The 57233-nt window shown below is 69.7% G+C and carries 51 protein-coding genes and 2 tRNA genes; 18 read left to right on the forward strand and 35 right to left on the reverse strand.

The genetic code is table 11. The features are described from left to right. Positions 1 to 76: 76 nt before the first annotated feature. On the reverse strand, positions 77 to 487 hold the full coding sequence (ndk, locus tag LNK82_RS05625) for a nucleoside-diphosphate kinase (protein WP_230565862.1): 411 nt from the start codon (positions 485 to 487) through the stop codon (positions 77 to 79). 72 nt (positions 488 to 559) lie between these two features. On the opposite strand from ndk, the gene LNK82_RS05630 reads away from it, so the two are divergent. Further along, the gene (locus LNK82_RS05630; RefSeq protein ID WP_230565863.1) at positions 560 to 1192 is read left to right on the forward strand and encodes a hypothetical protein; all 633 of its coding nucleotides are present in this window, start codon (positions 560 to 562) and stop codon (positions 1190 to 1192) included. A gap of 111 nt (positions 1193 to 1303) precedes the next feature. Here LNK82_RS05630 and LNK82_RS48220 read toward each other — a convergent pair whose 3' ends face one another. Continuing rightward, positions 1304 to 1447, reverse strand: coding sequence for a DUF6218 family protein (locus LNK82_RS48220; RefSeq protein WP_372470429.1), 144 nt, complete (start codon positions 1445 to 1447; stop codon positions 1304 to 1306). Between the two features lie 32 nt (positions 1448 to 1479). Between LNK82_RS48220 and LNK82_RS05635 the strand changes: the two genes are divergently transcribed. Continuing rightward, on the forward strand, positions 1480 to 1629 hold the full coding sequence (locus tag LNK82_RS05635) for a hypothetical protein (RefSeq protein ID WP_230565864.1): 150 nt from the start codon (positions 1480 to 1482) through the stop codon (positions 1627 to 1629). Positions 1630 to 1675: 46 nt separating this feature from the next. Here the strand turns inward: LNK82_RS05635 and pulA are convergent, their stop codons facing one another. The 6 genes from pulA to LNK82_RS05665 all read right to left on the reverse strand — a co-directional run bounded on the left by pulA (position 1676) and on the right by LNK82_RS05665 (position 14304). Then, positions 1676 to 7198 carry a pullulanase-type alpha-1,6-glucosidase gene (gene pulA, locus LNK82_RS05640; protein WP_230565865.1) on the reverse strand — a complete coding sequence of 1841 codons (5523 nt, stop codon included), beginning with the start codon at positions 7196 to 7198 and terminating at the stop codon, positions 1676 to 1678. Positions 7199 to 7324: 126 nt separating this feature from the next. Beyond that, complete coding sequence (locus LNK82_RS05645) at positions 7325 to 8050, reverse strand: MerR family transcriptional regulator (RefSeq protein WP_230565866.1); 726 nt, start codon at positions 8048 to 8050, stop codon at positions 7325 to 7327. A 33-nt stretch (positions 8051 to 8083) separates the two neighbouring features. Next, positions 8084 to 9610, reverse strand: a complete 1527-nt coding sequence (locus LNK82_RS05650) for an alkaline phosphatase D family protein (RefSeq protein WP_230565867.1) — start codon at positions 9608 to 9610, stop codon at positions 8084 to 8086. Between the two features lie 298 nt (positions 9611 to 9908). Beyond that, a complete protein-coding gene (locus LNK82_RS05655; RefSeq protein ID WP_230565868.1) occupies positions 9909 to 10310 on the reverse strand; it encodes a DUF4233 domain-containing protein in 402 nt (133 codons plus the stop codon). Then, positions 10307 to 11671: a bifunctional tetrahydrofolate synthase/dihydrofolate synthase gene (folC, locus tag LNK82_RS05660; RefSeq protein ID WP_230565869.1), complete on the reverse strand. Its 1365-nt coding sequence runs from the start codon at positions 11669 to 11671 to the stop codon at positions 10307 to 10309. The genes LNK82_RS05655 and folC overlap by 4 nt, the downstream gene beginning before the upstream one ends. Further along, a complete protein-coding gene (locus LNK82_RS05665; protein WP_230565870.1) occupies positions 11668 to 14304 on the reverse strand; it encodes a valine--tRNA ligase in 2637 nt (878 codons plus the stop codon). The genes folC and LNK82_RS05665 overlap by 4 nt, the downstream gene beginning before the upstream one ends. Before the next feature lie 144 nt (positions 14305 to 14448). On the opposite strand from LNK82_RS05665, the gene LNK82_RS05670 reads away from it, so the two are divergent. Together LNK82_RS05670 and LNK82_RS05675 are read left to right on the forward strand one after the other, a co-directional pair. Further along, a complete protein-coding gene (locus tag LNK82_RS05670) occupies positions 14449 to 15354 on the forward strand; it encodes a hypothetical protein (protein WP_230565871.1) in 906 nt (301 codons plus the stop codon). Positions 15355 to 15602: 248 nt separating this feature from the next. Next, positions 15603 to 17897 (forward strand): FdhF/YdeP family oxidoreductase, encoded by a 2295-nt coding sequence (locus LNK82_RS05675; RefSeq protein ID WP_230565872.1) that lies wholly within the window; start codon positions 15603 to 15605, stop codon positions 17895 to 17897. Between the two features lie 213 nt (positions 17898 to 18110). On the opposite strand, the gene LNK82_RS05680 is transcribed toward LNK82_RS05675, so the two are convergent. Then, positions 18111 to 18683: an ArsR/SmtB family transcription factor gene (locus LNK82_RS05680; protein ID WP_230565873.1), complete on the reverse strand. Its 573-nt coding sequence runs from the start codon at positions 18681 to 18683 to the stop codon at positions 18111 to 18113. Positions 18684 to 18787: 104 nt separating this feature from the next. Here LNK82_RS05680 and LNK82_RS05685 point away from each other — a divergent pair, with 104 nt between their 5' ends. Beyond that, positions 18788 to 19264 (forward strand): hypothetical protein, encoded by a 477-nt coding sequence (locus LNK82_RS05685; protein ID WP_230565874.1) that lies wholly within the window; start codon positions 18788 to 18790, stop codon positions 19262 to 19264. Here LNK82_RS05685 and LNK82_RS47590 read toward each other — a convergent pair. From LNK82_RS47590 to LNK82_RS05700, 4 genes are read right to left on the reverse strand one after another with little or no spacing between them, the layout of a single operon-like run. Then, the gene (locus LNK82_RS47590) at positions 19239 to 21482 is read right to left on the reverse strand and encodes a tetratricopeptide repeat protein (protein WP_308257164.1); all 2244 of its coding nucleotides are present in this window, start codon (positions 21480 to 21482) and stop codon (positions 19239 to 19241) included. The two genes, LNK82_RS05685 and LNK82_RS47590, sit on opposite strands and share 26 nt — an antisense overlap. 4 nt (positions 21483 to 21486) lie before the next feature. Then, positions 21487 to 23007, reverse strand: a complete 1521-nt coding sequence (locus LNK82_RS05695; RefSeq protein WP_230565875.1) for a phytoene desaturase family protein — start codon at positions 23005 to 23007, stop codon at positions 21487 to 21489. Positions 23008 to 23017: 10 nt separating this feature from the next. Then, entirely contained in the window at positions 23018 to 23125 is a 108-nt protein-coding gene (locus LNK82_RS48575; protein WP_443706253.1) for an MFS transporter small subunit, read from the reverse strand. Beyond that, positions 23122 to 24429, reverse strand: coding sequence for an OFA family MFS transporter (locus LNK82_RS05700; protein WP_230565876.1), 1308 nt, complete (start codon positions 24427 to 24429; stop codon positions 23122 to 23124). The genes LNK82_RS48575 and LNK82_RS05700 overlap by 4 nt, the downstream gene beginning before the upstream one ends. Before the next feature lie 66 nt (positions 24430 to 24495). Here LNK82_RS05700 and fdhD point away from each other — a divergent pair, with 66 nt between their 5' ends. Genes fdhD through LNK82_RS05715 form a run of 3 tightly spaced genes read left to right on the forward strand, consistent with a single transcriptional unit; the run spans position 24496 to position 27409 of the window. Beyond that, positions 24496 to 25320, forward strand: a complete 825-nt coding sequence (fdhD, locus tag LNK82_RS05705) for a formate dehydrogenase accessory sulfurtransferase FdhD (protein ID WP_230565877.1) — start codon at positions 24496 to 24498, stop codon at positions 25318 to 25320. Beyond that, positions 25317 to 26483 carry a CaiB/BaiF CoA transferase family protein gene (locus LNK82_RS05710; RefSeq protein WP_230565878.1) on the forward strand — a complete coding sequence of 389 codons (1167 nt, stop codon included), beginning with the start codon at positions 25317 to 25319 and terminating at the stop codon, positions 26481 to 26483. The genes fdhD and LNK82_RS05710 overlap by 4 nt, the downstream gene beginning before the upstream one ends. A 59-nt stretch (positions 26484 to 26542) precedes the next feature. Then, positions 26543 to 27409, forward strand: coding sequence for an alpha/beta hydrolase (locus LNK82_RS05715; RefSeq protein ID WP_230565879.1), 867 nt, complete (start codon positions 26543 to 26545; stop codon positions 27407 to 27409). Between the two features lie 243 nt (positions 27410 to 27652). Here the strand turns inward: LNK82_RS05715 and LNK82_RS05720 are convergent, their stop codons facing one another. The 5 genes from LNK82_RS05720 to tig all read right to left on the reverse strand — a co-directional run bounded on the left by LNK82_RS05720 (position 27653) and on the right by tig (position 32527). Further along, entirely contained in the window at positions 27653 to 28300 is a 648-nt protein-coding gene (locus tag LNK82_RS05720; protein ID WP_230565880.1) for an RBBP9/YdeN family alpha/beta hydrolase, read from the reverse strand. A gap of 1 nt (position 28301) precedes the next feature. Beyond that, entirely contained in the window at positions 28302 to 29582 is a 1281-nt protein-coding gene (gene clpX, locus LNK82_RS05725; protein WP_106615123.1) for an ATP-dependent Clp protease ATP-binding subunit ClpX, read from the reverse strand. A gap of 207 nt (positions 29583 to 29789) precedes the next feature. Further along, entirely contained in the window at positions 29790 to 30416 is a 627-nt protein-coding gene (locus LNK82_RS05730; protein ID WP_230565881.1) for an ATP-dependent Clp protease proteolytic subunit, read from the reverse strand. Positions 30417 to 30444: 28 nt separating this feature from the next. Beyond that, the gene (locus LNK82_RS05735) at positions 30445 to 31053 is read right to left on the reverse strand and encodes an ATP-dependent Clp protease proteolytic subunit (protein WP_308257165.1); all 609 of its coding nucleotides are present in this window, start codon (positions 31051 to 31053) and stop codon (positions 30445 to 30447) included. 115 nt (positions 31054 to 31168) lie between these two features. Further along, entirely contained in the window at positions 31169 to 32527 is a 1359-nt protein-coding gene (gene tig / locus LNK82_RS05740; protein WP_230565882.1) for a trigger factor, read from the reverse strand. 1166 nt (positions 32528 to 33693) lie between these two features. Here tig and LNK82_RS05745 point away from each other — a divergent pair. Continuing rightward, positions 33694 to 34599, forward strand: a complete 906-nt coding sequence (locus LNK82_RS05745) for a LysR family transcriptional regulator (protein WP_230565883.1) — start codon at positions 33694 to 33696, stop codon at positions 34597 to 34599. A gap of 89 nt (positions 34600 to 34688) precedes the next feature. Continuing rightward, the gene (locus LNK82_RS05750; RefSeq protein WP_230565884.1) at positions 34689 to 34940 is read left to right on the forward strand and encodes a hypothetical protein; all 252 of its coding nucleotides are present in this window, start codon (positions 34689 to 34691) and stop codon (positions 34938 to 34940) included. Positions 34941 to 34995: 55 nt separating this feature from the next. On the opposite strand, the gene LNK82_RS05755 is transcribed toward LNK82_RS05750, so the two are convergent. Continuing rightward, a tRNA-Pro gene (locus LNK82_RS05755) sits at positions 34996 to 35069 on the reverse strand. A gap of 61 nt (positions 35070 to 35130) precedes the next feature. Between LNK82_RS05755 and LNK82_RS05760 the strand changes: the two genes are divergently transcribed. Continuing rightward, positions 35131 to 35201: transfer RNA gene (locus LNK82_RS05760), tRNA-Gly, on the forward strand. Here the strand turns inward: LNK82_RS05760 and LNK82_RS05765 are convergent. The 7 genes from LNK82_RS05765 to LNK82_RS05795 all read right to left on the reverse strand — a co-directional run bounded on the left by LNK82_RS05765 (position 35173) and on the right by LNK82_RS05795 (position 41219). Next, positions 35173 to 36429, reverse strand: a complete 1257-nt coding sequence (locus LNK82_RS05765) for a tyrosine-type recombinase/integrase (RefSeq protein WP_230565885.1) — start codon at positions 36427 to 36429, stop codon at positions 35173 to 35175. The two genes, LNK82_RS05760 and LNK82_RS05765, sit on opposite strands and share 29 nt — an antisense overlap. Then, positions 36426 to 36647 (reverse strand): helix-turn-helix domain-containing protein, encoded by a 222-nt coding sequence (locus LNK82_RS05770; protein WP_230565886.1) that lies wholly within the window; start codon positions 36645 to 36647, stop codon positions 36426 to 36428. Before LNK82_RS05770 ends, LNK82_RS05765 begins: the two co-directional genes overlap by 4 nt. A gap of 16 nt (positions 36648 to 36663) precedes the next feature. Continuing rightward, positions 36664 to 38238: a replication initiator gene (locus LNK82_RS05775; protein ID WP_230566160.1), complete on the reverse strand. Its 1575-nt coding sequence runs from the start codon at positions 38236 to 38238 to the stop codon at positions 36664 to 36666. Positions 38239 to 38264: 26 nt separating this feature from the next. Next, entirely contained in the window at positions 38265 to 39731 is a 1467-nt protein-coding gene (locus LNK82_RS05780; RefSeq protein WP_230565887.1) for an FtsK/SpoIIIE domain-containing protein, read from the reverse strand. 343 nt (positions 39732 to 40074) lie between these two features. Then, positions 40075 to 40644, reverse strand: a complete 570-nt coding sequence (locus LNK82_RS47595; RefSeq protein WP_308257167.1) for an AMED_5909 family protein — start codon at positions 40642 to 40644, stop codon at positions 40075 to 40077. After that, on the reverse strand, positions 40641 to 40820 hold the full coding sequence (locus tag LNK82_RS05790) for a hypothetical protein (RefSeq protein ID WP_230565888.1): 180 nt from the start codon (positions 40818 to 40820) through the stop codon (positions 40641 to 40643). Before LNK82_RS05790 ends, LNK82_RS47595 begins: the two co-directional genes overlap by 4 nt. Before the next feature lie 30 nt (positions 40821 to 40850). Beyond that, positions 40851 to 41219 (reverse strand): hypothetical protein, encoded by a 369-nt coding sequence (locus tag LNK82_RS05795; RefSeq protein ID WP_230565889.1) that lies wholly within the window; start codon positions 41217 to 41219, stop codon positions 40851 to 40853. Positions 41220 to 41463: 244 nt separating this feature from the next. On the opposite strand from LNK82_RS05795, the gene LNK82_RS05800 reads away from it, so the two are divergent. Both LNK82_RS05800 and LNK82_RS05805 read left to right on the forward strand, forming a co-directional pair. Then, entirely contained in the window at positions 41464 to 42207 is a 744-nt protein-coding gene (locus LNK82_RS05800) for a DUF5919 domain-containing protein (protein ID WP_230565890.1), read from the forward strand. A 12-nt stretch (positions 42208 to 42219) separates the two neighbouring features. Continuing rightward, complete coding sequence (locus LNK82_RS05805; protein ID WP_230565891.1) at positions 42220 to 42690, forward strand: NUDIX hydrolase; 471 nt, start codon at positions 42220 to 42222, stop codon at positions 42688 to 42690. Here LNK82_RS05805 and LNK82_RS05810 read toward each other — a convergent pair. The 3 genes from LNK82_RS05810 to LNK82_RS05820 form a co-directional block, all read right to left on the reverse strand. Next, on the reverse strand, positions 42683 to 43240 hold the full coding sequence (locus LNK82_RS05810) for an HD domain-containing protein (RefSeq protein ID WP_230565892.1): 558 nt from the start codon (positions 43238 to 43240) through the stop codon (positions 42683 to 42685). The genes LNK82_RS05805 and LNK82_RS05810 overlap by 8 nt on opposite strands. Positions 43241 to 43282: 42 nt before the next feature. Beyond that, positions 43283 to 44494: a Shedu immune nuclease family protein gene (locus LNK82_RS05815; protein ID WP_230565893.1), complete on the reverse strand. Its 1212-nt coding sequence runs from the start codon at positions 44492 to 44494 to the stop codon at positions 43283 to 43285. A 348-nt stretch (positions 44495 to 44842) separates the two neighbouring features. Continuing rightward, on the reverse strand, positions 44843 to 45082 hold the full coding sequence (locus tag LNK82_RS05820; protein ID WP_204841906.1) for a DUF2188 domain-containing protein: 240 nt from the start codon (positions 45080 to 45082) through the stop codon (positions 44843 to 44845). A 752-nt stretch (positions 45083 to 45834) separates the two neighbouring features. On the opposite strand from LNK82_RS05820, the gene LNK82_RS05825 reads away from it, so the two are divergent. Further along, positions 45835 to 46182 (forward strand): VOC family protein, encoded by a 348-nt coding sequence (locus LNK82_RS05825; RefSeq protein WP_230565894.1) that lies wholly within the window; start codon positions 45835 to 45837, stop codon positions 46180 to 46182. 166 nt (positions 46183 to 46348) lie between these two features. On the opposite strand, the gene LNK82_RS05830 is transcribed toward LNK82_RS05825, so the two are convergent. Continuing rightward, entirely contained in the window at positions 46349 to 47068 is a 720-nt protein-coding gene (locus tag LNK82_RS05830) for a maleylpyruvate isomerase family mycothiol-dependent enzyme (RefSeq protein WP_230565895.1), read from the reverse strand. Between the two features lie 84 nt (positions 47069 to 47152). On the opposite strand from LNK82_RS05830, the gene LNK82_RS05835 reads away from it, so the two are divergent. Continuing rightward, positions 47153 to 48361 carry a GNAT family N-acetyltransferase gene (locus LNK82_RS05835; RefSeq protein ID WP_230565896.1) on the forward strand — a complete coding sequence of 403 codons (1209 nt, stop codon included), beginning with the start codon at positions 47153 to 47155 and terminating at the stop codon, positions 48359 to 48361. Positions 48362 to 48423: 62 nt separating this feature from the next. Next, positions 48424 to 49167: a hypothetical protein gene (locus tag LNK82_RS05840; RefSeq protein WP_230565897.1), complete on the forward strand. Its 744-nt coding sequence runs from the start codon at positions 48424 to 48426 to the stop codon at positions 49165 to 49167. 4 nt (positions 49168 to 49171) lie between these two features. Here the strand turns inward: LNK82_RS05840 and LNK82_RS05845 are convergent, their stop codons facing one another. Continuing rightward, positions 49172 to 49975, reverse strand: a complete 804-nt coding sequence (locus tag LNK82_RS05845) for an Fpg/Nei family DNA glycosylase (RefSeq protein ID WP_230565898.1) — start codon at positions 49973 to 49975, stop codon at positions 49172 to 49174. Then, positions 49975 to 50442 (reverse strand): ribose-5-phosphate isomerase, encoded by a 468-nt coding sequence (locus LNK82_RS05850; RefSeq protein ID WP_230565899.1) that lies wholly within the window; start codon positions 50440 to 50442, stop codon positions 49975 to 49977. The genes LNK82_RS05845 and LNK82_RS05850 overlap by 1 nt, the downstream gene beginning before the upstream one ends. A gap of 27 nt (positions 50443 to 50469) precedes the next feature. Here LNK82_RS05850 and LNK82_RS05855 point away from each other — a divergent pair, with 27 nt between their 5' ends. Continuing rightward, on the forward strand, positions 50470 to 51177 hold the full coding sequence (locus tag LNK82_RS05855) for a 2-phosphosulfolactate phosphatase (protein WP_230565900.1): 708 nt from the start codon (positions 50470 to 50472) through the stop codon (positions 51175 to 51177). A 160-nt stretch (positions 51178 to 51337) separates the two neighbouring features. Here LNK82_RS05855 and LNK82_RS05860 read toward each other — a convergent pair whose 3' ends face one another. Both LNK82_RS05860 and LNK82_RS05865 read right to left on the reverse strand, forming a co-directional pair. After that, entirely contained in the window at positions 51338 to 52693 is a 1356-nt protein-coding gene (locus LNK82_RS05860; RefSeq protein ID WP_230565901.1) for an aldehyde dehydrogenase family protein, read from the reverse strand. Between the two features lie 68 nt (positions 52694 to 52761). Next, positions 52762 to 53385 carry a mycothiol-dependent nitroreductase Rv2466c family protein gene (locus LNK82_RS05865; RefSeq protein WP_230565902.1) on the reverse strand — a complete coding sequence of 208 codons (624 nt, stop codon included), beginning with the start codon at positions 53383 to 53385 and terminating at the stop codon, positions 52762 to 52764. Between the two features lie 218 nt (positions 53386 to 53603). On the opposite strand from LNK82_RS05865, the gene pepN reads away from it, so the two are divergent. Continuing rightward, entirely contained in the window at positions 53604 to 56165 is a 2562-nt protein-coding gene (pepN, locus tag LNK82_RS05870; RefSeq protein WP_230565903.1) for an aminopeptidase N, read from the forward strand. A 72-nt stretch (positions 56166 to 56237) separates the two neighbouring features. Here the strand turns inward: pepN and LNK82_RS05875 are convergent, their stop codons facing one another. Beyond that, complete coding sequence (locus LNK82_RS05875) at positions 56238 to 57116, reverse strand: helix-turn-helix domain-containing protein (RefSeq protein WP_230565904.1); 879 nt, start codon at positions 57114 to 57116, stop codon at positions 56238 to 56240. Positions 57117 to 57233 lie beyond the last annotated feature (117 nt).

Consider the following 57233-nt stretch of genomic DNA (forward strand, 5'->3'; position numbering starts at 1 on the left):
CCCCGCCCGCGCCCCCCGGCGCGCCCCCCCCCCCCCCCCCCCGGGGGGGGGGGCGGGCGGGCGGCCCCGGGTCAGCTCAGAGGTTCGGGAACCAGAGCTTGATCTCGCGCTCGGCCGACTCCGGCGAGTCCGAGCCGTGGACCAGGTTGAACTGGACCTCCAGGCCGAAGTCGCCGCGGATCGTGCCGGGCGTGGCCTTCTCGACCGGGTCGGTGCCGCCGGCCAGCTGGCGGAACGCCGCGATCGCCCGCGTGCCCTCCACCACCAGGGCCACCAGCGGGCCGCCGGTGATGAACTCGACCAGGTCGGCGAAGAACGGCTTGCCGTCGTGCTCGGCGTAGTGCTGCTCGGCGGTCGCGCGGTCCACGGTGCGCAGTTCCAGCGCGGCCAGGTGCAGGCCCTTGCGCTCGATGCGGGAGATGACCTCGCCGACCAGGCCGCGGCTGACGCCGTCGGGCTTGACCAGGACCAGGGTGCGCTCGCTCACGGCGGTCGGTACTCCTTCGTACGGGATTGTGCAACTCGGTCAAGGGTAGCCGGAGCTGCGATAGTGCCGGCCGTGACCACCGACAAGCCACACCCGGGCACCGTCCTCACCGGGGCCGCTGTGATGTTCGTGCTGCTGCGGCTGCTCGCGGTGTCGCACTACGACTGGCACACGGCGTTCGCGCTGCTGCACACGTTGGACCTGGAGGACGCGCCGGGTTTGTTCCTGGGGACGTTCATGGCGGACAAGTGGATCAGCAGTGTGCTGTTGGTGGTGATGGTGCCGTTGACGGTGTTCTACGCGGTCGGGAGGCGGTCGCGGGTGGCGCCGTTGGTGGTGGCCGTGTTGAGCGCGTTCCTGGTGGCGCACGTGCTCTCGTACCACTGGTGGTGGGTGCCGGTGGGTGCGGTGGCATTGACCGTGGTGTTGGTGTTCGTGGAGCGGGTGCGGCGGTTGCACGCGCAGATGGACTTCGTGCTGCGCCGGTTCGGTTACGTGGTGGGCGGGGTGGCGTTGGTGGTGGCGGCGGTGGTCGCCACGCCTTGGGTGCCGTTGGAGCGGATCGAGACTTCCGGGGACACGATCGAGGCCTACGTGATGGAGACCAGTCCCGGGTTCCTCAAAGTGCTCGGCGCGCGGGAGCGGGGTTTCCGCATCCTGCGGGCCGAGGACGTCCGATCACGTCTCGAACTGGCCGACCACTAGCGACTTGCCCCACCGGGTCGACGGCCAGGTGTCGGGGATTTCGGCTCCGGCGGCGTTGACTGCTCCCGATCGACCAGGAAGACCGCAGCGCGGCTCGAGCATTCCCGTGGATCACCACCGACCGACGTAAGCGTCGGCCAGGCGTGCTTCCCGTTCGGGCGCCGGCACGGTGGGTCGTCCGAAACCGGCGCGGAGGTAGGTGCGGCCCAGGGCGAGGGCGGTTTCCCGCCGGCGCTGCACCACCCACCCGCCCAGCCGGCTGACCGGGCGTCACCAAGAAGACCGACGTGCTCGTGGTGGGGATGGCGGACCCGGCTCGATTCGCCGTGGGGACGAGCGTCAGCGGCGAGCACCGCAAAGCCCGTGAGCTGCTGGACCGCGGCCACGAGATCGAGATGATCGGGGAGACCGACTTCCTCGAGTGGCTCAGCAGTTGAACGGTGGTCGGCGCCCGGGTCCCCGGACGCCGACCACCTCACCGAACTAGCGGGTCAGGACCACGACCGAGCGGGCCGGGGTGGTGATCGAGCCGTCGGCGAACGTGGCCTTGTCGGTGGACAGGGCGTGGTTCTGCCAGTTGCCCGGCACGGAGATGGACTTGGTGGTCGGGTAAGGGTTGATGATCACCAGGAGGCCGTTCAGGGACGGGTCGGTGTCCGGGCCCGCGGTGTCGTCCAAGAGCGCCGCGACGATGCCCGGCTCGGTGGTCGGGAACGACAGCTTCTGCTGCACGAGTGCCGCGTCGTTCAGGGTGAACAGCGGCGACGACTTGCGGATGCGCAGGAGCTCCAGGGTGTTGTCCACGGCGGCACGCATGTCGGCCGACGAGGGCTTCAGAGAACCGTTGGCCAACAAGGGAGTGGCGTAGGGCCACTTGTCCTCGTTGTCCGCCGCCGGTGGCAGGCCGCGACCGAAGCCGTTGTCCTTCAGGGACGGGTCGTAGCGGTTGAACCAGTCGCCGCTGTCGTAGCTGTTGCGGTCCAACGACTTCGAGCGCAGGAACTCCGCGCCGGCGTGCATGAACGGTTGGCCCTGGCCCAGGAGGACGGGTGCCAGCGCGACCTTCTGCATCCGCACGCGGTCCGCCATGGACGTGCTCACGGGCAGCTTGAACGTCTGCGAGTCGAACAAGGTCTCGTTGTCGTGCGCGTCCACGTACGTGATCACGTCGGCCGGTGCGCCGGTGTACCCGGCGGGTGAACCGTTGTACGTCACGTCACGCCCCGAGATCACCCCGCCACCGGTGGACTGGAACCGGTAGGACGCCATGTTGCCCGCCATGCCCAGCTTCACCAGGTCGCTGTAGTTGGCCAGCCGCGCGGTCACGTCGCCGTTGGCCGGGGAGCCGTTCGGGTCGCCCGCGAGCCCGGACGCCAGCCCCTGCACGCGCGGGTCGGCGTCGAACGGCCCGCCGCCGCGCACGGCGTCCCGTAGCCGGTCGCTGAACGTGCCGATGCCCGTACCGGCCAGGTTCGCCTGGGTGGCCTGCTCGAACCGGGCGTTGCCGGCGACCTCGCCGAAGTCCCAGCCCTCGCCGTAGATCCGGATCCTGCGCCCGTCCACGCCGTCGCGCTCGACGGTCAACGCGTCCAGCGCCGCCCGCACGGCCAGGACGTTCGCCTTCGGGTGGTGCCCCATCAGGTCGAACCGGAAGCCGTCCACCTTGTACAGCCGGGCCCAGCGCACGACCGAGTCCACGACGAGCTTGCCCATCATGGCGTTCTCGGTCGCGGTGTTGGCGCAGCACGTCGAGTTGGCGACGGTGCCGTCGAGGTTGAGCCGCTGGTAGTACCCCGGCACCACCTTGTCCAGCACGGACGTCGGCGCGTCACCGGCAGCGGCCGTGTGGTTGTAGACCACGTCCACCACCACGCGGTTCCCGTTGTCGTGCAAGGACTTCACCATCTCGCGGTACTGCTTGGAGCGCGCCCACCCGGTCTGCGCGTCGTCCGTGGCGTAGGAGCCCTCGGGCACGTCGTAGTGGTACGGGTCGTAGCCCCAGTTGAAGCCGTCCTGGCCGGCGGTGGCCGAGACGCAGTCCTGCTGCGCCGAGGAATCCGCGGGCAACGACGCCAGGTCGCACGCCGGTTGCCGCTGGTCCGAACGCTTCTCCGGGATCGTGGCGATATCGAACGTCGGCAGCAGGTGCACGGTGTCCAGGCCCGCCGCCGCCAGCTCGCGCAGGTGCGTCATGCCGACCGACGACGAGTGCGTGAACGCGCGGTAGGTGCCGCGGTCGGACTCGGGCACGGTGGCGTCCCCGATGGAGAAGTCCCGGACGTGCAGCTCGGTGATGCCGTGCTCGGTCGGGTCGCCGTCCAGGCCGCGGGCCACGTGCCCGGCCCAGTCGGCGGGCATGGTGCGCGCGTCACCGAGGTCGGCGAACTGCGAGTGCGTCGAGTTCACCGCCAACGCCACCGAGTACGGGTCGGTCACGGTCACCGTGCGCCCGGCGACGGTCACCTCGAACAGGTAGAACTTGTCCCGCCACGAGCCGGACGCCGACCACGAGCCGGACGCGTCGTCCCGCGCCAGGTCCACGGTCGTCGTCGGGCCGCCGGGCTGGTCGGACACCTTGAGCTTCACCGAGGACGCCGTGGGCGCCCACAACCGCGCGGTCACGCGGTCGCCGTCGAACGCCGGCCCGTAGGTCAGCGCGGACGCGGCGGCGGCGAACCGGTCGTCCAGCACGCCGGCGATCTGCACGCCCGTGCGGTGCCGCAGGCCGCCGTTCGAGTCGACGTGCACGGCGGACAGCCTGCCGCGCAACGCCTCGTCCAGCCGCTCGCCGTCACGCACCCGGAACACCGGCTTGCCCCGCAGGTGGGGGAAGCGATCGGGCACGGCGTCCGACGACGGCTCCAGCCGCAGCACCTTGCCGTCGTGCTCCAGCCGGTAGCCGTCGGACGGCACCACCGGCACGTCCCACACGACCAGGTCCTTCGACACCCAGATCGCCTTGGCCTTGGTCAGGTCGTCGTCCACGCCCTCGCCACCGGACGGCGGCAGCACGTAGGAGATGGACCCGTCCGCCTTGGTGGAGCCGGAGACGTACCAGACCTCGTAACCGGTGCCCGTAACGTCGAGGAACTGGTCCGGCCCCGGGTCCTTCGCGTCACCGCGGTGGATGATGTTGCTCAGCCCGGCCGCACCGGGCTCCAGCGCGACGGACCAGTACACGCCGAACCCGTCGGTCCCGTCCGGCACGCGGGACTGGTTCCAGCCCGGGCTCGGCTCCAGCGACCCCGTCCAGTGGTAGAGCGTCCAGTCGGTGTAGTCGCCGTCGGGTCGGTTGTAGTGGATCACCGCGCGGTTCTCGGCGGCGGCCAGGCTCGCGTGCACCTCGTCGCCGTCGACCCACGCACGTCCGGCCGTGCGACCGGTGGCCTCGACCGTGCCGCCGCGGACCACGGAGAAGTCGACGGGCGCGGTCGCCGGGACGGTCGCCACTCCCCCGCTGAACGGGTGATCGACACCTCCCGCGCGCACCACGAGCCCCGTGGCGTCACCGGTGTGCGTGATGACAGCTTGGCCGGTCGCGGCGACCTCGCTGGCGTGCACGGCGGTCTGGCCCTGTTCGAGCCACACCTGCGGTGTCGCGCTCGGGTCGATGAACCGGTCGCCGTCGGTGTCCTTCTCGTCGCCCCGGTGGGCGATGATGCCGACCGAGCGTGCCCCGGGCTTGAGCTTGACCCAGGCGAACCGACCGTAGGGCGTCTCGCCCGCGAACGGCAGCGGCGCGTCCCACGTCGGCGCGTTCTCGACGTCGCCCCACGCGTGCAGGCCCCACCCGTCGTAGTCGCCGGCCGGGCGGTTGTAGTGCACCACCAGCCAGTCCGACGTCACGGCCGTCGGCGGCTCGACGGGCGGCGCGGCCACCAGGCGAATCTTCGCGCCGTCCGCGCCCAACGTGCCCTTGGCGTCCTTGGCGACCACGCGCAGCTCGACGTCCTTGCCCACGGCCGCGCCCGGCAGGCTCTCCAGGTCGGCGAACACCCGGTGCGGTGCGGCGTCGTCGGTGCCGAGCACCTGCCAGTCGCGCTCGCCCTCGACCCGTGCGGCGAACGTGGCCTGCGCGTACGGCGAGGTGACGCCGTCGGCGCGCAGCTCGACCCGGTCGTCCAGCACGGTGCCCGTCGGCGGCACGGCCAACGTCGGCGTGGGCGCGGCGGAGGGGATCTTGCCGGTCGAGCGGAGCACCAGGGCGGACAACGCGGGCACGGTCACGGTGACCTTGCCGTTCGCGGCGTTGACCTGCGACCCCGCGGCGGGCCAGACCGGGCGGTAGCCCTTGCCCGACACGGGCACCTCGACGGTCGTGGGCGCGGTGCCGGCGTTGGCCACCACGACGTGCTCGACCTGCTGGGTGCGGCCCGTGCGGCTGAACGCGATCACGTCGCCCTGGACGAGCCGGAGCTCCTGGTTGCCCTCACGCCACACCGGGTCCCGGTCCACGAAGTTCGCCAGGTCGCGCAGCTGCCGGTACAGCGGGTGGTCGGTGCGGAAGTTGTCCACCGCGCCGGTGCGGTCGCTGCCGACCAGGTCCTCGGTGGCGTACTCGGGCGTCTTCGAGGCGAACATGTCCTGACGGGCCAGCTTGTCGCCGCCGGCGCCCGCGAAACCCTGCTCGTCGCCGTAGTAGACGACCGGGTTGCCGCGCCACAGGTACATCAGGGCGTTGCCGAGTTCGAGTCGGTCCAGCAGCTCGGCCTCGGAGATGCCCGGCCGGCCTTCCCGGACCATCCACGCGATGCGGCCCATGTCGTGGTTGCCGAGGAACGTCGGCAGCGAGGAGGCGTTGGAGTCCGCGTCGGTGTACCGGTCGTCCTCGACGAGCACCTCGCCGAGCCGGGCCGCGCCCTGGCCGGACAGGAACCTGGCCGCGCCGCTCTGGAACGGGAAGTCCAGCGTGGCCTGCATCCGGCCGGTGGTGGTGTAACGGGAGGTGAGCGCCGGGTTCGCGTCGAACACCTCGCCGAAGACGAAGAAGTCCTTCTTGCCGCGCATCGCCGCGTACTGCTTCACGTGCGGCGCGAGGGCCTGCCAGAACTCCATGTTGACGTGCTTGACCGTGTCGACCCGGTAGCCGTCGATGCCCAGCGTGTCGATCCAGCTGGTGAAGATCCGCTTCATGCCCTTGACGACCGTCGGGTGCTCGGTCATCAGGTCGTCGAGGCCGAAGAAGTCGCCGTACTCGTTCGACTCGCCGCTGAACGTCGAGTCGCCGCGGTTGTGGTAGAGCTGCGGGTCGTTGAGCCAGGCCGGGGTCTTCTCGCCCTTGACCACCGGCGTGTACGGCGCGGTGAGCTTCGGGAACGGCTCCCGGCCCGCGATCTCCGAGATGTCGACCGGGTTGCCCTGCTCGTCCAGGTAGGGCTGCGCGCCGGTGCTGACGTAGTCGTGCTCGCCCTCGGCGTAGTCGATCAGGTCGGCGGTGTGGTTGGCGACGATGTCGAAGAACACCTTGATGCCGCGGCGGTGCGCGTCCTGGATGAGCCGCCGCATGTCGTTGGTCGAGCCGAAGTGCGGGTCGAGCCTGGTGAAGTCGGTGGTCCAGTAGCCGTGGTAGCCGGCCGAGACGTCGTCGCCGGAGCCCTGCACCCACCGGTTGGCGAACATCGGCGTCATCCAGATCGCGGTGACGCCCATGTCGTCCAGGTAGTCGATCTTGTCGCGCAGGCCCTTGAGGTCGCCGCCGTGGTAGAAGCCCTTGTCGGCGGGGTCGTAGCCGCTCTTGAGGCGGTCGGTCTCGGCCGTGCCGCCGCGGTCGTTGCGCGGGTCGCCGTTGGCGAACCGGTCGGGCATCACGAAGTAGAACCGCTCGCCGGCCAGGTCGGCCCGGAGCGCGTCCTTGGCCAACGCCCGGTCACCGTCCCGGGCGCCGGGCGCGAGGTCGGTGACGGCGCCGACCGCGAGCCCCTGCCCCACTTCGGGCGCGGCGCCGGTGGGTGGTGGCACGAACGGCACAACGGCCAGGGCGATGAGCGCGGCGACGGCCCGACGCATCGCGACCTCCTTGTCGCAAGAATTTGCAACCACGCCCCGACGGTGCACCGGGGCGTGGTGCACAAAACCACGACAACCACGGCCGGACAAGGCCCATACGGCTGCAAGTCCTTGCAGACCCTTGCATCACTCCTGGTACAGCCAGATCCAGTTGCCCGACGGGTCCTTCACCGCCGAGTTGCGCGGCATGCCGACCGAGTCGCGCGGGGCGACGACCTCCACGCCACCCGCCGCGACGGCACGCGCGTGGTAGGCGTCCAGGTCGGGCACGAGCAGGCCGAACGTGCTCGGGCCGAGCCGGTCGGTGTCCGCGCGGTCCTCCAGCAGGTGCACCAGGAAGAACCCGTCCTGGCCGTACTCGCCGAACACGAACGACGAGTAGTCGTCGTCCTCGGCCCGCCTGGTCACCTCGTACCGCAGGTCGAAGGCGGTCCGGTAGAACTCGACGGCCTTGGCCGCGTCGTCCACGGTGATCTTGATCTGAACCGGGCGCACGCCCGTGCCGGGTGTGGACACGGTGATCCCCTCCTCCAGGTAGCGGTCGACGTCGCCGAGCCGGGCGGTGAGCACGTCGCGCTGCCGTTCCAGCCGCTTGCGGTGGCCGGTCAGCACCTCGTCCACGTCACCGCCGTCGACCACCCGCCGGATCTCCTCGATCGGCAGGTCCAGGCAGCGCAGCGCCAGGATCAGCCGGGCGCGGCGCACCTGCTCGCGCCGGTAGCGCCGGTAGCCCGACGCCGGGTCGACGACGTCGGGCGTGAGCAGCCCGACGTCGTCGTAGTGCCGCAGCGCGTGCACGGTCAGCCCGCTGAGGTGGGCGAACCGCCCGATGGTCATCAGCTCGTCCGTCACACCACCACTGTGAGGTCTCGGGTCACCCGAGGGTCAACGGCGGGGCTGAAGAGTTTTGCTCCACAGCGACGCGCCCTTGATGTCGCGCAGCCACACGGTCAGCTCGCCGTCCCGCGACACCTCGACCTCGCCGAAGTGCTGGAAACCGTCCAACGGGGTGGTGTTCGCGGCCGGTGGGGCGTTGACGAACACCGCTTCCGGGCCGAACGTCGGGTCGAGGGTGTTCGGGCCGAACGCACCGGCGTTCAGCGGGCCCGACACGAACTCCCAGAACGGGTCGAAGTCCTGGAACGACGCGCGCTCCGGTGAGTAGTGGTGCGCGGCCGTGTAGTGCACGTCCGCCGTCAGCCACACGGTGTTGCGCACCCGCCGCCGCTTCAGCTCGCCCAGCACCCACGCCAGCTCGTGCTCACGACCGCCCGGTGTGCCCGGCAGGCCGTTGGCGACGCCCTCGATGTCCGTGCCGTCGGGCACGGTCAGGCCGATCGGCAGGTCGGCCGCGATGATCTTCCAGGTGGCCCGGCTGCGGTCGAGGGAGTCCACCAGCCAGCGGGCCTGCCGCTCGCCCAGCACGACCCCGGCGCCGTCGCGCGGCGAGGTGTTCGCGTCCTTGTACGACCGCATGTCCAGCACGAACACCTCGACGTGCGCGCCGTGGCGGAACTTCCGGTACACCCGGCCGTCCACCGCCTGCCGGGGGTCGATGGGCTGCCACTCGTGGAACGCCTGGAACGCCCGTGCGGCCAGCACGTCCACCCGCTTCTCGGTGTAGGCCGGTGAGGTCAGGATCTCGCCCGGGTACCAGTTGTTGGTCACCTCGTGGTCGTCCCACTGCACGATCATCGGCACCCGCGAGGCGAACGCCCGGTACTGCGGGTCGAGCAGGTTGTAGGCGAACTGGCCGCGGTACTCGTCCAGCGTCTCGGCGACCTTCAGCTTCTCCGGGGTGACGAGGTTGCGCCACACCCGCCCGTCGGGCAGCGTCACCGACTGCTGCAGCGGACCGTCCGCGTACACCGTGTCGCCGCTGTTGATGAAGAAGTCGGGACGGCGGGCGGCCATCGCGCCGAAGATCGGCATGCCGCCCAGGTCGGGGTTGCTGCCCCAGCCCTGGCCGGCCACGTCACCCGACCACACGAACCGCACGTCGTCACGGCCGACCGGGGCGGTGCGGAAGCTGCCCGTGACGGCTTCGCTGCGCGTGCGGCCGTCGAGGTCCTCGGCGACGACGCGGTAGTGCACCTCGCGCCCACCCGGCAGGCCGCGCAGCCGCACCCGGCCCGTGCCGCCGGTCTCCGGCGTCAGCAACGGCCCGCGCACGGTCCGAGCGTGCCGGAACGAGGGGTCCGACGACACCTGCACCAGCATCCGCGACGGCCGGTCGGCCCGCGTCCACACCAGGCCGCCGTCGAACGTCACGTCACCGGACTGCACGCCGTGCGTGAGGACGGGCCGGTCGCCACCCCGCGCCAACGCCACGCCGCCGGGCACGAGCGCCGCGGCCGTACCGATCGCACCGGCGCGCAGCAGCGTCCGCCGGTTCACCACACCATCGCTCATGCGCCGGTTTGTAATCGGTGAAGCCTAATTCCGGGTGAACAGGAACCGTCGCCCACCGGTTCAGCGCACGGCGGAGCACCACGACCGGCTAAATCACACGGACAGGTGAAGCGTGCAACCCAGGACAACCCAAATCGCATTTCTCACGTTAGCCGGATAAAACGGCCGGCCCGGCGGCGACCACCGCTCCGGACCCCGCTCCCCGACCCCGACCGCCGACCGCTGACCCGCTCCCGACGCCGACCCCGACCGACAGCCCGAACCCCGACCGCCCGAACCCCGACCGCCCGACCGCCGCTCAGCCCTGCTGCTGGCTGGGCAGCCGACCCTCGGCCATGCGCTTGGCCACGTCACGCCGAAGCCACAGGAGGTACACCCAGACCAAGCTGAACACCACACCGATGCCGCCGAGCGCGGTCAGGGCGAACCACGACGCCACCATCACCACGTGGATCGCCGCGATCACGTACACGGCCCACGGGCGCTTCAGCAGCGCGCACGTCCCGATCAGCGCGACGATCAGCCCGAGCACCAGGTACCCGATCCCGGTGCCGACCCCGCCGCTCAGCTTCGCCACCACCGGCAGGGCCAGGGCGACGACGATCACCTCGAGGATCAGCGTGCCCGCCATGATGCCGCGGAAGGACTTCATCGGGTCCTTCTTGGGCGCGGGCACCGGCTGCGAGGCGGGGGAGGTCACGAGGGCTCCTTGCCGAACAGCGCACGCGCCTCGCCCGCCGTGACGACCGAGCCGGTCACCACGACGCCGCCGCCGGACACGATGTCGCCGTCGTCGCTCTCCTCGGCGAGCCGCACGGCGTCCTCGATCGCGTCGTCGAGGTGCGGCCGGACGACCAACCGGTCGTCGCCGAAGATCGGGATCGCGATGCCGGCGAGCAGGTCGGGGTCCATGGCCCGCGGCGAGGAGTTGGCGGTCACGACGAGCTCCTGGACGACCGGTTCGAGCGCGCTGAGGATGCCGACGGCGTCCTTCTCCTGCATCACGCCGACCACGGCCACCAGCTTGCGGAAGCCGAATTCCTCGTCCAGGGCCTTGGCCAGCGCCTCCGCCCCGTGCGGGTTGTGCGCCGCGTCCACCAGCACGGTGGGCGCGGTGCGGACGCGTTCCAGCCGGCCCGGCGAGGTGGCGGTGGCGAACGCCTCGCGCACGGCCTCGACGTCGAGCTGGCGGTCGGGCCCGGCGCCGAAGAACGCCTCCACGGCAGCCAGCGCGAGCGCCGCGTTGGCGGCCTGGTGAGCGCCGTGCAGCGGCAGGAACACCTCGTCGTACACGCCGGCGAGGCCTTGCAGCCGCAGCATCTGGCCACCGACGGCGACGTCGCGCTGGATCACGCCGAACTCGTGCCCGAGCCGCGCGATCGTGGCGTCCACCTCGGCGCACCGCCGCAGCAGCACCTGCTCGACGGCGGGTTCCTGCTTGGCCATCACGGCGACCGCGCCCGGCTTGATGATCCCGGCCTTCTCCTCCGCGATCCCGGCCAGGTCGCCGCCCAGGTACTCGACGTGGTCGAGCCCGATCGGCGTGATCACCGCGACCCGGCCGTCGGCGATGTTCGTCGCGTCCCACGACCCGCCCATGCCGACCTCGATCACGGCGGCGTCCACGGGCGCGTCGGCGAACGCCGCGAACGCCATGCCGGTGAGCACCTCGAACTTGCTCATCGGCACGTCGCCGCGCGCGTCCACGAGCGACAGGTACGGCTCGACGTCGCGGTAGATCTCGACGTACCGCTCGGGGCTGATGGGCGCGCCGTCGACGCTGATCCGCTCGGTCGCCAGCTGCAGGTGCGGGCTGGTGTAGCGGCCGGTCCGCAGGCCGATCCGGGTGAGCAGGGCGTCGATCATCCGCGACGTGGACGTCTTGCCGTTCGTCCCGCCGACGTGCACCACGGGGTAGGTGCCCTGCGGGTCGCCGAGGATGTCGGCCAACGCCCGGATCCGGTCGAGGCTCGGCTCGATCTTGGTCTCGGGCCAGCGGGTGTTCAGCTCCGAATCGACCTGCCGCAGCTCCTCCAGCGCGCCCGTCTCGAACCCGGTCACGAGTTGTCCTGCGGCAGGGTCTCGAGCCGGGCGTGGATGCGGTCGATCTCGGCGTTGGCCGCCGCGAGCCTGGCCTGGATCTTGGCCACGACCTCGGCGGGCGCCTTGTCGAGGAACGCGGCGTTGTTGAGCTTGCCCTCGCACTGGGCGCGTTCCTTCTCGGCCACGCCGAGGTCCTTGGCCAGGCGCTTGCGCTCGGCCACGACGTCGACCGTGCCGGAGAGGTCCAGCTCCACCTTGACCGTGCCGCCGGGCAGGCCGACGTCGAGCGAGGCGCTGACCGAGAAGTCGTCGCCGGGCTCGGTCATCCTGGTCAGCGCCTGGACGGCGGGCACCTGGTCGAGCAGGTCGACGCAGCACGCGCCGCGCACCTTGCCCGCGACCTTCTGGGCGGGCTTGAGGCCCTGGTCGGAGCGGAACCGGCGGATCTCCGTGACCAGCTTCTTCAGGCCTTCGATCCGGGTGGCCGCGACCTCGTCGCGCGCGACGCCGGTCGGCTTGGGCCAGTCCGCGACCACCAGGGACTCGCCGCCGGTCAGCGTGGTCCACAGCGTCTCGGTGATGAACGGCGTCAGCGGGTGCAGCAGCCGCAGCACGACGTCGAGCACGTGCCCGAGCACGGACTGGGTGGCCTCGGCCCGCGCGCCGCCCTCGGCGAGCTGGACCTTGGCCAGCTCCAGGTACCAGTCGCAGAACTCGTCCCAGGTGAAGTGGTAGAGCGCTTCGCTGAGCTTGGCGAACTGGAAGGCCTCGAAGTGGCCGTCGACCTCGGTCACGAGGCCTTCGAGCAGGTCGAGGATCCAGCGGTCGGCGTCGGTGAGCTCCTCGCGCGGCGGGAGCGGGCGGTCGACGGTGGCGCCGTTGTTGAGCGCGAACCGGGAGGCGTTCCACAGCTTGGTGGTGAAGTTGCGCGAGCCGGCGGCCCACTCGTCGGCCAGCGCCATGTCCGAGCCGGGGTTGGCGCTGCGCAGCAGCGTGAACCGGGTGGCGTCGGCGCCGTAGGCGTCCATCCAGTCGATGGGGTCGATGCCGTTGCCGCGCGACTTCGACATCTTCTTGCCGTGCTGGTCGCGGATGAGGCCGTGCAGGAACACGTGGTCGAACGGCTGCTTGCCGTCCATCGCGTACAGGCCGAACATCATCATCCGGACGACCCAGAAGAACAGGATGTCGTAGCCGGTCGACAGCACGCTGGTCGGGTAGAACTTCGCCAGGTCGCTGGTGGGCGTGGGCCAGCCGAGCGTGGAGAACGGCCACAGGCCGGACGAGAACCACGTGTCGAGCACGTCCTCGTCCTGCACCCAGCCCTCGCCGGGCGGCTCCTCGTCCGGGCCGACGCACATGACCTTGTCGTTCGGGCCGTACCAGACGGGGATGCGGTGGCCCCACCAGAGCTGGCGCGAGATGCACCAGTCGTTGAGGTTGTCGACCCAGTCGAAGTAGCGCTTGGCCAGCTCCGGCGGGTGGATGGTGGTGCGGCCGTCGCGCACGGCGGCGGAGGCCGCCTCGGCGAGCGGGGCGACCTTGACCCACCACTGCATGGACAGGCGCGGCTCGATCACGGTGTCGCAGCGCGAGCAGTGGCCGACGGAGTGCTTGTAGGGGCGCTTCTCGGCCACGATCCGGCCCTGTTCGCGCAGGGCGGCGACGACGGCGGGGCGCGCCTCGAAGCGGTCCATGTCCTGGAACGGGCCGTGCGCGGTGATCACGCCGCGGCCGTCCATGACGGTGAGCGCGGGCAGGTCGTGGCGCCGGCCGATCTCGAAGTCGTTCGGGTCGTGCGCGGGGGTGACCTTGACCGCGCCGGTGCCGAACGCGGGGTCGACGTGCTCGTCGGCGACGACGGGCACGTAACGGCCGGTCAGCGGCACTTCGACCTCGGTGCCGATGAGGTGCCGGTACCGCTCGTCCTCGGGGTGGACGGCCACGGCGGTGTCGCCGAGCATGGTCTCGGCGCGCGTGGTGGCGACCACGATCGAGTTGTCGCCGGAGCCGTAGCGGATGGAGACGAGCTCGCCGTCGTCCTCGGAGTGGTCGACCTCGATGTCGGAGAGCGCGGTCTGGCAGCGCGGGCACCAGTTGATGATGCGCTCGGCGCGGTAGATGAGGCCGTCGTCGAAGAGCTTCTTGAAGATGGTCTGGACGGAGCGGGACAGGCCCTCGTCCATGGTGAAGCGGACGCGGGTCCAGTCGACGCCGTCGCCGAGGCGGCGCATCTGGCCGAGGATCCTGCCGCCGACCTCCTCGCGCCACTCCCAGACGCGTTCGACGAACTTCTCGCGGCCGATGTCGTGGCGGGACTTGCCCTCGCCGGCGAGGGCCCGCTCGACGGCGGTCTGGGTGGCGATGCCCGCGTGGTCGGTGCCGGGCAGCCAGAGCACCTCGTAGCCCTGCATGCGGCGGCGGCGGGTGAGCGCGTCCATGATGCTGTGGTTCAGCGCGTGGCCCATGTGCAGGCTGCCGTTGACGTTCGGCGGCGGCAGCACGATGGTGAACGGCGGCTTGTCGCTGGTCGCGTCGGCCGTGAAGTAGCCGCGCTCGACCCACCGCTCGTACAGCCCGGCCTCTACCTCGGCCGGGTTCCAGGCCGGCGGGAGTTCGGAGCGCTGCGGTGCGGTGGGGGTCTCAGTCACGGTCGAAGTCTACGGAGGCGCGGGTATCGACTTCTAATCAGATACCTGCTAGCGGGCGCCGAGCCCGTCGTGGCGGTCCCGTATCGACTTCTCGGTCGATTGCTGGTAACGCCTTGGGCACGAGTTGGCGAGCGGGGGGGCGACGTGGACGAGTACCGGATCGAGGACCACCCCGACCTGAGGGACGCCGGATGGGCGCGGGAGGCCGTGAAGCGGGCCGAGCGCGAGGCCAGGGTGCGGCGGCTGAGGTCGTTGCCGCGCCGGCCGCGGCGGCGGTTCTGGGTCGGGTCGGCGATCGCGGTGGCGGCGGTGCTGCTGGCGTGGGCGGTGGTCGCGTCGGGGTCGGACCCGGCCGCGGTGCCGGGTGTGCGCCCGGTCGACCTGGACGAACCGTTCGCGGGCACGTCGGCGGCGGCGTGGGAGGACGGCGCGGCCGGGGTGGTGGCGCCGGCGGCGGCGCAGGTCGGCCCGTACTCGGCGGAGCAGGTCGCGGCGGCCTACGAGCGGGTGCGGGAGGCGGTGGTCGCGGCGCGGCTGGACCGGCGGGTGGTGGTGGACCACGACCTGGAGCCGTTCTTCGGGTTGTTCGCGCCCGACCTGCGGGAGTCGTTGCGGGTGTTGTTCGACGGCCGCAACGACGGTGAGGCGGCGTTGGTGGTGACGCGGGTGGACAAGGGGGCGCGGTTGGCGGAGGTGGAGCCGAAGGCGCGTGGCGGGATGTCGGCCGAGGTGGGGCCGGAGGGCGAGTTGGTGGTGCGGACGGACTACACGTTCGCCTACGCGTTCGTGCCGGACCGGCCGGAGGCGGTGCGCGGCCCGTCGGACGTGGTGGCGTTGACGCGGTTCCAGGTGCGGTACTCGGTGCGCACGGGTGGTCCCGGTGTGGAGGGGCTGTGGGCGGACGCGTCGCTGGGCTCGTTGCACTCGATCGGGTGTTCGAGCGCGAAGCGCGGCTACCTGGCGCCCGCGTTCGCGGAGCCGTCGTTGCCGCCCGGCCTGGACTTCGATCTCGGCGCACCGTCGTCACCGGCCGACGGCTGCCCGGAATGAGGTCACCCGATCGGACGATTCGCGGCACAGTGGCGCCGATCACAATTGATGGTGATCACCGGTATCAGCGCAGGTGAGGACGCCGGATTCACGGGCCGTTCACAACCCCTTGGGGCCCGTGACAGCGGTCCCGCGTCGTCCTGGCGCGACCGGCGGTCGGACGGACCGCCGGCGTGCTCGCGCGGGGTGCGCCGGCGGTACACCCCGAGCCCGCTCGCGTCGCGGCACGGCAGCCGCACAATAGGGGCATGGACCGCAACCCGCCCCGGCAGGACATCGACGAGTCGCAGCTCGACGTCAGCGAACCCAAGCGGTGGGCGGCGGGCCTCCCCGGCGTCGCGGTGTCGCTCCAGCGCGGTGTCGAGCAGATGGGCGTGGCCCGGACGGCGACCACGCTGCGGCTGCTCAACCAGCGCGAGGGCTTCGACTGCCCGGGCTGCGCGTGGCCGGAGCCGCAGGGCCACCGGAAGCTGGCGGAGTTCTGCGAGAACGGCGCGAAGGCGGTGGCCGAGGAGGCGACCAGGCGGCGGGTCGGGCCGGAGTTCTTCGCCGCGCACCCCATCGCGGAACTCGCCGACAGGACCGACTACTGGCTGGGGCAGCAGGGCCGGATCACCGAGCCGGTGGTGCTGCGCGAGGGCGCGACGCACTACGAGCCGATCGAGTGGCACGACGCGTTCTCGCTGATCGCCTCGCACCTCAACGGCTTGGCGAGCCCGGACGAGGCCGTGTTCTACACGTCGGGCCGCACCAGCAACGAGGCCGCGTTCCTGTACCAGCTGCTGGTGCGCTCGTTCGGCACGAACAACCTGCCGGACTGCTCGAACATGTGCCACGAGTCGTCCGGCGCGGCGTTGTCGGAGACGACCGGCATCGGCAAGGGCTCGGTGAGCATCGACGACTTCGCCCGCGCGGACCTGATCGTGGTGGTGGGCCAGAACCCGGGCACGAACCACCCGCGGATGCTGTCGGCGCTGGAGGAGGCCAAGCGCGGCGGCGCGAAGGTCGTGGCGGTGAACCCGCTGCCGGAGGCCGGGTTGCTGCGGTTCAAGAACCCGCAGAACGTGCGCGGCCTGATCGGCTCGGGCACGAAGCTGGCCGACGAGTTCCTGCAGATCCGGCTGGGCGGCGACCAGGCGTTGTTCCAGGCGGCGGGCAACCTGCTGCTGTCGTGGGACGCGGTGGACACCGGGTTCGTGGACGGCTTCACCGAGGGTTTCGCCGAGTACGCCGAGCACGTGCGGCGGCTGGACTGGGACTCGGTCGACGAGGCCACCGGCCTGCCGCGCGCCCAGGTCGAGCGGTTCGCCCGGATGCTCGCCGACTCCGAGCGCACGATCTTCTGCTGGGCCATGGGCCTGACGCAGCACAAGCACTCGGTGCCGACGATCCGCGAGATCGCGAACGTGGCGCTGCTGCGCGGCATGATCGGCAAGCCGGGCGCGGGCCTGTGCCCGGTACGTGGTCACTCGAACGTGCAAGGCGACCGGACCATGGGCATCTGGGAGAAGATGCCGGAGAAGTTCCTGTCCGCGCTGGAGGCCGAGTTCGGCATCGACGTGCCGCGCGAGCACGGTTTCGACACCGTGGCGTCGATCCGGGCCATGCGCGACGGCGCGGCGAAGGTGTTCTTCGCCGTCGGCGGCAACTTCGTCGCGGCCACCCCGGACACGGCGGTGACCGAGGCGGCCATGCGGAAGCTGGACCTGACCGTGCACGTGTCGACCAAGCTGAACCGGTCGCACGTGGTGCACGGCCGCACGGCGTTGATCCTGCCCACGCTGGGGCGCACGGAGAGCGACCTCCAGCACACCGGCGAGCAGTTCGTCACGGTCGAGGACTCGATGTCGGTGGTGCACCGCTCCCGCGGCCGGCTGGCGCCCGCGAGCGACCGGCTGCTGTCGGAGGTGTCGATCGTGTGCCGGCTGGCGCGGGCGGTGCTGGGGCCGGCGCACCCGGTGCCGTGGGAGGAGTTCGAGAAGGACTACGACCTGATCCGGGACCGGATCGCGCGGGTCGTTCCGGGCTGCGACGACTACAACGCGCGGGTGCGCCGTCCGGACGGTTTCGTGCTGCCGCACGCGCCGCGCGACGCCCGCGAGTTCACCGGCACCCGGTCGGGCAAGGCGCACTTCTCGGCCGAGGACCTCACCGTGCTGCGGGTGCCGCAGGGGCGGCTGCTGCTGCAGACCATGCGCAGCCACGACCAGTACAACACCACGATCTACGGCCTGGACGACCGCTACCGGGGTGTGAAGGACGGACGGCGGGTGGTGTTCGTCAGCCCGGAGGACCTCGACGCGCTCGACCTGCTCGACGGGCAGCACGTCGACCTGGTCAGCGAGTGGCCGGACGACCCGACGGGCGTGACCGAGCGGCGTGCCGAGCGGTTCCGGGTGGTGGCCTACCCGACGGCGAAGGGCTGCGCGGCGGCGTACTTCCCGGAGGCGAACTCGTTGGTGCCGCTTGACTCCACGGCCACCGTGTCGGGCACGCCGACGTCCAAGTCGATCGTGGTGCGGCTGGAGAAGGTCGACGCCTGAGGCGTCACCCCGCGGCCCGGCGCCAGGAGAACCCGACGCTGGCCACCAGCGCGCGCTGGTCGCGCACCACCCGCCAGTCGAGCCGGAACGGCCGGACAGGGAGCGCAAACGCTTGCTCCCGACGAGCCGGCGGCGTTCGGCGGCGTGCTGGTCGTCGTGCATGCGCTGCATCGCCACGGCGAGCAGCAGGTCGTCGTGCGGCATGGTCTCCCCCTAGTCGCGGCGCGGCGCCACAGTGGTGGCCAGGAAGAAGCGCACCGGGCGCGCGCCCTCCGGCCGGTTCTCCTCGTTCTCGACGCGGTCGGCGTAGGGCTTGAAGAGCTCGGCGATCTTGGCGTGCACCTCGGCGGCCTCCGCCGGGGTCAGGAACTCCAAGGTGGCGAACGTCCCCGTCACCTCGCGCCAGTGCAGCGGTTCCCGGTCCTTGCCGCGGAAGCGCTCGCGGATCGAGGAGAACTCCTTCTCCAGGAACGCGTCGCCCGCGGCCTCCGCCGCCAGCGCCGTCTCGTCGTCCATCCCGATGGACGACCAGCTCTGGTCGCGCCGCACCAGCCGCCACGGCTTCTGCCTGCCCTTGCCCGGCACCTCGGCCACGAACCCGTACTGCGCCAGCATGTTCAGGTGGTAGGAGCAACTGGCCACGCTCTCGCCCAGCAGCTCGGCGCACCGGGTGGCGGTCGTCGCGCCGTAGGTCGCCAGCACGTCGATGAGCTTCCACCGCAACGGGTGCGCGAGGGCGCGCAACGTCTTGGGATCCCGGATCAGCTCAACCTCGTCGTCGGCCATGCCACCACGGTACCTATATCAAGGTTCCTTTAGCAAGATACCTTTAGCAAGCTTCCTCGATATCCGGTAACGCCGGCGGCCGTTCGGACGAACCAACCCACGTGATGAGGACCGTGGTCGCCGTCGTGGCGCTGCTCGCGCTCGCCGCCTGCACCAGCACACCGCCGAGCACGCCGACCACCGAACCACCGCCGGCGCCGACCGCGACCGACTCTGCGGGCGTGAACTGCGAGGACGCGCCGGCGGACGTGGTGGGCGCGGCGTTGCAGCTGCGGCTCAACCACCCGCGCCAGACGATCGCCGACAACGTCGTGCGCTGCACGTACGACGGGGGCACGACCGAGGTCCGCTTCGAGACCGGCGCGACCCCGGCGTCGTTCGCCGAGGGCCGCGCGGAGCACGGTCAGGTGACCGACCTGCCCGGCTTCCACGACGAGGCCTACCGCGCCACCGCCGTCACCGGCGAGGTCGTCCGGACCGCCGTCGTCGCCCGCGCGGGCACGGTCGAGATCACCGTGACGTCCGGCGCGACCGCGGAGCAGGCCCGGCAGCTGGTCAACGACCTCTTCGCCACCCTCTGAACCACTTCCGGCCCGCGGTCCGCGTGGCCTCGATCTGGCGAACGGACTCGCGGGCCGCCTCGGCGATGACGGGGTTGTCGGTCTCGTCCGCCCGCTGGACCGCCCGCCGCAGGTGGTCGACGGCCTCCTCGGTGCTGCCGAGCGACCAAAGCGCCAGCCCCAGGTTGTAGAGCGCGAACCCCTCGCCGTGCACGTCACCGATATCCCGGCAGATCGCCAGGCTCTGCCGGTGGCAGTGCAGCGCCTCGGCGAAGCGGCCGGTACCCCTCAACGTCCCGCCGAGGTTGTCCAGCACCTGCCCCTCCGAGTGCCGGTCGCCCGTCGCCCGGTACACCGCGAGCGCGTCCAGGTAGTGGCTCTCCGCCTCCTCCGACCGGCCGAGGCCGTCGCAGGCGACCCCCAGACCGTTGAGGCAGGCACCTTCGCCGTCCCGGTCACCGACCTTCCGACGCAGGTCCAGTGCACTCCGGTAGTACCCGATCGACCGCGCGTGCTCGCCGGCGTCGTTGTGGACCTTGCCCAGGTTGGCCAGGCACCGCGCCTCGCCGTCCGGATCGCCCGCGCCCCGGTAGGCGCGGGCGCTCTGCTCCATGTTGCGGATCGCCTCGTCGACCTGACCGGTCATCGCGTAGGTCGAGGCGATGTTGTTCAGCGAGTGGGCCTGGTCGCGCAGCGAACCCAGGTCCCGGAACAGCTCCAACGCGGCTTGGAAGCAGCGCAACGCCTCGTCGAAGCGCCGCGACCGGTGGTGGGCGCTACCCAGCCCGTTGAGGATCCTGCCCTCTCCCGCAGGGTCACCGAGCGCCCGTGCCGACGCCAGCGCCAGCTCGTCCACGGGCACCCACTCCGCCGACCGGCGGAGGTCGAAGTACCGGAAGGACGCGTGGGCCACGTCCCGGACGTCCTCGTGCCACCCGTGGTGCGCGGCCAGCTCCAGCACGGGCAGCAGGTTGTGCAGCTCGCCGTCGAACCAGGCCAGCGCCGCCGGCCGGTCGGCGAACACCTCCCGTTGCACCGAACCGGGGTCCAGGTGGCTGTGCACGCCCTTGACGTGCGACACGTAGTGCTCCACGAGCGCGCGCTCGGCCGCTCGTCGGACCTCCTCGTCGTCCACGGCCGCGCACCGCTCGGCGGCGTAGATCCGCAGCAGGTCGTGGAACCGGTACTCGTCGACCACCACACCGCTCTGCATCAGGTGCGCACGGCGCAATCGGACCAGCAGCGCCCGCGCGCCCTCCAGCGTCACGCCGCCCAACGCCGCCGCGGTCGCCGCGGTGACCGTGCGGCCGGGGTGCAGCGCGGCGAGGCGGAACATCCGCGCCTGGTCCGCGGGCAGCCGCGCGTACGACTCGTTGAACGCCGTGCGCACGTCGACCGAATCGTCGTAGGCCAGCTCACCCAACCGGTCGTGCGCAGCCGTGATCGTCTCGGCGAACCGGGCCAGGTCCTCGCCACGCCGATCCGCCACCACGTGGGCGAGGATCCGCAACGCCAGCGGCAGGAACCCGCACGACTCGGCCAACGCCCCCGCCGCCACCGGATCGGCGGTGATCCGGTCGTCGGCCGGGTCGACCGACCTGACCGCGTCCTCCAGCACCGCCACGGCCTCCGCCGCGCTCAACACGTCCAGCTCGATCCGCCGCGCCCCGGGCACGGGCAGGTTGTCCCGACTGGTCAGCACCAGCCGGTGCGCCTGGCCGGCGGGCCGCAGCGGCAGCACCTGATCGGCCGACGACGCGTTGTCCACGACCACCAGCACCGGCGGGCGCGCCGCGAGCTGCGACCGGTACAACGCCTCCCGGTCTCCCTGCCCTTCCGGGATCGCCTCGCCGGGGACGTCGAGGGCGCGCAACAGCGACGCCAGCGCGTCGTCCGCCTCCAGCCGCTGCTCCTCGTTGTACCCCTGCGCGTCCACGAACAGCACACCGCCGGGGAACCACCCGGCGCCCACCGCCAGGTGCGCGGCCCGGATCACCAGCGCCGACTTGCCCACCCCGGCCAGACCGGCCACCGCCAACGCGGTCCGCTCGCCGCCGGGCGCCAGGAACTCGCGCAGCACGGCCAACTCCGCGGCACGGCCCACGAAACCCTCGTCCACCGGCAGGCCCGCCGGCGTCACCGGCGCGGCCGGCTGCACCACGGTGAGCGAGTCGACCCGCCCGACCTGGAGCACCGGGCCGAACACCGTGCCGCTGATCTCGTTGTGGACGTCGCTCACGACGTCACCGCTCCAACACCGCCATCGCCGCGTTGTGACCGCCGATCCCGCTCACCCCGCCGCCACGCCGGGCGCCCGCGCCGCAGACGAACAGGTTCGCCACGTCGGTCTCCACGCCCCACCGGCCCACCTCGTCCTCGCTCTCCGCGAACGGCCAGGCCAGCTCGTCGTGGAAGATGTTGCCGCGCGGCAACCCCAGCTCCGCCTCCAGGTCGAGCGGCGTGCGGGCCTCCAGGCACGGCTCGCCGTTCGCGTCCTTGGCCAGGCAGGACTCGATCGGCTCGTCCAGGTGGGCGTTCAACCCGGCCAGGTACCGGTCGACCAGCTCGTCCCGCAGCTTGTCGTTGTCCGGCTCGAACAACGCCGCCGGGGTGTGCAGCCCGAACAACGTCAACGTGTGCCAGCCCTTGGCCACCAGCTCCGGCGCGAGGATCGACGGGTCGGTCAACGTGTGGCAGTACATCTCCGCCGGCAGCACCGACGGCACCCGCCCGGCCGCGCTCTCCCGGTACGCCGCCTCCAGCTGCCCGTACGACTCGTCCACGTGCAACGTCCCGGCGAACGCCACCCGCGGGTCCACCCCGCTGCGGAACCGCGGCAGCCGTTCCAGCAGCATGTTCACCTTCACCTGGCAGCCCTCGGCGACGGTCGCCGCCTGCCTGCCGCGCAACCGGTCCAGAGTGGACGGAGCGGCGCCGGACAGCACGAACTTCGCGCCCACCGTGCGCCCGTCGTACTCGACCTCGCCCGTGGCACCGTCGACGTCCACGCGCGTCACCTCGGCGCGGGTCACGATCTCCGCACCCGCCTCGCGCGCCACCCGCAGGAGCTCGCCGGTCACCGCGCCCATGCCGCCGACCGGCACCTGCCACTCACCCGTGCCGTTGCCGATCACGTGGTACAGGAAGCACCGGTTCGCCTTCAGGTCGCGCAACGACGTGTGCGTGCCGATCAACCCGTCCGTCGCCACGACACCGCGCACCACGTCGTCGGCGAACAACTCCTCCAACGTCTCGCCGATCGGCCGCTCCACCACCTGGTCCCACAGCCGCATCCGCGCCACCGAGTCCACGCGCAGCCGCGCGTGCTCCCGCGACAACAACGGCTCCAGCATCGTCGGCGACAACGCCTCGGCGAGCACCTCCAGGTCGTCGTACCACCGACGCCACCGCTCCCACTCGGCGTCCGACCCGGTCAACGCCCGGAACGACGCCGCCGTCGCCGCACCGGGGTCGCGCTCCACCAGCAGGTCGCCCGCCGGGGTGTAGGACGACGCCGACCGCGACCGCAGCGCCACCCGCAGCCCCAGGTCCGCCACGATCTTGTCCGGCAGCAGGCTGACCAGGTACGAGTACCGCGACAACCGCGCCGGGACGCCCGGGAACGCCTGCTCGCTCACCGCCGCGCCACCGACGTGGTCGAGCTTCTCCAGCACCAGCACCGTGCGGCCCGCCCGTGCCAGGTAGGCGGCCGCCACCAGCGCGTTGTGCCCGCCGCCGACCACCACCACGTCGTAGGTATCCACGCGGCCGACTCTAACCAGTGAACAACGCCGTCACCTTGCGGATGAGCTCGACCAACCCGTAGGTCAGCGGCAGGCCCACCCACAGCCACGCGAACACGACCAACCACCGCCCGCTCATCGGACCGCCTCCACTTCCGGCTCGTGGTACTTCGCCGCCACCGGGCGCACGAGTTCGTTCGCCACGAACCCGGCCACCAGCAACGCGATCATGATGAACAGCGACGCCGTGTACAGGTCGGGCCCGGACTTCCCGGCCGCCTTCTGACCGTCCGCGATCGCGTTCACGATCAACGGCCCCAGCACGCCCGCCAACGACCACGCGGTCAGCAGCCGACCGTGGATCGCGCCGACCTGGTACGTGCCGAACAAGTCCTTCAGGTAGGCCGGGATCGTGGCGAACCCGCCGCCGTAGAACGACAGGATCAGCATCGCGCACACCACGAACAACGGCTTCGACGCGTTGCCCGCCAACGCCAGCACCAGGTACGTCAGCGCGCCGGCACCCAGGTACAGCCGGTAGACGTTCTTGCGCCCCACCAGGTCCGACGTCGACGACCACACGATCCGGCCGACCATGTTCGCCAGCGACAGCAACGCCACGAACCCCGCCGCCGCGCCCGCCGCCACCGGCGTGGACGTCTCGGCGAAGAAGTCCCGGATCATCGGCGACGCCTTCTCCAGGATCCCGATGCCCGCCGTGACGTTGAAGCACAGCACCACCCACAGGCACCAGAACTGCGGCGTCCGCAAGGCGTTGCGCGCCGACACGTTGACCGCCGAACGCACCACCGCCCGCTCCTCCACCTCCGCGGGCACCCTGACCAACACCACGCCCACCGACATGAAGACCGCGTACACGAGCCCGTGCACCAGGAACGTCTGCGCGATCCCGTCGCTGTCGCGCCCGAACGACTCCAGCATCTGCGCGGACCACGGCGACGCGATCAGCGCGCCGCCGCCGAAGCCCATGATCGCGATACCCGTCGCCATCCCCGGCCGGTCCGGGAACCACTTGATCAGCGTCGACACCGGCGAGATGTACCCGATGCCCAACCCGATGCCGCCGACGAACCCGTACCCCACCACCACGAGCCAGTACTGCTGCGTCCACGCGCCCACCGCCGAGATCAGGAACCCCGACGAGAAGCAGGTGGCGGACACGAACATGGCCCACCGCGGCCCATTGCGCTCGACCAGCGTGCCGCCGAACGCCGCCGACAGCCCCAACATCACGATGCCCAACTGGAACGGCAGCGCGCTCTGCGTCCCCGTCAGGTCCAGTGAGCTCTCCAACGGCGGCTTGAACACGCTCCACGCGTAGGCCTGACCGATGGCCAGGTGCACCGACAACGCGGCGGGCGGGATCAACCAGCGGTTCCAGCCCGGTGGGGCGATCGTGCGAGAGCGGTCCAGGAAACCCACTGCCCGACACCTCCGTAACCTGGTGAGTGGCTTGCGAAAAAACTTAGCCAAGAGAAGGAGTTCGCGATGGGGCGAGTCACCGTGCGTCGCCCAGTGGTCACGTATGCGCGACGAACGTCCCGGAAACGGGTCGACGCGCTGGCCGCCGAGGAGCCGTTGGAACTGCGGGTAGGCGGCAAGGCACTGACCGTGACGATGCGCACACCCGGACATGACGTGGAGCTGGCGCACGGATTCCTGCTCAGCGAAGGCGTCATCGGCGGCCTGGAGGACATCTCGGTCGCCCGCTTCTGCGAAGGCACCGGGCCCGACGGCCTCAACACCTACAACGTGCTCGACCTGACCCTCGCCGACGGCGTGGCGCCACCGGACCCGGGCGTGGAGCGCAACTTCTACACCACGTCGTCCTGCGGCGTCTGCGGCAAGGCGGCGCTGGACGCGGTCAAGTTGAAGACCAGCCACTCCCCCGCCGCCGACGACTGCACCGTCGACGTGGACGTCCTGTCGGCCCTGCCGGACGAGCTGCGCAAGCGCCAGAAGGTCTTCGCCTCGACCGGCGGCCTCCACGCGGCCGGCCTCTTCACCACCACCGGCGAGGCGCTGGTCGTCCGCGAGGACGTGGGCAGGCACAACGCCGTCGACAAGGTCCTCGGCTGGGCCGTGCTCAACAACAAGGTCCCGCTGGCGGGAACCGTGCTCATGGTGTCCGGCCGGGCCTCGTTCGAGCTCGTCCAGAAGGCCGCCATGGCCGGCGTCCCGATCCTCTCGGCCGTCTCCGCGCCGTCCTCCCTGGCCGCCGACCTGGCCGAGGAGCAGGGCCTGACCCTGGTCGGCTTCCTGCGCGACGACTCGATGAACGTCTACACGGGCCACGACCGGATCACCGCATGAGACCGCTGGACGGCGTCACCGTCGTCAGCCTCGAACAAGCCGTCGCCGTGCCCTACGCCACCCGCCTGCTCGCCGACCTGGGCGCGCGGGTCATCAAGGTCGAACGCCCGGACGGGGGCGACTTCGCCCGCCACTACGACACCGCGTGCGGCTCGGTGTCGTCGTACTTCGCCTGGACGAACGTCGGCAAGGAATCGGTCGCCCTCGACCTCAAGCACCCGGCCGCCCGCGAGGTCCTGCACGACCTCGTCACCACCGCCGACGTCGTCCTGTGCAACCTGTCCCCGGCCGCCGCGCGGCGACTCGGCGTGGACGCCTCCTCACTCCGCCAAGTGAAACCCGATCTGGTGATCGGCGAACTCTCCGGCTACGGCGAGTCCGGCCCGTACGCGTCCCGCAAGGCCTTCGACGCCCTGGTCCAGTCCGAGACCGGCCTCATCGACCTCACCGGCCAGGACGACGTCACCGCCCGCGCGGGCATCTCGGTGGCCGACATCGCCGCGGGCGTGCAACTCCAGTCCGCCGTCCTGGCCGCCCTCCTCCACCGCTCACGAACCGGTGAAGGCGCCACCCTCCGGCTCTCACTCTTCGAAGCCATGGCCGAGTGGATGCACCAGCCCATGCTCTACGCCGCCGGCACCGGCCAGGCCGCCCCGCGCACCGGCGCGCACCACCCGAGCATCGCGCCCTACGGCCCGTTCCCGTGCGCGGACGGCACCGTCCACCTGGCCGTCCAGAACGACCCCCAGTGGCGCCGCCTCTGCACCCTCCTCGACCGCCCGGACCTGGCCGACGACCCCCGCTTCACCACCGTCACGTCCCGCGTGGCCAACCGGCCTGCCCTGCACGCCGAACTCGACTTCACCCCGTGGACCACCGCGGACCTGCTCAAGGCCCTCGACGAGGCCGACGTGCCCGCCGCCCTCACCCGCGGCGTCACCGAACTGCCCCACCACCCCCAGCTCACGGCACGCGACCGCCAGACCACGATCCCGGTGCCCGGCGGCGAGATCACCGCCCTGCGCCCACCCGTCGACTCCACCGCCTGGCACTGGACCCCGGCCCCCGTGCCCGCGCTCGGCGAGCACACCGACCACGTGCTGCGCGGACTCGGCTACGCGGCGGAGCGGATCGCGGAACTTCGGGCGCGTTCGGCGATCTGACGAAACGCGAACCCGGCTCATGACGATGTGGTGAGGGGAATCGGGCACGGGGGACACACATGGTCAGCAGGCGAACAGTGCTCACCGCACTGGGCGGCACCGCCCTGGCGACCGTCGGCGTCACGGCCGCGTGGCACGGCAACGCACCGATGGCCGAGGCACTGCGCCACGCACTGGGAGTAGCGGGCCCCGTGCCGGCCGTTAAACGCGCCGTGGTCACGGTCGACCGCGTCCACTCCCACTACCGGGGCCGCGACGTCGACCTGCTCATCATGACACCGGCCGGCGTGCCCACCAAGAACCTGCCCATGTCGATCCTCCTGCACGGCCGCCACGGCGCCGCCCGCACCGCGTCCCCGGGCGGCATGTCGGAAGTCCTGGTGGCCGCCGTCAGCCGCGGCCAGGTCCCGCCCTTCGGCTTCGTCGCCGTGGACGGCGGCGACCACTACTGGCACGAGAACGTCCCCGGCGACGACCCGATGGCCATGCTGCTCGAAGAAGTCCCCCACTGGCTCGCCGAACGGGGCTACGGCGCACCGTTCGCGTGCACCGGCGTCTCCATGGGCGGTTTCGGCGCACTCCTCTACGGCCGCAGGCGCCACGAACGCCGTGAGCCGACCAACGCCATCGCCGTCATCGCCCCAGCGCTGCTCACCGACTGGGCCGAGATGTCCAAGCGCAACGCCTTCACGGGCCCCGACCAGTGGTCCTCACTCGACCCGCTCAAGAACGTCGACAAATTCGGCACCGCCCCCATCGGCGTCTGGGCAGGCGACCGCGACACCTTCATCACCGGCACCCGCCAGTTCATCGCCAGCGCCAAGCCGTCGGTCGCCTCCATCACCCCCGGCGGCCACAACGACACCCTCTACCGCAAAGTCGTCCCCGACGTCATCCGCTTCCTGGGCAAACGCGTCCCCTCCTGACCCGCCCCCCGCGCCCAACCAAACACCCACAACGGACCCGCAGAGGCCCGATTTGACATGGGTTCGGGTGCCATAGGCTGGACGAAGCCGGGCAGGCCCGGCGGACGCTTTTCCCGCCGGGCCTGCCCGGCTTTGGCCTGCCTGGGGTGCCCGTAAGGGCCCCATGTCAAATCGAGCCGGACAGGACCCAAAGCAACCCGCACCAACCGACCCGAACCAACCAACACCCAACCCGCTAACCGCTCAACGCGGCGTAACCGGCACCCGCCCACTGCGGACCCACTTCAACACCGCACCCCACTCGCCATACCCCGCGTCGACGTTGAGGTGCCCACCACCCACGATGACGTCCACCTCAACCCGCAACGCCTCGGCCATCTCCTTGGCCTGCGCGACCGTGCAGTAGGCGTCACCCTCACCCACCACCAACCTGGTCGACACCGCCGCCCGCCGCACCACCGTCGGATCCAGCACGGGGTGCAGGAACCCGGAGATCAACGGCTCACCGGCGAAATCCGGCGCGGGCGGCGCCACCAGCAGCACGCGATCCACCCTCAACCCGGGATCGAACTCACCGGCCGCGTGGTGCAACCACAGCAACACCGCCAACGAGTGCGCCACCACCACCCGTTCGACGGACCCGGACCCGGAACCCGAACCGGCCACAGGCCCAGACCCAGCCACAGACGCGGACCCACCCGCCGGCATCGCCGCGAGGTGCGCCCGCAGCTCCTCCAGCCACGTCGACAGCTCGGGCTCGTCGGGTGAGCTGAACCGGGGCAGGTCCACGGACCCACCGTGGTGGGCCAGTTCACCTGCCAGCCAGTTCTGCCAGTGCTCGGGCCCGGAACCACCCAGGCCGTGCAGGATCAGCGTGTGCGGGAGGGACAACTCAAGCCGACTTCTCGCGACGCTCCCGGCGCGAAGGCTGCCGGGCCACGATGGTCGGGTTGACGTTCTCCTTCACGGTCTGCTCGGTGATGACGACCTTGGCGACGTCCGTGCGGCTCGGGATGTCGTACATCACCGGCAGCAGGACTTCCTCCATGATCGCCCGCAACCCGCGCGCGCCCGTGCCGCGCAGGATCGCCTGGTCCGCGACCGCCTCCATCGCCGTCCGGGTGAACTCCAGCTCGACCCCGTCCATCTCGAACAGCTTCTGGTACTGCTTGACCAGCGCGTTCTTCGGCTCGGTGAGGATCCGGACGAGCGATTCCTTGTCCAGGTTCGTGACGCTCGCGACCATCGGCAACCGGCCGATGAACTCGGGGATCAGGCCGAACTTGATCAGGTCCTCGGGCATCGAGTCGGCGTAGTAGTCCGCCGCGTCGACCTCGGCCTTGGTCCGCACCTCGGCGCCGAAGCCGAGTCCGCGCTTGCCGACCCGGTCCTGGATGATCTTGTCGAGGCCCGCGAACGCGCCCGCCACGATGAACAGCACGTTCGTGGTGTCGATCTGGATGAACTCCTGGTGGGGGTGCTTGCGACCACCCTGCGGCGGCACAGAGGCCGTCGTCCCCTCCAGTATTTTCAGCAGCGCCTGCTGCACACCTTCACCCGACACGTCGCGCGTGATCGACGGATTTTCACTCTTTCGAGCGATCTTGTCGACCTCGTCGATGTAGATGATGCCGGTCTCGGCGCGCTTGACGTCGTAGTCCGCCGCCTGGATGAGCTTGAGGAGGATGTTCTCCACGTCCTCACCCACGTAGCCCGCCTCGGTCAACGCCGTGGCGTCCGCGATGGCGAACGGCACGTTCAGCATCTTCGCGAGCGTCTGGGCCAGGTAGGTCTTGCCGCACCCCGTGGGACCGAGCATGAGGATGTTCGACTTGGCGAGCTCCACGCCGTCGTCGCGGCCCTCACGCCCGCGGTCACCCGCCTGGATGCGCTTGTAGTGGTTGTAGACCGCCACCGAGAGCGTGCGCTTGGCCTCGTTCTGGCCGATCACGTACTGGTCGAGGAACTCGTGGATCTCGGCGGGCTTGGGCAGCTCGTCGAGCTTGACGTCACCGGCCTCCGCGAGTTCTTCCTCGATGATCTCGTTGCAGAGGTCGATGCACTCATCGCAGATGTAGACACCCGGTCCGGCGATGAGTTTTTTCACCTGCTTCTGGCTCTTGCCGCAGAAAGAGCACTTCAGCAGGTCGCCGCCGTCACCGATACGTGCCATGACCGCTGACCTCTGTCCCCTCCGGCGCACGACCTGGTGAGGTGCGCCTGACTGCTGATGTGGCGAGTGCCCGCTGGGTGCGGGGTCCGCCCGTTCCCCTCGACGGTACCTGTCCTACCCGCCTGTGCGGGAGGACCAGCGTGCCCCCGACACGCCTCGCCGAGCAGGACCCCTGGTCAGCTCGGCGTGTCGGACGCCACGCCGGGACTACTTCGCCGAGAGCTTCCGGTAGGGCAGGACGCTGTCGATGAGGCCGTACTCCTTGGCCTCGTCGGCGGTGAGGATCTTGTCGCGCTCGATGTCCAGGCGCACCTGCTCCGGGGTCCGGGTGGTGTGCCGGGCGAGCGTGGTCTCCAGCAGCCTGCGGACGCGCTGGATCTCGTTGGACTGGATCTCCAGGTCGGAGACCTGCCCGTAGACGCCCTCGGTGGCCGGCTGGTGGATCAGGATCCGGGCGTTCGGCAGCGCGTGCCGCTTGCCCGGGGTGCCCGCCGCGAGCAGCACGGCCGCCGCCGAGGCCGCCTGGCCGAGGCAGTAGGTCTGGATGTCCGGGCGGACGAACTGCATGGTGTCGTAGATCGCCATCAGCGAGGTGAACGAGCCACCCGGCGAGTTGATGTACATCAGGATGTCGCGGTCGGGGTCCTCCGACTCCAGCACGAGCAGCTGGGCCATCACGTCGTTGGCCGACGCGTCGTCCACCTGCACGCCGAGGAAGATGATGCGCTCCTCGAACAGCTTGTTGTACGGGTTGGACTCCTTGATGCCGTAGCTGGTGCGCTCGACGAACGACGGGAGCACGTACCGGGACTGCGGCGCGTGGAACTGGCTCACTTCAGGTCTCCTGGTGCTCTGCTCGCGGTCAGTTGGTCGACGCCTGGCTGGCGCGGCTGATCACCTTGTCCACGAAGCCGTACTCCAAGGCTTCCTGGGCGGTGAACCAGCGGTCGCGGTCCGAGTCGGCGATGATGCGCTCGACCGTCTGGCCCGTGTGCTGGGCGATCAGCTCGGCCATCTCGTGCTTGGTCCGGGTCAGCATGTCCGCCTGGATCGCGATGTCGGCCGCCGTGCCGCCGACGCCCGCCGAGGGCTGGTGCATGAGGATGCGGGCGTGCGGCAGCGCGTGCCGCTTGCCCGGCGTGCCCGCGGAGAGCAGGAACTGCCCCATCGACGCGGCCAGGCCCATCGCGTAGGTCGCCACGTCCGGCTCGATCAGCTGCATCGTGTCGAAGATCGCCATGCCCGCGGTCACCGAGCCACCGGGCGAGTTGATGTAGAAGGTGATGTCCTTCTCGGGGTCCTCGGCGGCGAGCAGGAGGAGCTGCGCCACGATCTGGTTGGCGATGTTCTCCTCGACCTGCGTCCCCAGGACGATGATCCGCTCGCGGAGCAGACGCTCGTAGACCGAGTCGTTGAGGTTCATCCCCGAGGCCGCTCGCATCATGGGCTCCGGGAAAGAGTGCTGCGTCACGTCTGCCTGCCTATCTTTGCGACTGACTAACTGTGCCGAAAGAGTCTCGTAGCAACGACCTTAACGAAGGCGGGCGGCGTCGACGTCCCGACACCGCCCGCGTTCGCTCAGGGCTTCACTCCGCGTTGGCGGGTTCCGGCTCCTCAGTGGACCTCGTCTCGCCGAACAGCTCGTCCAGGTCGAGGGCGTTGCCCGCCGAATCCGTCACGGTGGCCTGGCGCACGACCGAGGCCAGCGCCTTGCCGCGGCGCACGTCGGCGAAGATCGCGCCGAGCTGGCCGGACTGCTGGGCCCGCTTGACGTACTCGTCCGGGCTGATGCCGAAGCGCTGCGCCTGGTAGATGATCCGCTCGGTCAGCTCGGCGTCGGTGACGTTGAGCTGCTCGGCGTCGGCGATGGCGTCCAGCACGAGCTGCGTCTTGACCGCCTGCTCGGAGGCCTCGCGCACCTCGGTGTCGAACTCCTCCTTGGTCTGGCCCTGCTCGGCCAGCCACTCGGCGAAGCGCGCCTCGTCGTGGTCGAGGGCGTGGATGGCGTCGTGCGCCCGCGCCTCGACCTCGCCCTGGACGACGGCCTCGGGCAGCGGCACCTCGACGCTGGCCAGCAGCGCCTCCAGCACCTTGTCCCGGGCCTGGACGCCCTGCTGCATCTTCTTCACGCGGCCGAGGCGCGTGCGCAGGTCGGCCTTCAGCTCGTCGAGCGTGTCGAACTCGCTGGCCAGCTGGGCGAACTCGTCGTCCAGCTCGGGGAGCTGGCGCTCCTTGACGGAGTTCAGCACCACGGTGACCTCGGCGTCGCGGCCGGCGTGGTCACCGGCGACCAGCGTCGTGGTGAAGTTCTTGGACTCGCCCTCGGAGGCGCCGACCAGCGCCTCGTCGATGCCCTCGACGAGCTGGCCGGAGCCGATCTCGTAGGACAGGCCGGTGGTCTTGGCCTCCTCGACCTCCTCGCCGTCCACGGTCGCCGACAGGTCGACCACGACGAAGTCGCCGGTCTCGGCCGGGCGCTTGACGCCGGTGAGGGTGGCGAAGCGGGCGCGCAGCTCGTCGAGCTGGGTGTCCACGTCCTCGTCGGTGACCTCCTGGTCGTCGACGCTCACGGACAGCTCGCCGAAGGCGGGGACGGTGATCTCGGGGCGGACGTCGACCTCGGCGCTGAACGCCAGCGTCTCGCCGTCCTCGATCTTGGTCACCTCGAAGTCGGGGCGGCCGAGGGTGCGCAGCTCACCGGAGGTGACGGCCTCCAGGTACTTGGCCGGGATCGCCTCCTGGACGACCTCGTCCAGCACGGGCGCGCGGCCGATGCGGCTCTCCAGCACGCGGGCGGGGGCCTTGCCGGGGCGGAAGCCGGGGATGCGGACCTGCTTGGCCAGCTTGCGGTACGCGCGGTCGAAGTCCGACTTGAGCTCGTCGAACGGCACCTCGACGTTGATCCGGACCCGCGTCGGGCTCAGGTGCTCGACGGTGCTCTTCAACGTGGTCTCCTCGTAACGGGCATGACGTGCGGAACACCCCGTGAACGCGTCTGGGCGCGCCGGGATTCCGCCTGAGTCTAGGCGGTCGGCCAGCGTGGTGGCGCTAGCACCCCGGGTCGGGGGGCCGCAACCGGCCGCGCGGGGGCCTCCCGGCCATTGTCGGGCCAATACCCGCTCGCCGGGAATCCCTTTGCGGCACGTTGCCGGAATTCGTGGCATCGGTGGAATTTCGCCCGTTCGGGCGACTCGACCGCGCCGTCTCGCGGGCACTGCCCGACGCCCGTCCGGACCGCCCTCGCGGGGCGCCGCGCGGCGCGGCCAAAATCACAACAGTGGTTCTTAACCCCGGCCCGGCGCGCCCCGCCGACCGCCGCGCCGCCTCACCCGCGCCCGGCGCGCCAACGTCCCCCGACCAGACCCCGAGACCGCATTTTCGCGGTCTCGCCAGGGGCGGATCGGGTGCACCTATGCGGCTCAACGGCTGATCGACAGAGCCATCCGTTAGGCCATTCGAGTGGCACTGGGAGCCGTGACCACGGCGGAGCGCGTCATCACCGAGCGAGGCCGGCACGGAGTCGTGTAACACGTATGTCGTAGAGCCGACTAACAGTCGGCAACCGCCAGCGAGGGGAGGTTCACCAGAAAGAGTGAATTGAGGCCGTTTGGAGTAGCGCTCGACAGAAAACTTTCACTTGTCGAGATGACTCCAACCGCCGTAGTCCATTAGTGTGGGTTTCAGGTAGCGTGACGCCCGGATCCGCATGTTGGACCAGCAATAATTCACGTTGCCGGACGTTCTGGGGGGTCAGCAGCGGACGCAACCGGCAACCGGGACCGACAGGAACGAGCGAGACAATGTCATCGAGCTCTTTAACCACCTACCAGACAAGGTGCCGATGACCCGATGAGATCCATTCCGCCGCTGCCGAACACTATCCCAGGTCCACTACTGGGCGCCGGCTGTGACTTCGGGGTCCGACGGGCCCCGGGCTCACCTTCCGGCCACCGCGTCCCACCCCTCGCGGTAGCGCGGCGATGTTGATCGACCTCAGGCCACGCGCACGCAGAAGCGCAGCCAGGTCAACTGCCGCCACGCACAAGAGATCACGATGCCGTCCCGCACAGGCCTCATCGTGGACCACTTACACGCACCGTTGGGGAGCTCCATGGAGACGCGTCAGCTTTTGGCGTTCACAACTGTGGTTCAAACGGGCAGTTTCACCAAGGCAGCCGCCACGCTGAATTGCTCACAACCCACTATAACCACTCGGATCAAGGCACTCGAAGAGACCCTCGGCGTGCCGTTGTTCCGACGACTTCCGCGCGGCATCCAGATGACCTCTGCCGGTGTCGAGCTCTTACCATTCGCCCGCAACATCATCACCCTGACCGACAAGGCCAGGAAAGCGATCACGATGAACGGCGAGCCACACGGCAAGCTGGTCATCGGCAGCGCACAGAGTCTGACCGACTACCGTCTGCTACCACTGATCGAGTACATGTGCTGGCGCTACCCGAGCGTCCAGATCTCACTCCACTCGCGCAACACCCAGGCCAACCTGACCGCGGTGCGTGAGGGGCGGCTGGACTGCACCTTCTTCATCGGCTCCGTCGAGCCCCGCGAGGGGTTGGAGACGACGGTGCTGTGCCCGGAGCCGTTGGTCATGGTCGCCGGTCCCACCCACGCCTTGACCAGGCGTTCGGTGATCACCGAGGACGAGCTGCGTGGGAGCACGCTCATCCGGGCCGAGAACGGCGCCAGTTATTACGAGCAGTTCGAGCAGGCCCTGGGCCTGCAGGAAGCCGAGTCGAAGTCGCCGGTGCTGGCGCTCGACTCGATCGACGCCGCCAAGCGGGCGGTCGCCTCGGGTCTGGGGATCTCGCTTGTCCCCGAGGTGACGGTCGCCGCCGAGCTGGGCGACGGCAGGCTCCGCCGCCTGCCCTGGGTCCCGCCGTTCCGGGTGTACACCCAGTTCGCGTGGCGCCAGGACAACTCCACCAACCCGTCGGTGACGGCGCTGGTGTCGGCGGCGGCGCAGGTGGTCAGCGAGCAGGTGGCGACTCCGGCATGACACTGGGGAGCCGTTCTTGAGCACCCGGGCGCGGGTGTGCTCAAGAACGGCCCGCGTTTCGCCGGGCGGGTGCCGGGTAGCACGAACCCATGACCGTCAAGGCGAGCGACCTGCGTGAGCTGCTGATGTCCGACCTGCCGGACCCGAACCTCGTCCTGATCGAGGGCAGGCTCCAGGTGATCCCAGTGGACGACCTGGACGCGGACAGCTTCCGAGGAGCCATGCTCCTGCTCTCGAGAACCGAACTCCTGGCCCGAGGCGTCGACGAGACCTCGTCGGACGACGACCTGGAACGCCAAGCGGCCACGATCTCCACCGCCGTCAACGAACTGGGCGGCTGAGCCGGCGGGGTCGTGGAAAAGCCCTGACCAACCAGGAGGCCGGCCAGGGCAACCGTCGGGGCGACAGGATTTGAACCTGCGACCCCCCGCTCCCAAAGCGGGTGCGCTACCAAGCTGCGCCACGCCCCGGTCCACCCAAGCCTATCGCGACCGGCTAAGCTGACCACGCGCCCACCCCGGTAGGCGCGATGCGGGTGTAGCTCAATGGTAGAGCCCCAGCCTTCCAAGCTGGTCATGCGGGTTCGATTCCCGTCACCCGCTCTCCCTTAAAATGCCTGGTAGGCCTCTTGCGGACCGTCCCATGTGGACGGTCTTTTGCTTTCTGCTGATCTTCCGTGCCCCTCGCGTGCCCCTTCTCACTTCCCGTGCCCTTCTCGGCGCTCACCAGGGCCTCGATCCCCGTCGCGATGCTCCGGCCGCGCTCCTCCCTCGCGTGGAGGTAGATCAACGCGGCACGGGTGGAGCTGTGGCCCATCCGATCCATGAGTTCGCGGAGCGTCGCCCCGGTCTCCGCCGCCAGCGTGTTGCCGGTGTGCCGGAGGTCGTGCAGGTGGACGTCCGGCATCCCCGCGGCCTTCCTCGCCTTGTCCCAGATGTGCCAGAAGTTGTTCCGCTTCGGCCGGCCGCCCTTCGGCCCGACGAACACCCAGGCGTCTTCGTCGTCGTCCACGAACTGACTGAGGTGTGCCTCGATCTCCTCGCCGAGGAACGGCGGCAGCGTGACCGGCCGCTTGCTCTTGGCCTTGGGGTCGTCCTCGAACAGCGGCCCGGAGTCCGGCTGGACAGTCTGCCGCTCGACCTGGACCACGCAGAACGTCCGCTCACTATCGTGGACCACCGAGAAGTCACGCCGCTTGAGACCCACCATCTCGGCGAACCGCAGACTGCCGAACGTCGCCAACAACACCATCAGGCGATACCGCTCCTCGATGGCATCAGCAGCCCGGAACACCTGCTTCAACGTCGCCGTAGGCCGCTCCGGACTCCGCTCCTGGCCGCCGCCCTTGATCGTGCACGGGTTGTGCTTGAGGAGCCGTTCCTCCGGTGCCGCCGCCGTGTTGAGGACCGCCCGTAGGAACCGGTACGCCTTGGCGACGGTCACCTCACCCACGCCGTCGTCCTGCATCTCCTTCCGCCACCGCCGAACCCGCGACGGGGTGAGATCGGCGAGCATCACGTCACCGATCCTCGGCCCGACGTGGTTGCGGAGCAGGCCGTCGTACAGCTCGACCGTCCGCACCGCCAGGTCCCGCTCCTTGATCCACGCCTCTGCGTAGACCCGAAGTTTGATCTTGCCCGCGTCCGGGTTGGTCCAGTCGTCGCGCGAAATGTCCGTTTCCACGGCGGCAAGCCACCGGTCGGCATCCTTCTCGCGCTCGAACGTCATCGGCGCGGTGTGCTGCCTGTCGTCCGGTCCCTGGTACCGCGCCTGCCACCGCCCCGAAGGCAGTTGGCGAACCCGCCCGAACCTCCGCCGCTTGTCGCTCACGACGCCCTCCGCAGGTGTTGCCGAACGGCGTTGGGGTCGAACGCCTCGACCCGACCGGCCTCGATGAAGGCATCAAGGTCAGCCCGCTTGAACCTGATCAACCGTCCAAGCCGGTGGAACGGGATGCGCCGCTCCGCGATCAACCGGCGGACGAACCGCTCGGTCGTGCTCATGTACTCAGCTGCTTCGGGCACGCTGAAGTGCTCTTTCTCTTGCATCGGTGATCCCCCCAGATCAGGCCGCTTGGCCAGTTGCCGAACTCTCTTGCGCACCGGCTGACGCGAGCAGCGCCGCCGTGTACTCCGCCTTCCACCTGCGCCGCTCCGCGACCGCCCGCAGCAGCAGGTGAGGTCTCGGGGGCACGTTCGGGTCACCGGGCTGGACGTTGTTCCACACGACCCGCGCGGGTCGCTCCTCCTGCTTGATCCCGACGTCGGCCAGGAGTTGCCGAACGAACTTGACCCGGTCGTGCTTGTGGTCGGCGAGCGACTTGCCCGACCACTTCCGCGACACCAGCACCCGCCTCCCGGCGACGCCGAGGGTTGAGCGCTTGTGGGCCTTGCCCTTGCACTTGCCCGGCTCCATCGACAGCCGAGCCCCACGCGGCTGGACGCCGTAGAGCAGCCAGACTGGACACTGCGGCGAGCACGGCGTCACGGCCAGCTCTGCGCAGAGCCGTTCAGCGTGGTCCTCCTGGCGGGACGTCTGGGCTTGGTAGCACTCGCCGATGCTCTTGGTCAGGTACTTCGTCAGGTAGCCGATGTGCCGCCCGGCCTCCTCCGTGCCGCCGAGGATGCCCTTGGAGTGCACCTGCACCCCGAACCGCGCCACGTGCGCCGGATGCTCCACCTGGTCGAGGGCTTCCTCCCAGGTGGGCAGGGGTTCACGGGTAGCCGGGTCAACGAACCCCTTCGCCCGCGAGTCCCACACCGGTCGGTTGTCGCCGCTGTACTTGATCTCGTCGTGGTTGGGCCACCAGACCTGGTGGTAGGTGGCCTCAGCGACCGCCCGCAGCTCCGCACGCGAAATCGAACCCCGGACAGCCGCGTGCCAGTGCGGCGCCAGCCGCCGCTGAGGCTCGACCGTCGAGAAGTACTGCACATCCCAGCCGACGCACCGCCGCAAGTTCTGCACGAACCGATCGAGCAGTGCCGCGAAGTGCACCGCGTCCCGAGCCGCCCGCCGGTAGTCGTACGAGGCCGGGTCAACCGGCGTGCCGTCGCTGCGCACCTTGCCGTAGCTGTCCAACGTCAACGTGAGGAACGTCGAGGGCTGGTACTTGCCGCCGAACACCCGTCCGACCGTGCGCTTGACGACCGGCCGCCGAGGCAGGTTCGGTGCATCCTGCCGCCGCCGCGTCGACCGCTTCCGCACCGCCCGCGGCCGGACCTCCAGAGCCGGGAGCTTCCCGCGGACCCCGAGCTGCCGCAGCTCCTCATCAACCCCGGCGACTTCCTCCCGAACCTCCTCCGCTCCGATCTCGTCGCCCTCCTCGACCGCCGCCCGGTACGCCTTGACCAGATCGGCCCGGAAGGCCGCCAAGGCCCGCTGATCCTCGGTCGGCGGGTTCGGGGTGAAGTCGGGTTCCTCGGTCAGGTGCCACCCCTCACGGCACTGCGCCATCCGCAACCGCCGGTTCTTCTCCGCGCACGTCGGGCACACGCTCGCCACGGTCGAGCCGCACGGCACGGGCACGATGTCCACCCGCCCGGTGTCCAGGTCGACCCGCTCCTTGGCCAGCGGCCGAACGCACACCCCGTGCTCCTCAGCGACCGCCCGAGTCACGTCCAGCGCCGCCGGCTGCTTCATCCGATCGGCGCGGGTCAGGTACTCGCTCACGCCGCGACCTCCCCACTGCCGTCCGGCCGAGTCGGGAAGTCGTGCACCTCGGCATCGGCCAGGAAGACGCTCAGCTCGACAAGGTCCGCATCGGTGACGTGGAAGGCCCGAGCCCGCTCCGGCTCCCGTTGCCCGTCCTGCTTCACCCAGGCGACACCGGGCGTGCTCTCGCTGATCTCGTGCGCCGCCGCCCCGCGCTGCCTGACACCGTCGCCAAGCACCATGTCCACCTGTTGCGGTTCGTCCAGCCGCAGCGCCACACGGGTACTGAATAGGTGCCTGAACCCGACGACCTCCTTGCGCGGGTCCTGGACCAGGCCGACGACCGCGTAGCCGGGTGCACGCCCCTGTGAGGTGATCGTCTGGATAGCCCTCACCGCTCGTTCACGGAGCTGCTTGTCCGGCTGGTAGGCGATCAAGTCGGCCAACTCATCAACCACCAGGACCGTGAACGGCTCCCCGGTTGACCGCGCCCACAACCGCCGAACGCCCCGGTACCGCGTCGCTCGCTCTTTGACCTCTGCGGCGATTTCCTCAAGCAGGACAACGGCTTCCGGTCCGTTGTCGTACACGACGCGATCGAAGGCATCCGGGCACTGCCCGAGTTCCATCCCGCCCTTCGGGTCGATCCCCACCAGCCGCACCAGCCCCGCCCTAATCGCTGGCGCGAGCTGCCACACCAACGACCACAACACCGAGCCCTTCCCCGCACCGGGCACGCCGACCACGAGCACCTGAGACCCGAGCAGCCGCAGCCGCCACGGCTTGCCGGTCTCCGTCCGCCCGACGACAACCCGCTTGAGATCCACCTCGGCATCCGTCAGCGCCGGGACTGTCAGGGGACGCAGCAGCGGGTCACGGTGAACGAAGTCCAGCTCAATCACCCTCGGCCACAGCACCCGCACCCGACACGAGCGAGCGCCGAACGGTTGCGCCAGGCCATCCCGCCGCAGCTCCCACATCTCAGGCGATTGCGCGGGCACCATCCGCACACGGACGCGATCCCGCCAGCCCTCAGAACGGACCCGGCGCAGCTTCGGCCGGTACTCGCGCCCACGGTCCCGCTTGGCGAGGTCAGCCAGCCGCATCACCGATCGCCACTTCGGGACGTAGACCGTCGCCCGCCGCCACTCGGTCACCAGCCGGTACCAGCCGTGGCGCAGGAACGACCCCCGATCCAGGCCCGCCCAGATGCTCAGGGCGGCGACCAGCGACAACAGCGCCAGCACCAGCGGCGAGAGCCCGAACTGCCACCAGCACCAGGCCGCCGACAGCGCCACCAGCGAGACCACCGGATACCGAATGACAACGAGCACCAGGCGCACGGCCCCGACGACCATCAGCCACACCAGCGCCAACAGTGCCGCGATCCACTTGGCCTTGCCGGGAACGAGCACCCACCACGGCACCCGAGGCCGGACACCCTCGAACGGAGCCGGGTCGACCCACCTTCCGCCGTTCATCGCACACGCCCAATGGGGGCGAAAATCAGCGGCAGCCAACCCAGGCAGCCACAACAAACGAGCTGGTTCGGGGCATAGACACCGAACCGCTTGCACGCCCCACAGGGGCGACCGTTGGACAACTTCCACACTGTTGGAGCACCGCGTCGACTTGACGCGCGCACCCCACGTACCGATAGCCTCGACATGACCGGAATCCCTTGTGTGGTAACGAAAGCACGCGAAAGTTCCGGTCGGTGCGTCGCAGGGAAACAGCTTCAGCCCGCCAAGACTCGAATCTGTTTCCCCGCGACCCCACCAACCAGCAATTCAGATCACACGTCGAACGAGACCGCCCGCGCGGTCACTCGCTCGTCTCGACCTCGAACAGGTCCTCGAACTCGAACGGCGCGAGCGCCTTCAACGCCCCGCTGATGAACCGCGCACCAGGCCGCAACTCACCGTCACGCGCACGCTTCACCGTCGACCGGTTGAGCCCCATCGCCTTGGCCAACGCGTAGTCCGAGTGGAACCCCGCCAACCGCACAGCCTTGGTGAACGCGTCATCACGCAGCCTCACCGCATACCTCGGATCACCGACCCGGTGCGGCACACGAGCTACCGACTCCGCCGTGCCCTCTGGCCCACCCGGCTCGATCCTCCGCCGCCTGCGAGCCCCCGCATCAGCAGCGAGGGCCTGGGCGATTTTCTCCGCCTTCTCCCGCTGCTGCTCCGCGAGGAACAGCGCCTCCCTCTGCCGCCCACGATCAGTCTCCGCGACCCGCCGATATACCTCGGCCGCCCGCTGGTGGAAGTCCCGCCACTCCACCCGCGTGGCCTCCCGTGACGGCACCACCTCAAGCAGAGCGTCATGAGCCTGCCGGAGCGTCGCCGCCGACTGCACGGCCGACCACAACTCCTCCAGCGACGTCACTCCCCCTCGTCCCCCTCGACGCCCAGGGCGATCCCTCCGTCCTGCAACGCCGAGCGCAGCCGGTTGATCGAGTCCTTCTCGACCACCAGGACGACCGGGAACGCCTTGCCGAAGCGAATCTCCACCCGGTCGGCGAACGTCTGCGGGTAGGCCCGGATGGGCAGGTCATCGGTCACGTGAAGTCGAACCATGGCGTTGCTCATCGGTCACGCCGCCTTGGCAGCGGACTTGACGACGACCGGCTTCATGCCCGAGGCCCGCAGGCTGTACCCGAGCTTCGCCCGACACCTGTGCCGCTCACCCCCGTGGCTCCCCCGGCACGCCTTGTCATCGATCCACGGCGTCACCGTCAGCCCTTCGAAGACCACCGGCCGCACGTCCGTCCCCGGAATTGCCTCCGGCGGCACCGGCTGGTGCGGAGCCGCGATCTTCACCGTCACCACGGCGTCCGTCTTGCGCTCCGCCGCCTGGTCGATCACCAGGACCGACCACACCAACAGCCCTGTCTCCTTGTCCGTCTCCTGCTGAACCGGCAACCCCCTCGCCCGCTCATCGGCCGACTGGAACCTGAGCACCGGCTCAACACCCATCACCAGCGCGCCACGGGGAAAGACGAAGTCGTGCGTCGCCGGGAGCCTGCTCCCACCACTGATCGCCACAGCCGATCTCCTGTCATCAGCGTCGGCTGGACCCTTGGTCCAGCACCTTGACACCAACCACTTTCGGCTGTTCAGCGGGACGCAAGCACCGCATAGCGGGACTTCTAAGGACGTCCCTGCTAGCTTGAAGACGTCCCAAGTCGTCACCACGGGGGTACACATGGCCAACGAACGCCTACGAGAAGCCCTGCTCCGCAACGGCCTGGACCTCGACCATGTAGCCCGAGCCACCGGCGTCGACCCCAAGACCGTCGAACGCTGGATCACCAAGGGCCGAGTCCCCTACCCCCGCCACCGCCACACCATCGCCTCGATGGTCCGCGAGACCGAGAACTACCTCTGGCCTGACGCGGTAGCCGCGGACCGCAAGGCCGAGATTGCCGAGTCCGAAGTGGTCAAGGTCTACCCCCACCGCAACAACATCCCCGCGGACCTCTGGGACCGACTCCTCAACGACGCCACCAAGCACATCGAGGTGCTATCCCTGGCGGCTCTCTTCCTGGTCGAACGCCCGACCTTCGCGAAGGAGCTGCGCCTCAAGGCCGAACAGGGCGCCAAGATCCGCCTCCTCTTCGGTGACCCCACCGCCCGCGAAGCCGCCCGCCGCAGCGAGGAAGAGCAGCTAGGCAAGGGCACCGTCGCCGCCCGCATCCGCAACGCCCTGGCCTTCGTCCGCCCGCTGGTCGACGTCCCCGGCATCGAGGTCCGCCTCCACAAGACGACTCTCTACAACTCCGTCTTCCGCTTCGATGACGAGATGATCGTCAACACCCACGTCTACGGCTTCCCCGGAGCCCACGCCCCAGCCCTCCACCTACGCCGACTCTCAGCGGGCGACCTCTTCGAGACCTACTCCGAAAGCCTGGAGACCGTCTGGGCCGGAGCGAAGCGCGCCACCTTCTGACAAGGTCGAACCATGACGCGGACCGACTACCTCAACGACGCGAACGCCCCGAAGCCCAACAGCATCCGGGTAGCCGTCAGCGCCATCGTCCAAGACCCCACCGGCCGCCTCCTGATGATCAGGCGCACCGACAACGACAAGTACGCCATCCCCGGCGGCGGCCAGGACGTCGGCGAAACCCTCACCCAAGCCGTCATCCGCGAGGTCGAAGAGGAAACCGGCATCCACGTCGAAGTCACTGGCCTGGTCGGCCTGTACTCCAACCCCAACCACGTCATCGCCTACGACAACGGCGAGGTCCGCCAGGAGTTCTCCATCTGCTTCCGCGCTCAACCCATCGGAGGCGAGCTGCGCACAAGCAGTGAATCCAAGGAAGTCCACTGGGTAGACCCTGACCGCCTACCCGATCTCGACATCCACCCGTCAATCCGCCTACGCATCGACCACGGCCTCAGCAACCGCGCCGATCCCTACTTCACCTGACCTCAACCCCAGCGTCCCGCAACCGAGCCTCCGTACGCTCCACCGCAGCGACCAACTCAGGCTCCGCCTGACGTACAAAGAGCGTCACTAGATCCTCCGGCCCATACCGCTCCTGAATTTCTTGTATCCGGCGACGAACGTCCACCGGCTTCCCGTCTGGCCCGGTTGTCATGTCGGCCCACCAAAGCGCATCTCGAAGTGCCGTCCTTTCGTCAACCCATTGCGCCAACTCGGATGAATACATCCTCAATTCAGCTTCCCGATATGCGCAAGAGTGATGAGCGACTAGGGAACAGATCCGCTTGGGCCAACCCTTCTGCCGAAGATAGTTGGCACCATCCAAAGCATGGAACCCCGTGGCGTGCACTTTCGGGGCGTATCCAATGTCGTGAAGCCACGATGCCGACACCAGCAAGTCAGCCTCAAAGGTCGAGAACAATGGGGCAATCTTTCCTGCGCGTGCCGCAACGCCCTCGATATGACGCCAACGATCTGGCAGCTCGTGAGCAAGCAGTTCATGAGCCAGCGAGCGAGTTCGGGACAGGTTCATAGGGTGTACTCTAGCCGCAACATGACACAAGCAACACGGACCTCATACATCTTGAACAATAAATCGGGCTCGCTCGAACAACTCATCGAAGGTTACCACTTCGGTATCGAGAACACCGCGCCTGAAGAGTTCGAAGCTCGTAGCGCGCTCGCGACTGATTCCGTGCTCCGCCTCAAACTCCTTCAAGCTTCCGATCACCAAAACCTGCTTCGGCTTCAATGCGGCAACCTCTACACCGGTCGGCGTACCATCAGGGGACGACAAGCGATGAAACTCATCGCCTATATCTCTGACGGCCTTGTCTACAGTCTTCTGCAACTGCGCCAGACCACCGCTAAGCTCATCAGACGGCTGGAACACATCGGGCGGCCTGTACGCCTCGACGGCAAGCAGAGGAGTCTTGTGCGTCTTGATCTCACAGAACAAGAGACTGCTAACAAAACCGCGTGACCTTAGCAGTGCATCTATACGCTTACCCGCACCACCGAACAGGTTGGCGCCAGTGGTTATCTGTTCAAGTTTCCCATCTTTCACAGCCTGACACGAAACAACGTTCAACCCGTAACCAAAAATCCAAGTGTTATCTTCAAAAAACTTTTGCCATACGGCTTCCGGGCCCGCCTTATTCCCGTTCTTGCCGAACCGTACGCGCTTCTCCTCAAAAAACCGTTCGTCCGTAAGAAGCATGCCGAATACTTCGAGCTTCTTCTTTCGATTCGCGAGCAACTTGATGTCAGCCTCAGTCAACTGGGCACCCAATGCCTCGCGAACCGCCTCAACAACAGTCCGCCTATCTTTACCTTGTAGAAGTTGGGCAAGCTGACCACTCTCGTCGTCGACAAGCCGAAAGTGGTTATCTGGCAGAGAGACCACAGAAAGGCTCTGCAAAAAGTTGATCACACGCCAGAAGTTTCCGTGACACTCGTTCGTATCTACAATCGCCTTAACCTCGCGCGTCGATACGACATCGTCGATAACTTCCATCGCCACGACATTGGGTTCTACTTTTGTTTTATCGCGCTTCCAAAGCCTGATCCGCGGCGAGTATCGTCCATCTTTCTTAATTAACGTCACACGACACAGGGTGGCAACTTGCTTTCCGTCGTCAAGGACGAAATCTTTGACCGTCCTACCGGTTTTTACATCGTAGAAGTGACTGAATCCTGTATCTTGCTTTACTAGCCTGACTTTCAGTTGCGAAAAATCGTCGTCTTCCACCGAAAAATAGTAGAGCCGCACATCACCGAGGTTCACAATCGGCATACTGTTTCCCATGCATCCATGACTGCGTCTGCCAGTCGTTGCCGAATTCAGCTATACAGGATCAAGGCGCGCGCCGCCTGCAGTAGCGCGGCACGCCCGGCGTACGTTGGCACCGACTCCCCGCATCACGGCACGCCGGGCTCCCGCTCCGCTCCGCCCGTCGGCCGTGCGCGGAGTCGGTGCACGTGGCTGGGATGGCGGCGCACTTGCCCTGACGGGCACGGCTCGTCGCGGCTTTGGCAGTTCGCCAGTCGGGACGATCGCGCGGTTACCCGGCCTGGTCGGGCTGGGCACGGCGATCGACTGCCGCGACGGCTTCGCCGCCTTGCCATCGCTCCGTCAGCGCTTGTCGCGAGGCGGGTTCGGGTCGTTCCCCTTCGGCGAGGTGTCCCGGGAGCGAATCCGTCCATCACGGCCGTGGGTGATCGCGTCCCCGCCGGTGTTGGCGACGATCTCTCGTGCACGTGCTGTGGCTTCCGCCTGCGTGTCGAAGTGAGCGCTCGCCCGCGCGGCATCCGGCTTGCGGACGTCCCAACCACCCTCGGGATTGGGAACCACGTGCCGGTCGTTGTCACCCATGACGCCTCCTCGGAGCATGGACCAAGCGTTGGTAGTCCAATCGACGCTGGCGGCGCGTGCGCTACTCGAACGGGTTCTCTTCACCCGAACGGCCGCACTGACTGACGCCATTCTGTACATGGCAAGGGGCCGTCCGGCAGGCCAGGACGGCTTCGCAGTTGCTCGATGGAGCACAACCAGGCCCACGTCCGCTCGCCACGTCGCGTGCGATTAGCGTGCTATTAGCCCAGGTCAACGAGGGTCAACAGCGGTCAACTGCGGCTGGGACGAGAGCTGGTCAGACGCAGCGGGCTGGGGCTGACGCCGCACTTCCAAGCTGGTCATGCGGGTTCGATTCCCGTCACCCGCTCTCTTGCTCCCTCGCTGGTGGACCGCTCACCGACCGTCCCTTGTGGACGGTCTTTTGGTTTGGCGGTCCGGTCGGGCGGATGAGGTTGACCGGTTGTACGGGGTTGATCTTCGTGCGGCTCCTGGTGGGGAGTGCTTGCGCGGGCTTGAGCAGGTTGTGGAGTGGCTCGATGAGCTGAAGTCCGGAAAATCGGCCTGCCCCGGCGGGGGTGGTGGTGGGTGAGGTTCACGCTGTTGGGGCACGGTTCGGGTCGGCGGGTGATGCGGGTCCGCCCCTACGCTCGCGGCTGACGGGTTGTTGCCAACCACCTGGCACGTGCGGGCTCGTCGCGTGGTTGTGGGAAGTGGTCGCGAACTGGGCTGCTTCCCACAACCCGCACTTCCGCCGGCCTCATGATGTACCCATGCGCCTGGACCAGATCGTGGTGGATTGCCTGGACCCCGCACGCCTCGTGCGGTTCTGGGCGGGGTTGCTCGGTGGGGAGCCGGTCGATCGGGAGCACGGGTGGGCGCACGTCGTTCCGCCCGGGTGGCCGCGGATCTCGTTCCAGCCCGTGCCGGAGGCGAAGGCGGTGAAGAACAGGCTTCACCTGGATGTCGACGTGGATGACATCGCCGAGGCGACGGAGAAGGCCGTTCGGCTCGGGGCGATGACGCAGGGTGGCGTCCAGACCGACGAGCAGGGCAGTTTCCAGGTGCTGCTGGACCCGGCGGGCAACGAGTTCTGCTTCGTCAAGGCACACGTGCGGTGATCGGCAGGCGACCAGTCAGGACGAGGACGTCAAAGCGCGCCACAGCGCCTCGCCGAAGCGGATCGCCAGCACCACCATGAGGACGCCGATGGCGAAGGTCACCAGGCATCTCAGGATCACGCGCAGCTTGGTCACGCGCACAGTGTGCCTCCAGCACGCCCCGAACTCAGCCCGTAGCAGCGGCAACGGCGGCACGCAGCGCGCGCACGACCGCCACATCCCCCTCCACCGACACGTGCTCCTCCCCCACCCGCCCCCACAACCACAGGTCGACCGCGGACGCCGAGCCGCTGACGACGGCCGCCGGGTCGGCTCGTGGGCAGTAGTCGACGATCCCCTCGTGCAGCGCCACGGTCCACTCCCGGCCCGGCACACGCAGCGTCACGGCTCGCCCTGACGTGTGGGCGCCGGGTGGCTGGTGGCAGCCCAGCCACAGGCGCAGCACCTCGTCGACGCCGTCCGCCGCCAAGCCCGGCTCCAACGGCGCCGCGGAGCCGGTCGCGGCCTGCGCGTCGACCCGGTGCACGGCCGTCTCGTGCGCCATCCGCCGCACCCAGAACCCCAACGTCCCGTCCCACGGGCACCACGTCGCCGCAGGTGAAGCGGCACGTTCCGGATCCAGCACGGCGATCAGCGCCGCCGCGCCGACCCGGTACCAGTCGACCAGGTCGGCGTCACCCGGCGAGCACTCCCACCCCGCCGGACGCGCGCCGCGGGTGATCCACTCCGCCACCATCCGGTGGATCGAGCCGACGTGCACGAGGAGGTCACCGACCGTCATGCCGGGACACGCCGGCACGTCACGATCGGGTGGTGCCAGATCTGCCGCGACCGCCAGCGCCTCCGCTTCGACGCGCAGCGCGCCGGCCAACGAGTGGGCATCCATCGGCGCAGCATCGCGGAACGAACGGCCCGAGCGCGACCCCTGAATTGGATCGCGCACGACGGCCGACCGGCGTATGAACGTGCCATGGCGCTCAACCTCCGCACCCTCACCGCGGACGACCTCCCGGAGTTCCAGCGGGTCGTCAACTCGGCGTTCCTGTCCGACAGCGTCGAGGACCAGCTCGAACGGTGGCGTGGCCTGTTCGAGCCGGACCGGCACCACGCCGTGTTCGACGGCGACGAGCTCATCGGCGGCGGCGGTATCCAGAGCCGTGAGATCACGTTGCCCGGAGCACGCCCGACACCGGTCGCGGCGGTCACGTCGGTCGGCGTGAAACCGGGCCATCGCCGTCGCGGCGTGCTCACCCGCGTGATGCGCGCCCAGCTGCACGGCATGCACGAGGAGGGCACCGAGGCGATCGCCGCGCTGTGGGCCTCGGAGGCGGCGATCTACCCCAGGTTCGGCTACGGGCTCGCGGCCGAGTTCACCCGGCTCGAAGTGCCGCACGGCGCGAAGTTCCGCCCCGGCGTGGCGACCGGCGGCGAACGGGTGCGCGAGGTGTCGCGCGACGAGGCCATGCCGGTCATGAAGGCCGTGTACGAAGACCTGCGGCCGTCCCGGACGGGGTGGCTGAGCCGCACGGACGCCGCGTGGGACCACCACCTCGCCGACACCGAGCGCGACCGCGACGGGCTGAGCGCGTACCGCTACGTGCTGCACCCGCAGGGTTACGCGGTCTACCGGATCAAGGCGGACTGGCAGGTGCGCGGCCCGCGCAACGAGCTGCACGTGCGCGAGATCGCCGCACGCACCGACGAGGCGTACGCGGCGCTCTACCGCTACCTGCTGGACGTCGACATGGTCGGCGAGCTGAAGTTCTTCACCGCCTCCGACGACCCGGGCGTCCACCTGCTGGAGGACTCACGGCTGGCGCTGCGCGGCCGGTCCGACTCGCTGTGGGTGCGGATCGTGGACGTCGACCGCGCGCTGCCCCTGCGCCGCTACCTCTCCGACGTGGACGTGGTGCTGGAGCTGTCGGACGAGTTCTGCCCGTGGAACGCGGGCCGGTGGCGGTTCACCGTCAAGGACGGCGAGGCGACCGTGCAACGGGTGGACGACGACCCGGACGTCGTGCTGGACGTGCAGGCGTTGGGGGCCGCGTACCTAGGTGGGACGAGGTTGGCGACGTTGGCGCGCGCACAGCGGGTGAGTGAGGTCACCGCGGGTGCGCTGAACGCCCTGTCACATGCGCTGTTGGGCGATCGGGAGCCCCACTGCCCGGAGGTGTTCTGACCGTTTCGGGAACCTCGACCCGGCGTGGGGCGTTTTCCGGACAACAAGCACCGGGAGGGTCGATGACCACCACGATCGTGTTGCTCGTGCTGCTGGTCCTGGTCGGCGCGGTCTGGTACGCCGCCCGTTCCGCCGCCGAGAAGCGCCGCCGGGAGCTGGAGGACGCGCAGGCCGAGGCGCGCCGTTGGGTGGAACGGCTGGGCGGCCAGGTGATGAACCTGACGGGCACGGACGTGGCCTCGCAGCAGGCGATGGCCGACGCGTCCGAGCGGTTCACCGCGGCCGGGTCGCAGATGGAGCAGGCGCGCACGGTGGAGCAGTGCCGCCTGGTCACGCAGACCGCGATGGAAGGCCTGTACTACGTGCGGGCCGCGCGCGTCGCGATGGACCTCGACCCCGGTCCCGAGCTGCCGGACCTCACCGGCCAGAGCCGGGCGGGCAAGGTGTCGGAGGAGCGTGACGTCACGGTGAAGGGTCACCGCTACGTCGCCTCGCCGCGGCCGGGTTCGCACACGCCGCACTACTACCCCGGCGGTGTGGTGGCGGGTCGTCCGGTGCCGGAGGGCTGGTACTCCGAGCCGTGGTGGAAGCCCGCGCTGGTGGCGGGCGCGTGGGGCTTCGCGTCGATGATGCTGTTCAGCGCGATGTTCACGGGCATGGTCGGCGTGCCGGCGGCCGTGGCGTCCGAGGACCCCGGCGGCGCCGAGGACGGCGGCGACGGTGGTGACGGCGGCGACGCCGGTGGCGACTACGGCGGTGACTTCGGCGGCGGCGATTTCGGCGGCGGGGACTTCGGCGGGTTCTGACGCGTCAGGCGGGCTGGCAGGTCGGGCACCAGTAGAGGTTCCGGCCGGCCAGCGAGGCGGCGGCGACGGGCGTGCCGCAGACCAGGCACGGTTGGCCGGTGCGGCGGTAGACGTAGACCTCGCCGCCGTGCCGGTCCTGGCGCGGCGCCCGGCCGGTGACCTCGGGCAGGTGCTCGGGCCGCACGGTGTCGATGCGCCCGACCTTCACGCCGGCGCGCATCAGCACGGTCAGGTCGAGCCACAGGTCGTCCCACAACGCCCGGTCGACCTGGTTGCCGGGCACGAGCGGGTGGACGCCGTGCCGGAACAGCACCTCGGCCCGGTAGACGTTGCCGACGCCCGCGAGCACGGTCTGGTCCATCAGCAGCACGGCGATGGACTGGCGCGACCGGGCGATGCGCGCGTGGGCCAGGTCCGGTTTCGCGTCACGGCGCAGCGGGTCCGGGCCGAGGCGGGCGCGCAGCGCGGCCACCTCGACGTCGGTGAGGACCTCGCACCGGTTCGGGCCGCGCAGGTCCGTCCAGTGGGTGGGGCCGGACAGCCGCATCCGCACCTGGCCGACCGGCTGGGTCACCGGGTGCGGCGACTCGGTGAACGTGCCGTAGAGGCCGAGGTGGACGTGCACGGTCGCGTCCGGTCCGTAGACGTGGAACAGGTGCTTGCCGTGCGCCTCGGCGCGCCGGAACAGCCGACCGTCCACAGAGGACGCGGAGAACTTGCCCTGCGGGCTCGACACCCGGACCGTCGAGCCCGCGTACCGGCGTTGGTGCAGCTTCGCCAGGCGGTGGAGCGTGTGACCTTCGGGCATCAGGGCAGGGCCGGCGCCTCGCCGGTGCGCTCGTACTCGCTGAGGATGTCGATGCGCCGCGCGTGCCGCTCCTGCCCGGAGAACGGGGTGGCCAGGAACGCCTCGACGATCGCGAACGCCTCCTCGGTGGTGTGCATCCGGCCGCCGACGCCGATGAGCTGGGCGTCGTTGTGCTCGCGGGCGAGCTTCGCCGTCTCCACGCTGTAGGCGAGGGCGGCGCGGGCGCCGGGCACCTTGTTCGCGGCGATCTGCTCGCCGTTGCCGGAGCCGCCGATGACGATGCCCAGGCTGCCCTCGTCCGCGACGACGCGGCGGGCCGCCTCGATGCAGAACGGCGGGTAGTCGTCCTCCGCGTCGTAGACGGCCGGTCCGACGTCGACCACCTCGTGGCCCGCGTCGGTCAGGTGCTTGACGAGGTGGGTCTTCAGCTCGAAGCCCGCGTGGTCCGATCCCAGGTAAACGCGCACGTCAGCAAGTCTGCCATCCTTGGCCGCGTGTTCGGACAAGAGGGTTCCCGGCTGCGGTTGGAGTGGGGTCCGGAGGGGGTCGCCGCGCTCGGGGAGCAGTGCGCGGTGCTCGTGATCGTGGACGTGCTGTCGTTCTCCACGGCGGTGGACGTCGTCGTGGCACGTGGTGGGGCCGTGCGGCCGGTGCACTGGTCGAAGCGTGCGTCGGCCGCTCGTCCGGCGGACCCGTCGTGGACGTTGCGGCCGTCGTCGCTGGTGTCGGTGCCGGCGGGGGCGGAGTTGGAGCTGGCTTCGGCGAACGGCGCGACGTTGTGCGCGTTGGCCGAGGCGACGGGGGCGATCGTGCTGGTGGGGTGCCTGCGGAACGCGCGTGCGGTCGCGACGGCGGCGCGGGCGTTGGCGGCGGGTGGGCCGATCGGCGTCGTTCCGGGCGGTGAGCGGTGGGGCGTGAACATCGCGGACGACGCGGACGCCGGACCGTTGCGGCCGGCGGTGGAGGACCTGCTCGGGGCGGGCGCGGTCATGTCGTCCCTGTTGGGCTACGGCTCGGCGTCGGTGGAGGCGGCTCTGGCGGCGGAGACCTACGCGTGGGCGTCGGTGGAGGACGTCGTGGCCGGGTGCGTGTCGGGGCGTGAGCTGATCGCCGCCGGTCACGCCGGTGACGTCGCCTTGGCCTCCGAGGTGAACGTGAGCACCGCCGTCCCCCGCCTGACCAACGGCCTCCTCCGCGCCTGACCCCCGCGCGTGTCGAACGCTCAGGTCCCGCGTGTCGAACCTTCAGGTCCCATGAGTTCAACACTCACGACGAGGACCGCCGACGCCTGGAGAACCTGAGCGTTGAATTCGGGGGTCCTGAGTGTTCGACACGCGGGGCCCGAGTGTTCGACACGCGGGGTTAGAGTTGGATGGACTTCAGTTCGGTGAATTCGGAGAGGCCGTGGGGGCCGAATTCGCGGCCGTTGCCCGACTGGCGGTAGCCGCCGAACGGGGCGCTGGTGTTGAACGCGGCGCCGTTGATGTCGACCTGGCCGGTGCGCAGGCGCTTGGCGACGGAGAGCGCGCGGGAGTGGTCCGCGGAGAAGACGGCGCCGCCCAGGCCGTAGATGGTGGAGTTCGCGATGCGCACGGCGTCGTCCTCGTCCGCGTAGGGCATCACGGACAGCACAGGGCCGAAGATTTCCTCTTGAGCGATCACCATGTCCGGCCGCACGTCGCCGAACACGGTCGGCGTGACGAAGAAGCCCCGGTCGAGAGGTCGGGAAGGGCCGCCCAGCGCGAGCTTCGCCCCTTCCGAGATGCCGCGCTCGATGTAGCCGACGACGCGGTCGCGCTGCGCGGCCGACACCGCCGGACCCATGCGGGTGGACGGGAGAGCGGGATCGGCCGGCTCGTACTTGGACGCGGCGGCGACCGCGATCTCCAACGCCTCGTCGTGCCGGGACGCGGGCACCAGCAAGCGGGTCCACGCGCTGCACGCCTGGCCGTTGTTCATGTACGCGTTGCCCACGCCGATCTTCACCGCACGGGTCAGGTCGGCGTCGTCCAACACGACGTTCGCCGACTTGCCGCCCAGCTCCAACGCCACCCGCTTCACCGTCTCGGCGGCCAGCGCGGACACCCGCCGACCGGCCCGCGTCGAACCGGTGAAGGACACCATGTCCACCATCGGGTGACTGACCAACGCCTCGCCGACCACCGGCCCCGTGCCGTGGACCAGCGAGAACACGCCCTGGGGCACACCCACGTCGTAGAGCACCGAAGCGAGCAGGTCGGCCGTGAGAGGCGCCAGCTCGCTCGGCTTGAGCACGACCACGTTCCCCGCCGCCAACGCCGGCACGACCTTGGCCACCATCTGCTGCAACGGGAAGTTCCACGGCGTGATGGCCGCGACCACGCCGACCGGCTCCCGCAGGACGAGCGAGTTCCCGATCTCCGAAGCGGCGAAGTACCCCGCGTCCACCGCGTCGGCCACGCCACGCGCGATGCCGACCGGGTTCGGCACCTGCACCCGCGACGCGAACGTGGCCGGCGTGCCCATCTCCGCCGTCATGGTCGCGGCGAACTCCGAGGCCCGCGCCTCCAGCGCGTCCGCCACCGCCCGCACGAGGGCCGACCGGGACTCCGGCGACGTCGCCGACCACGCCGGGAACGCGGCGACCGCCCTGGTCACGGCGGCGTCCACGTCACCGGGCGTGCCGGCGCGGACCGTGCCGACGACCTCTTCGGTGGCCGGGTTGACGACCTCGATCACTGCGGACTCCCCGAGAACGGTGTGACACTCCACGACGAACCTGGCCTCAGAGTGTCACACCGGACGCGTCAGGAGAAGTCCAGACCCCCGGTCCGGGTGCGCTTGAGCTCGAAGAAGTACGGGAAGCCCGCCAACGCCCGCGCGCCGTCGAACACCTTCACCGCGTCCTCGCCACGCGGGATCTTGGTGAGCACGGGCCCGAAGAACGCCACGCCGTCGATGTGGATCGTCGGCGTGCCGACGTCCATGCCCACCGGGTCCATGCCGCGGTGGTGGCTGGCCCGCAGCTCCTCGTCGTGCACGTCGGTGTGCGCGGCCTCGGCCAGCTCCGCGGGCAGGTCCACGTCCTCCAGCGCCAGCTTGATGGCCTGGTCGTAGTCACGCGTCTTGCCCAGGCCCTCGTTGTGGATGCGGGTGCCGAGCGCGGTGTAGAGGTCGCGCAGCACGCCGTCGCCCTTGAGCTTGGCCGCGGCGATGGCGACGCGCACCGGGCCCCAGCCGCGGTCCATCATGTCGCGGTAGTCGGCGGGCAGGTCCCGGTCCTCGTTGAGCACGGACAGGCTCATCACGCGGAAGTTCAGGTCGAGGTCGCGCTGCTTCTCCACCTCGAGGATCCACCGGGACGAGATCCACGCGAACGGGCAGATCGGGTCGAAGTAGAAGTCGACCTTCGTGCGTCCCTCTGTCGACATGCGGTGTTCCCTCCGTGGCTGTTCGTGAGCGGGCGCCGGGTTCAGCGCTTCCATCGTGCTCAACCAGCCGACCACACGCAGTCTTCCCTCGGACGCCAGTCCACTTCCGGGGGTCCCACGTGATTGGATGCGACTGTCGTGTTCACCGACTCGACATCCATTCCCGTTCCGACGACGCCGGCGCCGAGGTCCCGTGGCGGCGGCAGACGAGGTGACCAGTGGCGGCACCCAACCTCACCCGCGACCAGGCGCAGCAGCGGGCTGCGCTGCTGGAGGTCGATTCCTACCGGATCGAGCTGGACCTGACCGACGGTGGCGGCAAGCCCGGCTCGGACACGTTCCGCTCGACCACGACGGTTGCCTTCCGCAGCCAGACGCCCGGCGCGTCCTCGTGGGTCGACATCGTGGCCGCCAATGTCCACCGCGCCGTGCTCAACGGGCACGAGCTGGACGTCTCCTCCTACCGCGAGGAAGACGGCGTCCACCTGCCCGACCTGGCCGAGGTCAACGAGCTGACCGTCGAGGCCGACTGCCGGTACATGAACACCGGCGAGGGCCTGCACCGGTTCGTCGACCCGGTCGACGGCGAGGTGTACCTGTACTCGCAGTTCGAGACGGCGGACGCCAAGCGCATGTTCGCCTGCTTCGACCAGCCCGACCTCAAGTCGGTCTACCACCTCACGGTGACCGCGCCGCACCACTGGAAGGTCGTCTCCAACGCGGCGATCGAGTCCACTGTGGACGGCCTGGGAGGCGCGGACAAGCACGTCTTCGCCACCACCAAGCCCATGTCGACGTACCTGGTCGCGCTGGTGGCCGGTCCTTACGCCGAGTGGCGCGACGAGTTCAGCGACGGCGACACGACGATCCCGCTCGGCATCTACTGCCGCGCGTCGCTCGCGCCGCACATGGACGCCGAGCGGCTGTTCACCGAGACCAAGCAGGGTTTCGGCTTCTTCCACAAGGCGTTCGGGGTCACCTACCCGTTCGGCAAGTACGACCAGTGCTTCGTGCCCGAGTTCAACGCGGGCGCGATGGAGAACGCGGGCTGCGTCACGTTCCTGGAGGACTACGTCTTCCGCAGCCGCGTCACCCGCTACCTGTACGAACGCCGTGCCGAGACCGTGCTGCACGAGATGGCGCACATGTGGTTCGGCGACCTGGTGACCATGCGCTGGTGGGACGACCTGTGGCTGAACGAGTCGTTCGCCACCTGGGCGTCGGTGCTGGCGCAGGCAGAGGCGACCGAGTACCGGCAGGCGTGGACGACGTTCGCCAAGATCGAGAAGTCGTGGGCGTACCGGCAGGACCAGCTGCCGTCCACGCACCCCGTGGCCGCCGACATCCCGGACCTCCAGGCGGTCGAGGTCAACTTCGACGGCATCACCTACGCCAAGGGCGCCTCGGTGCTCAAGCAGCTGGTGTCCTACGTCGGCCTGGACAACTTCCTGTCCGGCCTGCGGGTGTACTTCGGCAAGCACGCCTGGGGCAACGCGACGCTGGCCGACCTGCTCAACGCGCTCGAAGAGGCGTCCGGGCGCGACCTGTCGTGGTGGAGCGCGCAGTGGCTGGAGACCACCGGCCTGAACCTGCTACGACCCAAGTACTCGGTCGACGCCGAGGGCCGGTTCACCGAGTTCGCCGTGCTCCAGGGCGGTGCGCGGCCGGGCGCGGGCGAGCTGCGCACGCACCGGTTGGCGATCGGCGTGTACGACGCGGACGCCGACGGCAAGCTCGTGCGCACGCACCGGGTGGAGCTGGACGTGTCCGGCGAGCGCACCGAGGTCCCCGAGCTGGTCGGCGTGCCGCGCGGCAAGCTGGTGCTGGTCAACGACGACGACCTCACCTACTGCACGATGCGGCTGGACGCCGACTCGCTGGCGTCGCTGATCGACCACATCGCCGACATCGCCGAGCCGCTGCCGCGCACGCTGTGCTGGTCGGCGGCGTGGGAGATGACGCGCGAGGCCGAGCTGAAGGCGCGCGACTTCGTGAACCTGGTGCTCGGCGGGCTGCACTCGGAGACCGAGGTCGGCGTCGTGCAGCGGCTGCTGCTCCAGGCGCAGACGGCGCTGTCGTCGTACGCGGACGTGTCGTGGCGCGACGAGGGCTGGCGCAGGTTCACCACGCGGGTCCTGGAGCTGGCGCGCGCCGCCGAGCCCGGTTCGGACCACCAGTTGGCGTTCGTCAACTCCCTGGCCGGGTCGGTGCTGGACGCCGCGACGCTGGAGGTCGTGCGCGGCTGGCTGGACGGCACGGACGTGCTCGACGGCCTCGACGTGGACACCGACCTGCGGTGGCGGCTGCTGCACGCGCTGGTCGCGCACGGCGCCGCCGGGCTGGACGAGATCCGGGCCGAGGAGGAGCGCGACCCCACCGCCACCGGTCGGCGCAAGGCCGAGTCGGCACGCGCGCTGCGGCCGACGATCGAGGCGAAGACCGAGGCGTGGGACCGCGCGGTGAACGACGACGAGCTGCCGAACGCGGTGTCGGAGGCGATCATCGCGGGCATCCAGCACCCCGGCCAGAAGGCGCTGCTCCAGCCGTTCGTGGCGCGGTACTTCGCCGACGTGGCCGACGTGTGGGAGCGCCGGTCGAGCGAGCGGGCGCAGTCGATGGTCGTCGGCCTGTTCCCGTCGTGGTCGATCTCGAAGGAGACGGTCACGGCGGCCGACGAGTGGCTGGCCGAAGAACGCCCGCCGGCCCTGCGCCGACTGGTGTCGGAGGGCCGCGCGGGCATCGTGCGCGCCCTGGCCGCCCAGGAGTTCGACCGGTCCTGAGGTTCGACGTGTGACGTGCGCGGTGCCGCCGCGTGCGTGGTGAACGGGCTGCGAGGTGGACGGGGCAGCGCTTCAGGCGCTGCTCCGTTTCGCGTCCGGCGCGGAGCGGTGGTCGCGGTCGTAGGCGTCGGCCCAGCGGGCGAACACGTCACGTGACTGCGCCGGGCCCAGGACCACGCGTTCCAGTTGGGCCATCTTGGCCTCGTAGGCGCTGATCGCGGTCGGGTCGTCGTGGAAGACCGTCGCCGTCTCGGTCTCCGCGTAGGCCAGCGGCTTGACCGGCGACGAGAACGTCAGCAAGGTCCCGGAGTGGCGCAGGTAGGTGTGCGACGGCGCGCTCATCGGGATGATCCGCGGGCTGAACCGCGGCCAGCCGCACATCAGCGTCAGGCGCAGCATCTGGTCGCGCATGACCTTCGCGTCGCCGACGACGATCCGCAGCGCCGCCTCGTGGAGGTAGATCACCGTCTCCGGTCCGCCCGGCCTGCGCAACGCGTCCTGCCGCGTCATGCGCGCCTCCGTCAGGTCCCGGTCCCTGGTCAACGCGTACGCGTAGTCCTCGGTCTGCGCCAGGCTCGGCACGACCAGCGGCTCGTAGGTCGTCACCGTGCTGGCCACGTGCTCGTGCACGGACAGCGCCGTGAGCGTGTCCGGCCACGGGTCGTGCCGGCGCAGGAAGTTGCCCGCGTCGACCTCGCTGGCGATCGCCAGGACCCGGTCGCGGGTCGCCTTGTCCGCGCCGCACCGGCCCAGCAGCGTCCCGATTTCCCACGGGCTCGTGCCGCGGGTGCCGGTTTCGAGTTTCGACAGCTTGCCCAACGACCAGCCGAGCGCGTCGGCGACGAATGCCGACGACATCCGGGCCCGGTGCCGGACGCGGCGCAATTCCTCACCCAATTCCCGACTGCGGGCCGTGCTCAGCCGCGCGACGGTCTTTTCCTCGGACTCCATGAAACCCCCTTGGCGCACTGTGCAAAGGGCGCGGCGAGTGGTGTGCGCTGCGAAGTCCCGTCGCGCGCTGCACCACTCGCCGCGCATGTCCGACCAGTGTGCGGGCTGGTCGGAAGC

It is taken from the genome of Saccharothrix luteola, from assembly GCF_020859565.1.
GTDB classification, from domain to species: Bacteria; Actinomycetota; Actinomycetes; order Mycobacteriales; family Pseudonocardiaceae; genus Actinosynnema; species Actinosynnema luteola.

Coding starts and splice junctions, on each gene's coding strand:
- pulA (WP_230565865.1), bottom strand. CDS start 7,198: ATGCGTCGGGCCGTCGCCGCGCTCATCGCCCTGGCCGTTGTGCCGTTC.
- LNK82_RS05650 (WP_230565867.1), bottom strand. CDS start 9,610: ATGAGCGATGGTGTGGTGAACCGGCGGACGCTGCTGCGCGCCGGTGCG.
- LNK82_RS05675 (WP_230565872.1), top strand. CDS start 15,603: ATGGACCGCAACCCGCCCCGGCAGGACATCGACGAGTCGCAGCTCGAC.
- LNK82_RS05680 (WP_230565873.1), bottom strand. CDS start 18,683: ATGGCCGACGACGAGGTTGAGCTGATCCGGGATCCCAAGACGTTGCGC.
- LNK82_RS05685 (WP_230565874.1), top strand. CDS start 18,788: ATGAGGACCGTGGTCGCCGTCGTGGCGCTGCTCGCGCTCGCCGCCTGC.
- LNK82_RS48575 (WP_443706253.1), bottom strand. CDS start 23,125: ATGAGCGGGCGGTGGTTGGTCGTGTTCGCGTGGCTGTGGGTGGGCCTG.
- fdhD (WP_230565877.1), top strand. CDS start 24,496: ATGGGGCGAGTCACCGTGCGTCGCCCAGTGGTCACGTATGCGCGACGA.
- LNK82_RS05710 (WP_230565878.1), top strand. CDS start 25,317: ATGAGACCGCTGGACGGCGTCACCGTCGTCAGCCTCGAACAAGCCGTC.
- LNK82_RS05715 (WP_230565879.1), top strand. CDS start 26,543: ATGGTCAGCAGGCGAACAGTGCTCACCGCACTGGGCGGCACCGCCCTG.
- clpX (WP_106615123.1), bottom strand. CDS start 29,582: ATGGCACGTATCGGTGACGGCGGCGACCTGCTGAAGTGCTCTTTCTGC.
- LNK82_RS05745 (WP_230565883.1), top strand. CDS start 33,694: ATGGAGACGCGTCAGCTTTTGGCGTTCACAACTGTGGTTCAAACGGGC.
- LNK82_RS05750 (WP_230565884.1), top strand. CDS start 34,689: ATGACCGTCAAGGCGAGCGACCTGCGTGAGCTGCTGATGTCCGACCTG.
- LNK82_RS05770 (WP_230565886.1), bottom strand. CDS start 36,647: ATGCAAGAGAAAGAGCACTTCAGCGTGCCCGAAGCAGCTGAGTACATG.
- LNK82_RS05775 (WP_230566160.1), bottom strand. CDS start 38,238: ATGAAGCAGCCGGCGGCGCTGGACGTGACTCGGGCGGTCGCTGAGGAG.
- LNK82_RS05780 (WP_230565887.1), bottom strand. CDS start 39,731: ATGAACGGCGGAAGGTGGGTCGACCCGGCTCCGTTCGAGGGTGTCCGG.
- LNK82_RS05800 (WP_230565890.1), top strand. CDS start 41,464: ATGGCCAACGAACGCCTACGAGAAGCCCTGCTCCGCAACGGCCTGGAC.
- LNK82_RS05805 (WP_230565891.1), top strand. CDS start 42,220: ATGACGCGGACCGACTACCTCAACGACGCGAACGCCCCGAAGCCCAAC.
- LNK82_RS05810 (WP_230565892.1), bottom strand. CDS start 43,240: ATGAACCTGTCCCGAACTCGCTCGCTGGCTCATGAACTGCTTGCTCAC.
- LNK82_RS05820 (WP_204841906.1), bottom strand. CDS start 45,082: ATGGGTGACAACGACCGGCACGTGGTTCCCAATCCCGAGGGTGGTTGG.
- LNK82_RS05825 (WP_230565894.1), top strand. CDS start 45,835: ATGCGCCTGGACCAGATCGTGGTGGATTGCCTGGACCCCGCACGCCTC.
- LNK82_RS05830 (WP_230565895.1), bottom strand. CDS start 47,068: ATGGATGCCCACTCGTTGGCCGGCGCGCTGCGCGTCGAAGCGGAGGCG.
- LNK82_RS05835 (WP_230565896.1), top strand. CDS start 47,153: ATGGCGCTCAACCTCCGCACCCTCACCGCGGACGACCTCCCGGAGTTC.
- LNK82_RS05840 (WP_230565897.1), top strand. CDS start 48,424: ATGACCACCACGATCGTGTTGCTCGTGCTGCTGGTCCTGGTCGGCGCG.
- LNK82_RS05845 (WP_230565898.1), bottom strand. CDS start 49,975: ATGCCCGAAGGTCACACGCTCCACCGCCTGGCGAAGCTGCACCAACGC.
- LNK82_RS05865 (WP_230565902.1), bottom strand. CDS start 53,385: ATGTCGACAGAGGGACGCACGAAGGTCGACTTCTACTTCGACCCGATC.
- LNK82_RS05875 (WP_230565904.1), bottom strand. CDS start 57,116: ATGGAGTCCGAGGAAAAGACCGTCGCGCGGCTGAGCACGGCCCGCAGT.